This window comes from Mucilaginibacter sp. UYNi724, from assembly GCF_054057495.1.
On the sequence record NZ_JBSRZI010000006.1, the window covers coordinates 55,049 to 112,719 of the forward strand.

Annotated in this window: 53 protein-coding genes (1 of these 53 cut by a window edge); 30 read left to right on the forward strand and 23 right to left on the reverse strand. The window is 44.4% G+C overall.

Annotated elements, in window-relative coordinates; translation table 11 throughout:
- Positions 1-312: 312 nt before the first annotated feature.
- Entirely contained in the window at positions 313-2,937 is a 2,625-nt protein-coding gene (locus tag ACVW0P_RS10520; protein ID WP_457132053.1) for a PAS domain-containing protein, read from the forward strand.
- Between the two features lie 65 nt (positions 2,938-3,002).
- Positions 3,003-3,359, forward strand: coding sequence for a response regulator (locus tag ACVW0P_RS10525; protein ID WP_457132054.1), 357 nt, complete (start codon positions 3,003-3,005; stop codon positions 3,357-3,359).
- A gap of 98 nt (positions 3,360-3,457) precedes the next feature.
- Here the strand turns inward: ACVW0P_RS10525 and ACVW0P_RS10530 are convergent, their stop codons facing one another.
- Together ACVW0P_RS10530 and ACVW0P_RS10535 are read right to left on the reverse strand one after the other, a co-directional pair.
- Positions 3,458-3,904 (reverse strand): DUF983 domain-containing protein, encoded by a 447-nt coding sequence (locus ACVW0P_RS10530; protein ID WP_354431283.1) that lies wholly within the window; start codon positions 3,902-3,904, stop codon positions 3,458-3,460.
- Positions 3,901-4,776, reverse strand: a complete 876-nt coding sequence (locus ACVW0P_RS10535; protein WP_354431282.1) for a helix-turn-helix domain-containing protein — start codon at positions 4,774-4,776, stop codon at positions 3,901-3,903. Before ACVW0P_RS10535 ends, ACVW0P_RS10530 begins: the two co-directional genes overlap by 4 nt.
- Positions 4,777-5,098: 322 nt before the next feature.
- On the opposite strand from ACVW0P_RS10535, the gene ACVW0P_RS10540 reads away from it, so the two are divergent.
- Entirely contained in the window at positions 5,099-5,731 is a 633-nt protein-coding gene (locus ACVW0P_RS10540; protein ID WP_457132055.1) for an HAD family hydrolase, read from the forward strand.
- A gap of 40 nt (positions 5,732-5,771) precedes the next feature.
- Entirely contained in the window at positions 5,772-6,161 is a 390-nt protein-coding gene (locus tag ACVW0P_RS10545) for a hypothetical protein (RefSeq protein WP_457132056.1), read from the forward strand.
- A 113-nt stretch (positions 6,162-6,274) separates the two neighbouring features.
- Here ACVW0P_RS10545 and ACVW0P_RS10550 read toward each other — a convergent pair whose 3' ends face one another.
- The 3 genes from ACVW0P_RS10550 to ACVW0P_RS10560 form a co-directional block, all read right to left on the reverse strand.
- Positions 6,275-6,595: a hypothetical protein gene (locus tag ACVW0P_RS10550; RefSeq protein WP_457132057.1), complete on the reverse strand. Its 321-nt coding sequence runs from the start codon at positions 6,593-6,595 to the stop codon at positions 6,275-6,277.
- Positions 6,596-6,597: 2 nt separating this feature from the next.
- A complete protein-coding gene (locus ACVW0P_RS10555; protein ID WP_457132058.1) occupies positions 6,598-7,074 on the reverse strand; it encodes a ferritin-like domain-containing protein in 477 nt (158 codons plus the stop codon).
- Between the two features lie 212 nt (positions 7,075-7,286).
- On the reverse strand, positions 7,287-8,063 hold the full coding sequence (locus ACVW0P_RS10560) for a DNA-formamidopyrimidine glycosylase family protein (RefSeq protein WP_457132059.1): 777 nt from the start codon (positions 8,061-8,063) through the stop codon (positions 7,287-7,289).
- A gap of 127 nt (positions 8,064-8,190) precedes the next feature.
- Here ACVW0P_RS10560 and ACVW0P_RS10565 point away from each other — a divergent pair, with 127 nt between their 5' ends.
- From ACVW0P_RS10565 to ACVW0P_RS10575, 3 genes are all read left to right on the forward strand, one after another.
- Positions 8,191-9,249: a type III polyketide synthase gene (locus ACVW0P_RS10565; protein ID WP_457132060.1), complete on the forward strand. Its 1,059-nt coding sequence runs from the start codon at positions 8,191-8,193 to the stop codon at positions 9,247-9,249.
- A gap of 4 nt (positions 9,250-9,253) precedes the next feature.
- Entirely contained in the window at positions 9,254-9,745 is a 492-nt protein-coding gene (locus ACVW0P_RS10570; protein WP_457132061.1) for an isoprenylcysteine carboxyl methyltransferase family protein, read from the forward strand.
- A gap of 103 nt (positions 9,746-9,848) precedes the next feature.
- A complete protein-coding gene (locus tag ACVW0P_RS10575) occupies positions 9,849-10,283 on the forward strand; it encodes a lipocalin-like domain-containing protein (RefSeq protein WP_457132062.1) in 435 nt (144 codons plus the stop codon).
- A gap of 77 nt (positions 10,284-10,360) precedes the next feature.
- Here ACVW0P_RS10575 and ACVW0P_RS10580 read toward each other — a convergent pair whose 3' ends face one another.
- Positions 10,361-13,456 carry a DUF2723 domain-containing protein gene (locus ACVW0P_RS10580; protein WP_457132063.1) on the reverse strand — a complete coding sequence of 1,032 codons (3,096 nt, stop codon included), beginning with the start codon at positions 13,454-13,456 and terminating at the stop codon, positions 10,361-10,363.
- A gap of 120 nt (positions 13,457-13,576) precedes the next feature.
- Here ACVW0P_RS10580 and ACVW0P_RS10585 point away from each other — a divergent pair, with 120 nt between their 5' ends.
- From ACVW0P_RS10585 to ACVW0P_RS10630, 10 genes are all read left to right on the forward strand, one after another.
- Positions 13,577-15,229: a gliding motility protein RemB gene (locus tag ACVW0P_RS10585; RefSeq protein WP_457132064.1), complete on the forward strand. Its 1,653-nt coding sequence runs from the start codon at positions 13,577-13,579 to the stop codon at positions 15,227-15,229.
- A 128-nt stretch (positions 15,230-15,357) separates the two neighbouring features.
- Positions 15,358-16,608, forward strand: a complete 1,251-nt coding sequence (locus ACVW0P_RS10590) for a DUF2130 domain-containing protein (protein WP_457132065.1) — start codon at positions 15,358-15,360, stop codon at positions 16,606-16,608.
- Between the two features lie 129 nt (positions 16,609-16,737).
- Positions 16,738-17,391 carry a response regulator gene (locus ACVW0P_RS10595; protein WP_457132066.1) on the forward strand — a complete coding sequence of 218 codons (654 nt, stop codon included), beginning with the start codon at positions 16,738-16,740 and terminating at the stop codon, positions 17,389-17,391.
- Positions 17,392-17,549: 158 nt separating this feature from the next.
- Entirely contained in the window at positions 17,550-17,918 is a 369-nt protein-coding gene (locus ACVW0P_RS10600) for a response regulator (protein ID WP_354431268.1), read from the forward strand.
- 103 nt (positions 17,919-18,021) lie between these two features.
- Positions 18,022-18,378 (forward strand): single-stranded DNA-binding protein, encoded by a 357-nt coding sequence (locus tag ACVW0P_RS10605; RefSeq protein ID WP_457132067.1) that lies wholly within the window; start codon positions 18,022-18,024, stop codon positions 18,376-18,378.
- A gap of 95 nt (positions 18,379-18,473) precedes the next feature.
- On the forward strand, positions 18,474-19,541 hold the full coding sequence (locus tag ACVW0P_RS10610) for a M20 family metallo-hydrolase (RefSeq protein ID WP_457132068.1): 1,068 nt from the start codon (positions 18,474-18,476) through the stop codon (positions 19,539-19,541).
- Between the two features lie 30 nt (positions 19,542-19,571).
- Entirely contained in the window at positions 19,572-19,922 is a 351-nt protein-coding gene (locus ACVW0P_RS10615; protein ID WP_457132069.1) for a four helix bundle protein, read from the forward strand.
- A 45-nt stretch (positions 19,923-19,967) separates the two neighbouring features.
- Entirely contained in the window at positions 19,968-21,302 is a 1,335-nt protein-coding gene (argH, locus tag ACVW0P_RS10620) for an argininosuccinate lyase (RefSeq protein WP_457132070.1), read from the forward strand.
- 94 nt (positions 21,303-21,396) lie between these two features.
- Positions 21,397-21,597: a YwbE family protein gene (locus ACVW0P_RS10625; protein WP_354431264.1), complete on the forward strand. Its 201-nt coding sequence runs from the start codon at positions 21,397-21,399 to the stop codon at positions 21,595-21,597.
- A gap of 98 nt (positions 21,598-21,695) precedes the next feature.
- Positions 21,696-22,385, forward strand: a complete 690-nt coding sequence (locus ACVW0P_RS10630; protein WP_457132071.1) for a DUF1345 domain-containing protein — start codon at positions 21,696-21,698, stop codon at positions 22,383-22,385.
- 129 nt (positions 22,386-22,514) lie between these two features.
- On the opposite strand, the gene ACVW0P_RS10635 is transcribed toward ACVW0P_RS10630, so the two are convergent.
- Positions 22,515-23,822 carry an MFS transporter gene (locus ACVW0P_RS10635; RefSeq protein ID WP_457132072.1) on the reverse strand — a complete coding sequence of 436 codons (1,308 nt, stop codon included), beginning with the start codon at positions 23,820-23,822 and terminating at the stop codon, positions 22,515-22,517.
- 151 nt (positions 23,823-23,973) lie between these two features.
- On the opposite strand from ACVW0P_RS10635, the gene ACVW0P_RS10640 reads away from it, so the two are divergent.
- The 3 genes from ACVW0P_RS10640 to ACVW0P_RS10650 are packed head-to-tail and all read left to right on the forward strand — an operon-like array spanning position 23,974 to position 25,963.
- On the forward strand, positions 23,974-24,405 hold the full coding sequence (locus tag ACVW0P_RS10640) for a DUF1801 domain-containing protein (RefSeq protein ID WP_457132073.1): 432 nt from the start codon (positions 23,974-23,976) through the stop codon (positions 24,403-24,405).
- 48 nt (positions 24,406-24,453) lie between these two features.
- Complete coding sequence (locus tag ACVW0P_RS10645; protein WP_457132074.1) at positions 24,454-25,740, forward strand: DUF2851 family protein; 1,287 nt, start codon at positions 24,454-24,456, stop codon at positions 25,738-25,740.
- A gap of 1 nt (position 25,741) precedes the next feature.
- Positions 25,742-25,963 (forward strand): PspC domain-containing protein, encoded by a 222-nt coding sequence (locus ACVW0P_RS10650; RefSeq protein ID WP_067063748.1) that lies wholly within the window; start codon positions 25,742-25,744, stop codon positions 25,961-25,963.
- 77 nt (positions 25,964-26,040) lie between these two features.
- Here ACVW0P_RS10650 and ACVW0P_RS10655 read toward each other — a convergent pair whose 3' ends face one another.
- The 7 genes from ACVW0P_RS10655 to ACVW0P_RS10685 form a co-directional block, all read right to left on the reverse strand.
- Positions 26,041-26,955 (reverse strand): DUF72 domain-containing protein, encoded by a 915-nt coding sequence (locus ACVW0P_RS10655; RefSeq protein WP_457132075.1) that lies wholly within the window; start codon positions 26,953-26,955, stop codon positions 26,041-26,043.
- A 139-nt stretch (positions 26,956-27,094) separates the two neighbouring features.
- On the reverse strand, positions 27,095-27,856 hold the full coding sequence (locus ACVW0P_RS10660; RefSeq protein WP_457132076.1) for an SDR family NAD(P)-dependent oxidoreductase: 762 nt from the start codon (positions 27,854-27,856) through the stop codon (positions 27,095-27,097).
- Positions 27,857-28,013: 157 nt separating this feature from the next.
- Positions 28,014-28,421: a helix-turn-helix domain-containing protein gene (locus ACVW0P_RS10665; protein WP_457132077.1), complete on the reverse strand. Its 408-nt coding sequence runs from the start codon at positions 28,419-28,421 to the stop codon at positions 28,014-28,016.
- Positions 28,422-28,493: 72 nt separating this feature from the next.
- Positions 28,494-30,107: an amidase gene (locus ACVW0P_RS10670; RefSeq protein ID WP_457132078.1), complete on the reverse strand. Its 1,614-nt coding sequence runs from the start codon at positions 30,105-30,107 to the stop codon at positions 28,494-28,496.
- 48 nt (positions 30,108-30,155) lie between these two features.
- A complete protein-coding gene (locus ACVW0P_RS10675; RefSeq protein WP_457132079.1) occupies positions 30,156-30,638 on the reverse strand; it encodes a hypothetical protein in 483 nt (160 codons plus the stop codon).
- 92 nt (positions 30,639-30,730) lie between these two features.
- Positions 30,731-31,234, reverse strand: a complete 504-nt coding sequence (locus tag ACVW0P_RS10680; protein WP_457132080.1) for a hypothetical protein — start codon at positions 31,232-31,234, stop codon at positions 30,731-30,733.
- A 40-nt stretch (positions 31,235-31,274) separates the two neighbouring features.
- The gene (locus ACVW0P_RS10685; protein WP_457132081.1) at positions 31,275-32,573 is read right to left on the reverse strand and encodes an alkaline phosphatase family protein; all 1,299 of its coding nucleotides are present in this window, start codon (positions 32,571-32,573) and stop codon (positions 31,275-31,277) included.
- Positions 32,574-32,684: 111 nt separating this feature from the next.
- Here ACVW0P_RS10685 and ACVW0P_RS10690 point away from each other — a divergent pair, with 111 nt between their 5' ends.
- On the forward strand, positions 32,685-33,167 hold the full coding sequence (locus tag ACVW0P_RS10690) for a hypothetical protein (RefSeq protein ID WP_457132082.1): 483 nt from the start codon (positions 32,685-32,687) through the stop codon (positions 33,165-33,167).
- 97 nt (positions 33,168-33,264) lie between these two features.
- Here the strand turns inward: ACVW0P_RS10690 and ACVW0P_RS10695 are convergent, their stop codons facing one another.
- Both ACVW0P_RS10695 and ACVW0P_RS10700 read right to left on the reverse strand, forming a co-directional pair.
- Positions 33,265-34,026, reverse strand: coding sequence for an MBL fold metallo-hydrolase (locus tag ACVW0P_RS10695; protein WP_457132083.1), 762 nt, complete (start codon positions 34,024-34,026; stop codon positions 33,265-33,267).
- A complete protein-coding gene (locus tag ACVW0P_RS10700) occupies positions 34,023-34,322 on the reverse strand; it encodes a hypothetical protein (protein ID WP_457132084.1) in 300 nt (99 codons plus the stop codon). Before ACVW0P_RS10700 ends, ACVW0P_RS10695 begins: the two co-directional genes overlap by 4 nt.
- A gap of 155 nt (positions 34,323-34,477) precedes the next feature.
- Between ACVW0P_RS10700 and ACVW0P_RS10705 the strand changes: the two genes are divergently transcribed.
- Positions 34,478-35,611, forward strand: a complete 1,134-nt coding sequence (locus ACVW0P_RS10705; RefSeq protein WP_457132085.1) for an acyltransferase family protein — start codon at positions 34,478-34,480, stop codon at positions 35,609-35,611.
- 167 nt (positions 35,612-35,778) lie between these two features.
- On the forward strand, positions 35,779-36,078 hold the full coding sequence (locus ACVW0P_RS10710; RefSeq protein ID WP_457132086.1) for a GIY-YIG nuclease family protein: 300 nt from the start codon (positions 35,779-35,781) through the stop codon (positions 36,076-36,078).
- Positions 36,079-36,188: 110 nt separating this feature from the next.
- Here the strand turns inward: ACVW0P_RS10710 and ACVW0P_RS10715 are convergent, their stop codons facing one another.
- The 3 genes from ACVW0P_RS10715 to ACVW0P_RS10725 all read right to left on the reverse strand — a co-directional run bounded on the left by ACVW0P_RS10715 (position 36,189) and on the right by ACVW0P_RS10725 (position 40,475).
- A complete protein-coding gene (locus ACVW0P_RS10715; protein WP_457132087.1) occupies positions 36,189-37,067 on the reverse strand; it encodes a diiron oxygenase in 879 nt (292 codons plus the stop codon).
- 51 nt (positions 37,068-37,118) lie between these two features.
- Positions 37,119-37,790 carry a LolA family protein gene (locus ACVW0P_RS10720; RefSeq protein WP_457132088.1) on the reverse strand — a complete coding sequence of 224 codons (672 nt, stop codon included), beginning with the start codon at positions 37,788-37,790 and terminating at the stop codon, positions 37,119-37,121.
- Positions 37,791-37,871: 81 nt separating this feature from the next.
- Entirely contained in the window at positions 37,872-40,475 is a 2,604-nt protein-coding gene (locus ACVW0P_RS10725) for a DNA translocase FtsK 4TM domain-containing protein (protein ID WP_457132089.1), read from the reverse strand.
- Between the two features lie 83 nt (positions 40,476-40,558).
- Here ACVW0P_RS10725 and ACVW0P_RS10730 point away from each other — a divergent pair, with 83 nt between their 5' ends.
- Both ACVW0P_RS10730 and ACVW0P_RS10735 read left to right on the forward strand, forming a co-directional pair.
- Positions 40,559-41,209, forward strand: coding sequence for an ankyrin repeat domain-containing protein (locus ACVW0P_RS10730; RefSeq protein ID WP_457132090.1), 651 nt, complete (start codon positions 40,559-40,561; stop codon positions 41,207-41,209).
- 139 nt (positions 41,210-41,348) lie between these two features.
- Entirely contained in the window at positions 41,349-42,680 is a 1,332-nt protein-coding gene (locus tag ACVW0P_RS10735; protein ID WP_457132091.1) for a serine hydrolase domain-containing protein, read from the forward strand.
- A gap of 10 nt (positions 42,681-42,690) precedes the next feature.
- On the opposite strand, the gene ACVW0P_RS10740 is transcribed toward ACVW0P_RS10735, so the two are convergent.
- A complete protein-coding gene (locus ACVW0P_RS10740; protein WP_354431239.1) occupies positions 42,691-42,876 on the reverse strand; it encodes a hypothetical protein in 186 nt (61 codons plus the stop codon).
- A gap of 260 nt (positions 42,877-43,136) precedes the next feature.
- Positions 43,137-43,871, reverse strand: coding sequence for a DNA-formamidopyrimidine glycosylase family protein (locus tag ACVW0P_RS10745; RefSeq protein ID WP_457132092.1), 735 nt, complete (start codon positions 43,869-43,871; stop codon positions 43,137-43,139).
- Positions 43,872-44,073: 202 nt separating this feature from the next.
- Here ACVW0P_RS10745 and ACVW0P_RS10750 point away from each other — a divergent pair, with 202 nt between their 5' ends.
- Positions 44,074-44,280 carry a hypothetical protein gene (locus ACVW0P_RS10750; protein WP_457132093.1) on the forward strand — a complete coding sequence of 69 codons (207 nt, stop codon included), beginning with the start codon at positions 44,074-44,076 and terminating at the stop codon, positions 44,278-44,280.
- Here ACVW0P_RS10750 and ACVW0P_RS10755 read toward each other — a convergent pair.
- Both ACVW0P_RS10755 and ACVW0P_RS10760 read right to left on the reverse strand, forming a co-directional pair.
- Positions 44,277-45,134: a YitT family protein gene (locus ACVW0P_RS10755; protein WP_457132094.1), complete on the reverse strand. Its 858-nt coding sequence runs from the start codon at positions 45,132-45,134 to the stop codon at positions 44,277-44,279. The two genes, ACVW0P_RS10750 and ACVW0P_RS10755, sit on opposite strands and share 4 nt — an antisense overlap.
- Before the next feature lie 67 nt (positions 45,135-45,201).
- A complete protein-coding gene (locus tag ACVW0P_RS10760; RefSeq protein ID WP_354431235.1) occupies positions 45,202-45,963 on the reverse strand; it encodes an NUDIX hydrolase in 762 nt (253 codons plus the stop codon).
- Between the two features lie 186 nt (positions 45,964-46,149).
- On the opposite strand from ACVW0P_RS10760, the gene bglX reads away from it, so the two are divergent.
- The 4 genes from bglX to ACVW0P_RS10780 form a co-directional block, all read left to right on the forward strand.
- Positions 46,150-48,459: a beta-glucosidase BglX gene (gene bglX / locus ACVW0P_RS10765; protein WP_457132095.1), complete on the forward strand. Its 2,310-nt coding sequence runs from the start codon at positions 46,150-46,152 to the stop codon at positions 48,457-48,459.
- Positions 48,460-49,263: 804 nt separating this feature from the next.
- On the forward strand, positions 49,264-52,518 hold the full coding sequence (locus ACVW0P_RS10770) for a SusC/RagA family TonB-linked outer membrane protein (RefSeq protein ID WP_457132096.1): 3,255 nt from the start codon (positions 49,264-49,266) through the stop codon (positions 52,516-52,518).
- A 33-nt stretch (positions 52,519-52,551) separates the two neighbouring features.
- Positions 52,552-54,387, forward strand: a complete 1,836-nt coding sequence (locus ACVW0P_RS10775) for a RagB/SusD family nutrient uptake outer membrane protein (RefSeq protein WP_457132097.1) — start codon at positions 52,552-52,554, stop codon at positions 54,385-54,387.
- 80 nt (positions 54,388-54,467) lie between these two features.
- Positions 54,468-57,671: the 5' portion of a VCBS repeat-containing protein gene (locus tag ACVW0P_RS10780; RefSeq protein ID WP_457132098.1), read on the forward strand. 372 nt of this gene lie beyond the right edge of the window; 3,204 of the gene's 3,576 nt are visible here — the first part of the coding sequence; its start codon is at positions 54,468-54,470; the stop codon falls past the right edge of the window.

Below are 57,671 nucleotides of genomic sequence, written 5' to 3' on the forward strand. Positions count from 1 at the left end.
TAAAATATAATACACTTATAAGCCACCGGGACTATTTATGCGATTATGTTATAAACTATCTGTATTAAAAATATTTACACCTAACTAAGCGGGTTTATAAATTGTTTGGTTTATAATACTTTTTTTACAATTTTTTTGTAAAAACAACCTTCAAATAAGTTTTTTTACCGTCATTTAAGTTCAAGTAAAAATATTATTTGCCGGATTAGCTAAAATGGTACAGATGATTTAATATTGTATAACATTCTGCGCGCCTACAGAATTTTACCTATATCGTAAGCAGTATGTTTATATCAATTTTTCTGCCGAAAAATGGAAAACGACTTCAAATCGAACACGCAAAGCGAAAACATATTTAAAATACTGGTGGAGGAATCGCCTTCGCCGGTTGCCCTTTACCTGGGCCGCGACCTGGTGATAAACCTCGCTAACGATGCCGTGTTAAAAGTATGGGGCAAAAACGCTGCCGTTATTGGAAAAACATTTAGGCAGGCACTACCCGAGCTGGAAGGGCAGGGCTTTTTTGAACTACTTGACGAAGTTTTTACAACCGGTGTAGCTTATGAAGCCCACGGTGCGCCGGTGGGCCTGATGTCCAATAATCAACTCAAAACATTTTATTTTAACTTTAATTATAAGCCGCTAAAAAAAGAAAACGGAGAAGTTTGGGGAATATTAAATACTGCCGAGGATGTTACCGAATTGGTGCTTACCCGTAAAAAATTGGCCGAGGCCGAGGACCGGTCGCGCTTCGCGCTTGATTCTGCAGAACTGGGTGCCTGGGATATGGACCCCGCAAATGGCAATCTTACCTGGGACGAGCGCTGTAACGCCTTGCACGGTTTTGCGCCCCGCGAGGTTACCGAATACACCGATGTACTGAAAAATGTTTACCCGGATGACCTGGATCGCATCACGCAAAACGTAGGGGTAGCTCTGGATGCAAGCGGCGACGGGTACTACGACGAATCCTTTAGGGTAATATGCCCCGAATCAAAAGAAATAAGATGGCTGCGCAGTAAAGGCAAGGCCTATTTTAACGAGCAGGGTAGCTGCATCCGCTTTGCGGGCACTACGCAGGATATTACCAACGAGATCCATGACAAAGAAGAACAGCGTAAATTAATTACGCTGATAGATAACACATCCGACTTTATTAGCTTAAGCGATGTTGATGGTAACGTTACCTATGTGAACGCCGTTGGCCGTAAAATGGTGGGCCTGGAGGATACTGATAAGCTGGCCCACAATTCTGAATTTATAATGCCGGGCGAATTGGATAAGTTGAAGAACAGCGTAAACAAATCGCTGCAAAAAGATGGCAAATGGAGCGGCGAAATCTTATACCGTAATTTTAAAACAGGCGAGGCTATCCCCGTTCAGGGCACCACCATGTATATATACGACCCGAGCGGCAATGCCCAGGGCCGTGCAACCATAGCCCGTGATCTGCGTGGCGAAATTACTAATAAGCAGGCCCTGGTTAATAGCGAACACCTGCTGCAAAATATAACCAGCGCGTCGCCAACGGCGCTATGGATGTCTGATGACCACGGCATGATCACCTACGCCAACAAAACCTGGACAGATTGGACAGGGCAGGCAACCGAAGATATTTTAGGCACAGGTTGGCTTCATTGTATCCTGCCCGAAGACCGGGTAAAGGCCGCCGAAAAGTTTTTAGAGGACCTTAAGGCACAAAACCCTTATGAGGTTGACTTTAGGATTCGCAGAAAAACAGGAGAAGTTCGTTGGTGCATCGCCACGGGCAACCCGCAGTATGATAATAATGGCGTGTTTAGGGGCTACATTGGCGCCTGTACAGATGTTACCGAAAAAACCATTACCGATATTGAGCTGCAACTGAAAAACAATGAGCTTAACGACCAGATAAAGCAGTTCGCGTTTGTGACAGACTTTATGCCCGTACAGCTTTGGACGGCCAAGCCTAACGGCGAACTGGACTACGTGAACCAGCAAACCCTTGATTTTTTTGGTTTGCCGATGGAAGATATAATTGGTGACAAATGGCCCAACAACCTGCACCCCGACGACCGCGACGGTTGCATCGCGGCCTGGGTGGAGTCGTTATCAACCGGGAGCCTGTACCAATACGAATTTAGATTGCTGGATAAGAACGGCGACTACAAATGGCACCTGGTGCGCGCCCTGCCTTTTGTGCGCGACGGCGAACTTGTACGCTGGTTTGGTACCAATACCGATATAAACGAGCAAAAAGAAATGCAGCGCCAAAAAGACGACTTTTTGGGCATCGCCAGTCACGAATTAAAAACCCCGGTTACCAGCATAAAGGCCTACGCGCAGGTACTTGGCGCTATGCTAAGTAAAGAGGGCGAAGAGAAAAAGGCCGCCATGGTGATGAAGATGGATGCACAGCTTAACCGCCTCACCAACCTGATAGGCGACCTGCTGGATGTCACCAAGATAAACTCGGGGCGTATCCTGTTCAATAAAGTTTGGTTCGATTTTAACCAGGCTATACAGGAGTGCGTGCAGGACTTGCAGCATACTACCCATAAGCATGTACTGGTAATGGATTTTAAAGAGACCGGAAGCATCTATTCTGATAAGGAGCGCATAGGGCAGGTGATAACCAACCTGGTTACCAACGCTATTAAATATTCGCCACAAAGCAACCGCATTGTCATTAGCACCGAGCGCGACGATAATATGGTAACCGTTTGTGTGGAAGATTTTGGAATAGGCATAGCCGAAGATAAAAAGGAAAGGGTGTTTGAACAGTTCTATCGTGTTAGCGGGACAAAGCAGCATACTTTCCCCGGTTTGGGGTTAGGATTATACATTTCAAATGAGATAATACGGCGCGAAGGCGGTAAAATGTGGGTAAACAGCGTTGAGGGAAAAGGGTCTACTTTTTGCTTCTCGTTACCTGTTGAGATAACAGAGACGAAATGATATTTAAAAACCAGTTAAACCTGCCCGCAATTTATAACTCAAAATTGCACATTTAGATGAGCCAAATGCCCAAGAAGATAATGATTGCCGACGACGACCCAGGAATTGTAGATGCGGTAGAAATGATCCTCGAGTTTGAAGGGTACGCTGTTACTACAACTGTTGACGGGGCAACTGTGCTCGACATGAAACATGAACTGCCCGACCTGCTGCTGCTGGATATTTGGATGAGCGGCGAAGACGGCCGCGATATTTGCCGCAAACTAAAATCAGAATCCCTTACTAAAAATATACCGGTGATTATAATATCTGCCAGCAGGGACATTGCCTCATCTGCCTTTGCTGCCGGTGCCGACGATTTTTTGGCAAAGCCGTTTGAAATGGATGTGCTTTTGGAGAAAATAGAAAAGCTAACCAATTGAATTTATCCTTTCTATTTAGAGAATAATAAGGAACATCGAATTTTAAATGATGAAGTAAAAAATTTCGATATTGGGTGTTCGAAAATCATCATTCGATATTACTTCATTCCTTGTTGTGGGGTATCCACCTTCGCACTATCGGCCGCCCTCCAGGCCTCATAATTTAACCCGGGGGTTAGCCAATATAACAATGCCACCCTCGAGTATCGGTAATTAAAAGGCGACAAAACGAATATTACCCCCATCAATACCGCAACATATAACCACGGCGAGTTAGATCCTGTAAGCATGTGCAAGCCTATCGCGAAGATCAGCATTTCGGCCACGTTGAAGCTGTAGCTTACAAACATGGCTACATACCAATATCCCGGTTCGCGCTCGTAATGCAGGCCGCAGTGCGAGCAGCGCTCGTGCATTTTTTGTGAACTGAAACCATAGGTAGGCGTGCTATAAATATCGCCACGGCGGCAACGCGGGCACTTGGCTTTTATAAAACCTTCTAAAACGTGCACTTCTTTGGCGGGTTTAATATCAGATGTTATCATTGGGCTATTGGGTTTTTACGGAAATATTCGGGAGTAAATCCGGTGTATTTTTTAAAGAATTTGGTAAAGTAGGAGTTGTCGGCAAAGTTGAGTTTGGCGGCTATCTCGGTAATGTTTAGGTCGAGGTTTACTAGCAAGCGTTTAGCCTCCAGGATTACCCGGTTACGGATCACCTCACCTGCCGAAATGCCCAGCATATCGTTACACAAGGCATTTAAATGGTTGGGGGTGATGTACAGCAACGCCGCGTAATCTTTAGGGAGGCGCAGTTTAGCAAAGTTTTTATCGGTTAACCTCCTAAAGCTTTGCAGCAGCGTGTAATTATAAGTTGGCGTAGCGGCATTTTGACTTTGAGTATTGTGCCTTGCCACCAATATAAACAATTGCAGCATCAGCGTGCGGATCATATCCATCCCCATGCGGCTAATTTCATTGCTCTCCTGTATCAATTGCTCAAAAAGGGCCATTATCTGCTGGTGCAATTCAAGTTTTAGGTCGATCACCTCATCATCCACATTGCCGCTAAAGAATGGCAGGCTTTCCAAATAATCGGGCCTCAGCAAAAACGACTGGAAAAACTCCGCAGAAAAATTGATGATGTAGCCATCTACCGGGCCTTCAAAATTCCAGCGGTGTACCTGGCCCGGTACCATAAAATAAATTTGATAGGGTTTTACCGGGAAACTTGTAAAATCGATAGCATGGTTGCCGCCGCCCTCAGTAAATAATACCACATGGTAAAAAGTATGCTTATGTGGCAGGCTAAGGTTTTGATGTTTTAATAAATAAGGCGCAAAACGGCTGATAAGCAGATCGTTGTGCTGATGATCAGACAAAGAACAGATATCATAAACTGGGAACGCCTTTTTCATACTACAAAGATACTTAACTGTTACCTATGGAAATGGTGCGGAATGTGGTTGTTATGGTATTTTTTACTGATTGTGATAACAATCACTTTTTACAAGAAAGTAATTGTGATGTATATACCAACCTGTTTAATATCAATTTCCAATAATAGCTTGTTATGTGGGGCGGTGATTATTGTCAAGAATGGATAGACTCGGAAAATAGCGAACACCGAATGTTGAATTTAGAATGATGAAGCTAACCACTTCGATATTTAACATTCGAAATTCATTATTCGATATTATTAATTGTGTTCTTCAGGCTAATCTTTACTAATTTCACCCCATGCAAAAACCCGACAGCCTTATTTTTGATATGGACGGCACCCTTTGGGATGCCGTTGACACCTATGCCCACTCCTGGAACGTCGTTTTCGCCGAATTGGGGATAGGCAAGACCATCACACGCGATGTGTTGGCCGGTATGGTAGGGATGGAGGGCAAAAAGGTGATCGAAATTTTGATGCCCGAGTTTGACCACGATAAACGGGTAGAGATATACGGCCTAGTGAACGGCCGGCGCCATAATTTGATTACCGAAAAGGGTGGCATCTTATACGATGGTGTTATAGATGGCTTGAAATTATTAGCCGAAAAATATCCGCTATTCATTCTCAGTAACTGCGCTAAGGGCATCATTCGCCAGTTTATAGACTGGGCAGGGATAGACCATCTGATAAAAGACGAACTGGCCCACGGCGTTAACTTTATGCCCAAAAACCATAATATAAAATTGCTTATGGATAAGCACGGGTTAAAAACCCCTGTTTACATTGGCGATACCGAAGGCGACGGGCAGCAAAGCCGCCTGGCGGGCATACCGTTTGTGTTTGTAAGCTACGGTTTTGGCACTACAGAGGACTACGACCTTAAGTTCGATGATTTTACATCGCTGGTAAATTATTTTGTAAACTTATAAGCGGCCGATACGTTAGCTTTACATAACAAATTTATCCATCATGAAGGGTCGCGTTTTAACAATCATATTTTTGGTTTTGGCAGTGGTAATAATCGGCGTGTGTTACTACCGCTATTACTTTGTTTTTGGCGAAGGCACCAAGGCCGGCACCATGAATTATTTTGTTAAAAAAGGCTATATGTTTAAAACCTACGAGGGCAGGCTGATTCAAAGCGGCATTCGCAGCCAAACGCAGGGCAATATCTCGTCAAACGAATTTATGTTTTCGGTTACCGACGAAAGGGTGGCTGATAAACTTAACCACAGTGCGGGCGCCATGCTGGAGGTGCATTACAAAGAGTATATCCACACGCTACCGTGGCGGGGTGTTAGCAGTTTTGTAGTGGATAGTGTAATGTCGGTAACGCCGGTTGCACCAGTAGCGCCTTAGGGACTACCCTTTGGCGGTGTTGCACCTACGGAGCAAAAGAATTGTTTATTATTTTTTACAAAGCATAACCTCTACGAGGTAGCCGTATTAGCACACGTTTGTTGACGCACTTATTAAAACAAAGGATCGGCTTTTCCCGAATTTTGGGTTAGGATCTTGCTCAGGTTATATTGCCTTTCTGCCTCATCATCGCCTTTTATCAAACCTTTTTTAAATAGGCCTTCTAACACTTCGCGCGTTTGTTGCAGGTGGGTAGTTTTGTTTGTCTTTGGTTCAAACTCATCCATTTTTGCAGCTACCTGCGGGGCGGTAGCATACTCTAAATGTGCAAGGGCAAATACCACGTTATCTTGTAACGAAGCGCCCGCATCGTACTTATGCGGTACGTGCAGGGGCTTGTAATCTTTCAAAAAATCCTGATTGGGGCTATCCATGATTAGGCTACTTGCTTGTAAGTATCGCGTAAGGCTTTAATGGCATCGTGCGCTATTTTTAAGCCATTAATGTGGTTAGTAAGCAGGTTTACTACTTTTTCATCTTCCCAAAAAAGTTCCTTATCATCCATTGCCTTGCGGTAGGCGCTTTTGGCCACGTCCTCGCCATATTCGCAATCTGATAATATCGAGTGGCTATCTTTTTTCGCGAATGCCGATTTTACATCCATCCAGGCGTGATAGAATTTGCCAGATAAAGTGGTGCCATCGGTTGGCGAGCCGCCCAACAGGTGTATGTAGTCGTTAAGTTCGTTTACGTAACCGCGGCTTTGGTCGGCATAGCCTTCAAAAACGGTTTTTAACGATGCATCTTCCGACCCCTCAATGGCTTTTTGATACCCTGCAACGCGGTCGTTATTTATTTTGATCAGATCGTTCAGTGCCGAGATCTGGTGTTGTACGTGTTGTAATGTTCCCATGTTAGTAAATGTTTATACTTCGTCAACATATTGTGGAAGTTAAATGTTTTAAGTTTATAGAAAATATAAAAGGGTGCAATAAATGGAAATTGTCACGCTGAACGTAGTGAAGCATCTATTCGCCGCCATGCACTTCGCGATTGCATTAGTTCAATAGTAGTTCCTTCGCTATCGCTCAGGATGACAAACTATTTTGGCAGGTAAGGCTACTACTACTCAAACAACTCCTGCTCTTCCGTATAATACGTCTTACGTGATTTTTCATCGATCAGTATCGGCGCACCTTTGGGGCTGTGCTTTTTCTTGGCGTTATGGATCAGCATAAAATCGCGGATCTCCCCGGCAATGATGTCAGGGTTGGCTTTGATGATCTCTTTCTCGGCGTTCTTCAGCACCTCGTGGATGGATTTTATCAAGTCCTTAACCTTATCAGCAGGGATCTTGTTACTTACCGAGAATGGCGAAATGCGCGCGTCCCACAGGATCTCATCCGCGTAAGCATTACCAATACCGCGGATGATCTTTTGGTCCAGCAGTACGGTTTTAATATTGGTTTTCTTTTTGGCAAGGATGCCCTTCAGGTATTCGGCGCCGGCATCGGGCGATAAAGCGTCGGGTGCGGGTTTGGGCTCAGAATTTAGGGTAGGGGCGGCTATCCCCTGAAAATCGGTTAGCACCAGCCCGGTATCATCGGTAAATAAAAGTTCGATGATTGGGTATTTATTCTCGCTTTTGCCTTCAAATAAAAACAGTTTGCCATGCAGCATCAGGTGCAAACCAAGCACATCGCCTTTGCTAAATTTAAAAAACAGTTCCTTGCCATCGCGGTAAACCGACGATAGTTTTTGGCCGTGCAAGGTGTCTTGCAACTCCTGGTGGGTAACATTTAGCTTTGGCGCTTTATGTACGGTAACTTCTTTAACGGTTTTACCGCCAAGTTTTTTATCGAGGTTATGGCTAAAGACTTGCAGATCGGGTAGTTCGGGCATGGCGGTGTTTTTTGGTTTACGAATTTAAGCTTGTTGGTAATTAAAACAATAGCCATTATTAAAAGTTGTCAACCAAAGCTGTATTTATAACGTATCTGTTATAAGGCTTTAATAACCAAGTATAAAAATGCCATATATAGCAGCAGTTTCTAAAATTGATCTCCCGGATAAAACCGACCAGCAGGACGTAAAGGCACAGGCGCGTGAAATGTTCAGTAAAGATTTCCCTCAGGCCGATAGGCTGATGCCCGCTTTTGATAACACCGGAATTGTTACCCGCAACTTTGTAAAACCTCTTAGCTACTACGCGGAAACCACCACCTTTAAAGAGCGCAACGACGAGTATATCAGGCTATCCCTGCAATATTCGGTGCAGGCTATTGAGGATGTAATTACCAAAGCACATATTGACAAGGCGGATATTACCGATATTATATTTATCTCCACCACAGGCCTTGCTACGCCAAGTATAGACGCTATGATCATTAACCAGATGCATTTAAACCCGCATATAAACCGCACGCCCGTTTGGGGTTTAGGTTGCGCAGGCGGGGTGGCCGGCATGGCTAAGGCTAACCAGGCTGCAAAGGCCAATCCGGATGCGGTGGTGCTGTTGGTGGCAGTAGAACTATGTTCGCTTACGCTCATCAAAAGCGATTATAGTAAGAGTAATTTTATAGGTTCAAGCTTATTTTCTGATGGGGTGGTGGCCTGCATTATTAAAGGTGATAACCATGGGCAGCCAAAGCAACAATTGCAGATAAAGGCAGCAAGCAGCAAATTGTACTACGACTCGCTGGAGGTGATGGGCTGGGATTTTAGAGAGGATGGTTTTAAGGTTGTTTTCTCGAAAGATATCCCCACGTTTATCCATACCAATATCAGTGCAGATATTGAGGATTTTTTACAGAAACATGGTTTGCAGTTAGGCGATATTAAAAATTTTATCTTCCACCCGGGTGGTAAAAAGGTTTTGGAGGCTTATGTTGATACCTTGCAAATTGAGGGGGATTTTTTGAAGAACACCCGCGAGGTAATGAACGATAATGGCAACATGAGCAGCGTTACCGTGCTATACGTATTGGAACGTTTTATGGAAACAGGCTTTGCCGATGGCTACGGGTTGATGCTGGCCATGGGCCCCGGCTTTAGCAGCGAAATGGTTTTATTGGATATGAAAAACTAAGCCGATGATATTTATTTTATTTATGTTATTCCTGATCTTTCAGCGCCTGGCCGAGTTGTACGTATCATCCAAAAATGAAAAATGGCTACTAAAAAATGGTGCTGTCGAATACGGTAAGGAACATTACCCATTTATGGTTAGCATGCACACGCTGTTTATCATCTGTATTATTGCAGAATACCTTTGGCGCGACGATAGCATTGTTAGTTACCCGCTGATCATTTTGTTTTTTGTACTTATTATTATTAAGGTGATTGTGATATCAACCCTGGGGCATTACTGGAACACCAAAATTTACAAAGTGCCCGGCACACGCCCTGTTGCAACGGGCATCTACAAATACATTAAGCACCCCAATTACATCATTGTGATATTGGAGATAGCCATTATCCCACTGGCCTTTGGGCTGTATTATACCGCGGTTATATTTACATTGTTGAATGCCGCGATGCTGTACGTACGCATCAGAAAAGAGAACGATGTTTTGGCGATGTAGATTGCTTTCGTTATAAAATAGTTAACCACCACGAAAAATATTCGATATGTTTGTGTAACAAAGCAGTAAAGAAGCTATCCAAATTAAACACAAACTAAAAAATATGAAACTAAAAGTATTAACCGCAGTAGCAGCCACCATTTTGCTGTCTGCATTTACCATCGCTACATCAGAGAAAGACTTGGTTGGTTCATGGAAAATTGATGACGCGAATGTGAACAAAGTGGTGAAAGCAGTAATTGCGAAAGCCGTTGAAGCCAATCCTGCCGTTGAAGACCAGATCAACGAGCAAAAGGAAATGATAGCAAGCGTAGTAAAAGGTGTAAGGTTAAATATTAAAGCAGACCATACTTACGAAGCAGTTAGTCAGCAAGGCACCAAAGCCGGTAAATGGGCGTTATCTGCAGATGGTAAAAATATTGATTTTACCAAAGAGGATGGCTCGGTACGTAAGGATGCTGTATTGGAGTCATCACCAACACGCCTTAAAGTTATTAACGGCGATATGAAAGATACCGTACTTTACGTACACCCGTAGTTATTAAACATAACCGCGTTAAAAAGCCCTCCCGACGATATGTCGGGAGGGCTTTTTAATTTTGATTTTTTACTTTTTTAATTTTGTCCCAACAGCGGTGCAAACTTGCTTTCGTAATCTTTTAGCTGTGCTTCCAGTTTGTTGCTAACAGCCGTTTGATTGGCGGTTTTGGCGTAACCGCTCATGCCGTTAAGCACTTGCAGGCCTATCTGCACATCGCGGCTGTTTACGCGGTTGGCATCGTCTTTTAGCAGGTAGTAGTTATAATCAAGCTGGTCTACCAAAAACTTATCTACGTTGGCTACAAATTTGTTGCCCAGTTTGGCATCACCTAACTTGTAAGCTATTTGCGCCAGGAACATTTTACGGGCGGTAACATCTATGTATGGGTACAGGTCCTCGGGCAGTTCGTCATCGCATTTATGCAATACTTTAAGTGCCATATCCGGGTGCCCTTCTTTCACCAGGTTTTGCGCCAGGTCTAAAAATGTGGTAAGCATTACGGGGTAAAACATATTGGTAGACTCATGATCGAGGTACTTAGCCGTTTTAAACTTGCCGTATTTAAACTTGTTCATCATATTATCATACATTACCAGGCTGTTGGTTTTGCTCAGCTGGTCGTGGTTGGCGGTATCGGCCTTAAGTGGTAACAAGCGGTACGTAAAGCCCTCTTTATATAAATACGGCTGTAAACCTATCAGGTTGCTGTTGCCAATAGTAGTGGTAAAGCAAATAGGCCTTTTCCAATTGTTATGGGCCAAAATATCCAGCAGGGCAAGGTTATCTTTAGTTACATAGTTTGATGTGTATTTCCAATCCATACTGGTAGCCAGCTGGCTTTTTTGATCGGGCGTTACTACTTTGTTCTTCATCACATCATCGGCGTTAATGGTGATCTTGAAGTTTTTTGTAGGCAGGTAATTAGCGCTTTGGCCGGCCTGGTTTTGGCCCTGCACGTTCTTATCGTCAGACGTCAGGAAATCAAAAACTTCTTTAAGTTCTACCGGGCCGTTTATCTTGCTATCGCTGTAATAGATCACATCGCGTACGCCGTCCTTATACTTATCATAAGGCATGGTGATAGGCAATGGCTCAGAGTTGTTCATTTTTTTCTGCATCTGGCGGATGTACCAGTCGCCGCTAAACAGGCTTAGGTTTACAATGCGCACATCCGGGCGGATGCCTTCTACCTCCTGATCGTACCAAAGCGAATAGGTGTCGTTATCGCCATAGGTAAACAAAATGGCGTTTGGCGGGCAGGAGATAAGGTAGTTGTACGCCATATCGTGCGGGGTCATCTTGGTAGAGCGGTCATGGCCGGGCCATTCTTTAAAGGCCATTAGCACCGGCGCAACCAGTAAACAAATGCCCGTAGCCATGTAGGCGGCTGTGCGTGCATTAACCTTGCGGCTAATGCCATCAGCAATGGCAATAACGCCAAGGCCTATCCAAATGGCAAAGGCGTAGAACGAGCCCACGTACGAGTAATCGCGCTCGCGCGGCTGTACGCTTGGTTGGTTCACATAAAGCACCACCGCCAATCCTGTAAAAAACCATAGCAGGGCAACTATCAATGCATCTTTCTTTTTACGTTCAAAATGGTAAACCAGGCCTATCACACCCAAAATAAACGGCAGGGCGTACAGCGGGGTATAAGTAGGGCTGTCTACTACAGATTTTGGCAGGTGCCTGCTGCCGTCAAAGATCCCGCTGGTCCAGTTGCCGTCGATGCTTTCGGTACTTTGCTGGCCGTCCTGGTCATTATAGCGGCCTACGTAATTCCATAAAAAGTAACGGAAATACATCTGGTAAACCTGCCAGCTGGCCATCCATTTAATATTATCTGTAAAGGATGGTTTTTCACTATCAGGCAACTGCAGCCAGCCGCGATAAAATTGAACATCGCTTGGGTCGGTGCTGTACATACGCGGCAAAAGGCCGGTATGGTCATAATCGTAAGTGGTCCGCTTGCCTGCAATTTCATATTTGGTGGCACCCTTGCGGTAAATGGTGCCGCCCTCATGCTGGTCGGTTATTTGCGCATCAAAGTAAGGGCCGCTTAATAGCGGGTTTTCGCCGTATTGGATGCGGTTTAGGTATCCGTAAAGGGTAAAAGCATTATCCGGGTGCGAGTTATTTAGGTTGGTATTGGCCGTTGCCCTGATAGGGATATAAGCGAATGAACCGTACCCAAAATAGATGAACGCGATACACAAGAACACCAGGTTTAAGGTTGGTTTGTTTTTACGGATGCTGTACATGATACCGAAAACAATAGCGGCGATAATAAGCACAAAGAAGAACAGCGCGCCGCTGCCGAAACCAAGGCCAAGGCTATTCACAAAAAACAGATCAAAAAACGCGGCGAATTGTATGGTATATCCCCTGATGCCGTATTGTACAAAACCAAGTATGGCAATGCTAATAAAAAAGGTTATAAATGCGCTTTTAGTGGTCACATTTTTATATCTGCGGAAATAATACACCAGCGCGATAGCCGGGATAGTTAACAGGTTTAACAGGTGGATACCGATAGAAAGCCCCATAACGTAAGCGATAAAAATGATCCATTTATCGGCACCTGGCTCATCTGCATGGGCGTCCCATTTTAATATAGCCCAAAATACAACAGCGATGCAAAGCTGTGACAGCGCGAACACGATAGTTTCTACAGCCGAGAACCAGAAGGTATCGGTATAAGTAAAGGCCAGCGCGCCAACAAGGCCTGCGCCCATAATAACGGTGGTCCGCGCATCGCCAAAGGTTTTTTCGCGGCCGGCAAGCAACTTTTTGGCAATGGCGGTTATTGTCCAAAATAAAAACATAACCGATGCCCCGCTTGCAATAGCCGACCCCATATTGGTGAAGTAGGGCACTTTGGTGTTATCGCCAAATGACAGCAACGAAAAAACTTTGCCCAGCATGGCAAACAAAGGGTAACCCGGCTGGTGCGATACCTGCAGCCGGTAAGCGCAGGAAATAAATTCGCCACAATCCCAAAAACTTACTGATGGCTCTAATGTTAAGATGTAGGTTGCTGAAGCGATAACAAAGCAAAGCCAGCCAAAAAGGTTATTAATTTTATTGTATTGCATCCTGTAACGGGTATATTTAAGCGTGGCAAATATCAGTATTTTTTGCAGCTTGTCGGTATAATAGCATATAGGCAACCATAATTTAACAGAAATTAACTGTTTGAGCCTCTCCCTGCCCTTTCCGATGGATAAGGTTTGGGTAAGGCTGAATTTAACGTTTTAGAATATAAATAAATAACACTTATTTTGTTGCGTATGCAAAAAAACTATACTAAGCTGGCAGGTAAGGTTGCTTTACTGTTCTGCATCATGTTTTTATCTGTTATTAAAGTTATGGCGCAGTCGGTTTATTTACCGCAATCGTACCAGCTGTATCAAAAGTTTAATGCAGATGTTTACTCAAAAGGCAACAGCATGCATACTTCGCTGCGGCCTTTTTTAATAGATAGTACACTACAAGGCCGTTATGAACAGGTCATGAACCGCGGGGTCGACAGCAGCCGCAAAAACTGGTTCCTGCGTAAAATATTTAACGAACATTTAATAGATGTTAAGGCAAAAGATTACACCTTTTACGGCGACATCCTTTTAGAAAACACCTTCGGGCACGATTTTAACGACAAAACCACTAACCCTGTAAGCTTTAAACCAATAGGATTTGGGCCAAATTCGCGCATTGGGCTAAACACCAGAGGGTTTCAGTTTGGCGGTACCATCGGCACAAAGTTTTCATTTTACACCAGTGCTTACGAAAACCAAGCCGCTTTTCCTAACTACTATACAGCTTTTGTAAAAACAATAGATTTTGTGCCCGGTCAGGCTTATGACCGCTCACCAAATAAAAGCTACCGCGATTATTCGTACGCTACCGCGATTTTATCGTACACACCTTCAAAATATGTTAATATCACTTTAGGGCAGGATAAAACTTTTATTGGCGACGGTTACCGTTCGCTGCTATTGTCAGATTATGGTGCAACTGCGCCATTGTTACGCGTAACAACAAATATTGGCCGGGTGCAGTACATGGCTATGTGGACGTATATGCAGGATGCCAACCAGCCAAAGTTTGATACCTTTGGGAGCAACCGCCGCAAGTGGGGCCTGTTTCATTATGTAGACTGGAGCGTAACCAACAGCTTGTCGCTGGGCTTTTTTAACGCCTACATTGTACCCGAAGCTGATGACAACGGCAATCGCCGCGGTTTCGACATAAATTTTGTTAACCCAATATTGTTTGCAAGTAGCTTAGGCCCGTCGTCGCAGCCGGGTAATGCATTGGTTGGTTTTACCGGTAAGTATAAAATATTTGACAAGACCGCCATTTACGGCCAGGCAATTTTTGACAAGTTTAAAGCCGACAACTTTTTTCAAAGCAACAACACCGATAATACCAATGGCTTTCAGCTGGGCATCCGCGGTGCGGATATTTTTGGGGTAAAGGATCTAAACTACTTGTTTGAGTATAATACGGTTAAACCTTACACCTATACCAATACCAGCGTTATAAGCGCATACACCTATTACGCACAATCAATAACTGACCCATTTGGTGCTAATTTCAGGGAGCTAAATGCCATAGTTAATTATACCGCCGGCAGGTTTGATTTTCAGGGGCAGTTGATGTACGCTAAATATCGCCTTGATGCAGCGGGCCAAAACAATGGTAAGGACCTTACCAAGCCATTTGTGCCAACCCTTAACAGCAATACGGTGGGCCAGGGCATAAGTACTAACCTTTACTATGCCGAGGGTACCGTATCATTTATGGTTAACCCTAAATATAATATGCGTTTGGAGCTTAACGGCATTTACCGCCGCGAATCAAATTTGTTGGCAACTAAAAACGCTACCATAATTTCATTTGGATTAAGAAGCAGCTTCAGGAATTTATACCATGATTTTTAATTAGCCCCACCCAGGCCCCGTCGTCCCGATAGCTATCGGGACGGCGGGGCTTAAGATTTTTTTAGAACCTCTCCGAAGGAGAGGGCGGGGAGAGGCTTTTTCCCTATCTTTGATATTCAATAATTATTATGGCTACAGAAGTTAAGTGCCCAAGCTGCGGACATGGTTTCCCTATTGAGGAAGTTATGGCCGAAGAATACAAGCAGCAGTTAAGGCTGAAGATGCAGGATTATACCCGCCAAAAAGAAGAAGAATTTCAAAAAAAAGAAGCGGATTTCAATACCCGCGAAAAAAAGCAGCAGGAAGCCTTTGACCTGCGCCTTGTAGATGAAAAAAAAGCCCTGCAATTGACGCTGGAAGAAAATCTGCGCAAATCTATCGCGAGCGACTTTGAGAACGAAATGAAGGTGTTGCAGGAGTCGATAACCAGTACAGCCGAAAAACTAAAGGTATCGCGCCAGAAAGAACTGGAGTTTTTACAGCGCGAGCAATCCCTCCAACAAAAGGAAGAAGAAATGGAAATTGCCCTGCAGCGCAAATTGCAGGAGCAGCGTGCCGAAATAGGCGAACAGATCCGCAAGCAGGAGAATGAAAAGCACAACATAAAAGATACTGAGTACCAGCTAAAAGTTAAAGAGCTTGAAAAGCAGCTGGACGACCAAAAGAAACTTGCCGAAGAGATGAAACGCAAGGCCGAGCAAGGTTCCATGCAGTTACAGGGCGAAGTGCAGGAGTTGATATTAGAAGAACAGTTGCGCAGCTATTTCCCGTTTGATGTGATCAGCGAGGTGGGCAAGGGGGTGCGCGGTGCAGATTGTGTGCAAACCGTACGCAACCAGTTTGGGCAAGAATGCGGCCGTATCATCTACGAAAGCAAACGCACCAACGCGTTCGGCGGAGACTGGATAGATAAGCTTAAAAAGGATATGCGCGCGCAGGGTGTTGACGTAGCCGTTATCGTAACCCAATGCTACCCCAAGGGCATGGATTGCTTTGGCGAAAAAGACGGCGTATGGGTCTGTAGCTTTGATGAGTTAAAGGCAGTATCATATATACTGCGCGATGGGGTCATCAAGCTGGCTAATATGGCTAAGGCTCAGGATAACAAAGGCGATAAAATGCACCTGTTGTATGATTACCTTACCAGCAGTGATTTTTCTGAGCAGTGGAAAGCCATTCGTGAGGGTTACATGAGTATGCGCCTGTCAATTGTTAAAGAACGTGATGCGATGGAAAGGATGTGGAAATCGCGCGAGAAACAACTGGATAAAGTTCTGTTAAATGCCGCCGGTATCAAAGGTTCAATAGAGGGGATAGCGGGTAACGATGTGATACAGCTAAGCCTTGATGACGATGATGAACCTTTACTGCTTGATTAGCTTACTGTTAACCATTACCCTCAAAAATAATAACGGTTAATACCAACCTTTATATGTAAATTTAGTTTTTACAGCTACTCCATTACACTTCCCGGTACTTTTTATCACACTACTACTTAGTATTTGTTAATGATTAAAATATTACTGGCCGAAGGTCATAATGTTGTGCGTAACGGCATTAAATCCCTTTTGGACAATGAGCAAGCCATTGAAGTTATTGCCGAGGTAAATAACGGCGAAGCTGTGTTAGAATTGCTAAAAGAAGGCTGTGTAGTTGATATAATTATATCTGCCATCAATATGGCCGAAATGGGCGGCGTTGAGCTTACCAGGCAAATTAAACTGTTATATCCGGCTATTAAAGTGGTAATACTATCGCGCATAAGCGATGAGCGCGTTATTATGGATGCTTTTAAAGCCGGTGCCAGCGGGTATCTGTTAAAAAGTATTGATGCTGACGAGTTTATATTTGGCCTTAACCATATTTATAAGCATACCGAGCGCTACGTATGTAACGAGGTAGCATTAGCCCTTTTAGATAAGCTTATTAAAACCCACATCAATAACTCTAAGGTTGATGTTGACAATACCGATATATCGCACCGGGAGATAGAAGTTTTAGCGCTGATAGCGCAGGGGTTTACCAACCAGGAGATCGCAGATAAGCTATTCACCAGCAAACGCACCATCGAAAGCCACCGCCAAAGCCTTATAGAGAAAACCGGTACAAAAAACACTGCCGCTTTAGTGAGATATGCCGTTCTAAATAGAATTATCGGATAATTTTTTTACTTAAATTTAAATGAAAGCCAATATATTTCATTTTAGGATAATAAATACGTATTTACACTTATATTATCCGTATTAATACTGTAGTGTCGGCTTATTCTTTCACGCAAATTTGTAATTCCAATTAGTATAGCTATTTGAATAACTTATAAATGAGCAAACGCATTCTTATTATTGATAACGACCCCGGCGTACTTAATGTAATGCGGGAGATCCTGGAGTATAGCGGGTTCGAGGTGGTTGCATTACCATCAACCCCCAATATCTTCAATGATATTATAGCGTTCAACCCCCATTTGTTATTGATAGATTATTTGCTGAACGAAATTAACGGCGGCGAACTTTGCCACCAGGTAAAAGAAAATCCCGCTACCTGTTACCTGCCCGTAATTATTGTATCGGCCTACCCAAAAGTGATCGATTCTTTAGGATATTACGGCTGCGATACTTTCATTGCCAAACCTTTTGATATGAACGATTTGCTGGATAAGGTAGACCGATATTCCTTAAATATTAATTAATGAAATACGTATAAATACTATGCTTAAATAGGTATTTATACTATACGGGTTATTTTTTTGAAACCTAAAATTTGCTTGGTACAACTTAGCGAAGGGATAATGAATGCTTAGCAACTCCGGAATTAACAAAGTATTACTGTTTGGCGAAATAACCGGCGACCCTTTTTTAAACAAGACAGATAAAAACCAAAACTACCTTTGTGTAACCATAGTAACTAAAGAGGCTATCAAAAAAGGGGGGGACTTGGCCGAACACCAGGAATTTCATAAAATAAAGATCGCTGAAAAACTGGTAAACCAGGAAGACTTGCAGTTGCAAGAAGGCCAAACGATATACGTGGAAGGAAGGATTCACACCACAGCTGTATTTGACGAGCGAAATATTAAGCGTTATAACCTGGAAGTATTTGCAAGCAAGATAGAGGTTATAAGATTTATAACCGCACCTGCAATAGCTTAACATCGCCAGGGCACTGTCTAACCATTGCCTTTTGCTACCTTACACCAAAAGCATTACTTTTGCCATTCAAATTTGTGTAAACATCCGCAATACTTATGGCCGATATATCAGCATTATCGCAACTGGCATTACAACTGCTACAGCAATTGATCTCGATACAATCTTTCAGTAAAGAAGAAGACCGCACCGCCGATCTGATAGATCAAACCTTACAAACACACGGCGTTAAAACGCACCGCAAGCTTCATAACATCTGGGCATGGAACAAGCACTTTGATGCCGCCAAGCCAACCATTCTGCTCAACTCACACCATGATACCGTTAAACCTAACAGTGGCTACACCCGCGACCCTTACGACGCTAAGATCGAAGACGGCAAACTGTTTGGCCTGGGCAGTAACGATGCCGGCGGTTGCTTGGTATCGCTGATAGCGGTGTTCCTTTATTACCACGAGCGGGAAAACCTTAAATACAACTTTTGTTTAGCCACCACCGCCGAAGAAGAGATCTCGGGCGTAAACGGGTTGGAACTGATTATTCCCGACCTTGGCGAACTGAGTTTCGGCATAGTAGGCGAACCCACCTTGATGGACCTTGCCATTGCCGAACGCGGCCTGATGGTATTGGATTGCACGGCTTATGGTAAAGCAGGCCACGCCGCCCGCGAGGAGGGTGACAACGCCATATACAAAGCTCTTGCCGATATAGAGTGGTTCCGCAACTTTAAATTCCCAAAGGAATCTGAAGTATTTGGGCCGATAAAAATGTCGGTAACCATTATCAACGCCGGTTCGCAGCATAACGTGGTGCCCGCCACTTGCACTTTTACGGTGGATGTTAGGGTAACTGATGCCTACCGCAATGAGGAAGTGTTGGAGATCATCCGGCAACACGTAACCTGTGAAGTAAAACCCCGCAGCATCCGCCTAAAGCCATCATCGATAGATAAAAATCATCCGTTCGTTCAGTCGGGAATCTCCTTTGGCCGCAAAACCTACGGTTCGCCCACCACGTCAGATCAATCCCTGCTGGATATCTCATCTATCAAAATTGGCCCTGGTGATTCCGCCCGCTCACACATGGCCGACGAGTTTATTTACGTAGAAGAAATAGGCGAGGGGATAGAGTTGTATATCGAAATGCTGAACAGAATTTTATTTTAGATTTACGATATACGATTTTAGATTTGTGTAATGACTAAGCAAGAAATGCTGCAACGAACTAAGCAATACTCCATTGCAAATGCAAGGTTGGTTTTAAGCATCCCTATCAACGTTGTAAACAGGAACTATTGTGACCAATTATGCAGGAGTGCAAGTTCAACAGGTGCCAATTACCGGGCAGCTTGTCGCGCTAAATCTAAAGCTGATTTTATTAATAAACTTAAAATTGTTGAAGAGGAACTTGATGAAAGCATGTTTTTTCTTGAACTGTTGGTAGAAATCAATCCTGAGCTAAAAGAAAAAATTACCCCTATATACAGGGAAGGCAATGAACTTCTTTCTATTATTGTATCTTCAATAAACACATCACGTGGGAATTGAAATTACGGTTAAATCTAAGATCGTAAATCTAAAATCATAAATCAAATGAGTAAACTTTGGCAGAAGACCACAAACGTTGATAAGCTGGTAGAAAATTTTACTGTTGGCCGCGACCGCGAGTTGGACAGGCAAATGGCTGCTTTTGATGTGCTTGGTTCGCTTGCCCATACCAAAATGCTCGAGTCTATAGGCCTGATGGATGCCGCCGACCTTTTACTGGTGCAGCAGGAATTGAAAGCCATTTACACGGAGATAGAGAACAATAACTTCGAGATTGAACCGGATGTGGAGGATGTGCATTCGCAGGTAGAGATGCTGCTTACCCGCCGCATTGGCGAGGCCGGCAAAAAAATCCACAGCGGCCGTTCCCGTAACGACCAGGTGCTGGTAGATCTGAAACTATTCTTCCGCCACCAGCTGCAACAGGTAGTTGCCGAAACCGATACTCTTTTTCGCCAGTTGATCCAGTTAAGCGAACAACATAAAGAGGTGCTTTTACCGGGTTATACGCACCTGCAGGTAGCTATGCCATCGTCCTTCGGGTTGTGGTTTGGCGCTTACGCGGAGGGATTGGTTGACGACCTGGAAATGGTTTTAGCCGCATGGAAGATCACTAATAAAAATCCATTAGGCTCTGCTGCCGGCTATGGTTCGTCGTTCCCGCTCAACAGGACGATGACCACCAACCTGCTTGGTTTCGAAAGCCTGAACCACAACGTGGTGTACGCGCAAATGGGCCGTGGTAAAACCGAGCGCGTTATAGCGCAGGCTTTATCATCTATAGCCGCAACCTTAGCCAAAATGGCAATGGACCAATGTTTATACCTGAGCCAGAACTTCGCGTTTGTGAGCTACCCGGAAAATCTGACCACGGGCAGCAGCATTATGCCGCATAAAAAGAATCCGGATGTTTGGGAGATAATGCGCGGCAAATGTAACCGCCTGCAAGCCCTGCCAAACGATATTGCCCTGATGACTACTAACCTGCCATCGGGTTACCACCGCGAACTGCAACTGCTGAAAGAATTGCTGTTCCCGGCTTTTACCGATTTGATAGACTGCCTGCAAATGGCAACCTTTATGCTGCAGAACATCAGCGTAAATAAAAATATACTCGACGACCCTAAATACACCTACCTGTTTAGCGTGGAAGAGGTAAACAAGTCTGTGCTGAATGGCACACCGTTTCGTGATGCATACAAGCAGATAGGGCTGGATATTGAGGCCGGCAACTTTAACCCCGATAAAACTGTTAACCATACCCACGAAGGCAGCATAGGCAACCTGCAAAACAAAGAGATAACCGAAGCCATGGACAAAGTGATAAGTAGTTTCGACTTTAAAAAGGTTGAGGACGCGATTAGTTGGTTGGTTAAGTAAGTTTTGAGTTGAAAGTATAAAGTCGAAAATATTTCATCTTGACGAATAAAAAATCAGCGTCATTATAAAAAAATTAGTGTAATCATCAATAATCATGAGCGGCCAAAACCGAAGCGACATCTATCCCGGACTTGAAGTAGACATCATCCTAAAAAAAGACCAGCGAAGCGGCAAGCTAACCCGCGGCGTGGTGAAGGATCTGTTAACCAGCTCCACTTACCATTCGCGTGGCATAAAAGTGCGCCTGGAAGACGGGCAGGTAGGCCGTGTGGCAGAGATTGTTGAGGAAGATTGATGCTTCGCAGCCTATAGATCATAATTAACGGTAAATAGCCGGAACGCAGCTACCATGATCTTCTAACTACAAACCATTAACTAAATACCATCAACGAAGTGCAACACGTAACCGAACCGAAAAAGAATTTACTGCTGCGCCTGGATGCGCATTACAGGCTGTATTTATCGCTCCTGATAGGAGCCGTGGTGTTTTATCTTGCCAGGCACAATCCATCCGTACCGGCCGTTACGCTAATAACGTGGATTGCGGTTGCATCAAGCATTATCATATTGGATTGGGTAACCATTTTATGGGCACATCCGAAGGATATTCGTAAAGTAGCCAGCCTGGAAGATAGCAGCCGGGTAATGATATTTGTATTTGTAATGGCCGCTTCGCTGGTAAGTTTGGTGGCGATGTTGTTGCTGCTAAAATCGGCCAAAGGTGCTTCAGACGATACCGTTGCCGGTTATATTTTACTGGCAATGACGGCCGTGGTTATTTCGTGGTGGTTAGTGCATACCGTATTTACCATGCGCTACGCGCATCTGTATTACACCACCGATAAAGGTAAAAAAACACCGCTCGGCGGGCTGGAGTTTCCCGGCGATGATAAAGAACCGGACTACCTCGACTTTGTATATTTTTCCTTTGTAGTGGGGATGACATTCCAGGTATCAGATGTGGAGATCTCATCCAAGCATATCCGCCGCCTTGCCTTGGCGCATGGGCTTATCGCGTTCGCATTTAACACAGCCATAGTAGCGTTAAGCATCAATGTGATCTCAGGATTGGTATCGAAATAGGAGCCTCTCCCCAGCCCTCTTCGAAGGAGACGGAGTTATCAATTAGTTTAAAGTTTCGCCTTCCGGCGGAGATTATTAACAAAGTGTTTTTATTATGGTGTTCATGAGGGCTACGCCGTTTAAAGGGGGCTATTCTTCTTCTATCTTCGAGTGTTTCTTGGTATCGTTCATCGTAGTGTAAACCACCAGCGAAACCACTATACAACCTGTAACGTACCAAAAAAACCAATTCTCGTGGCCTGCTTCCTTAAACTTAAGTGCGATATACTCGGCAGAGCCGCCGAATATGGAAACCGCGATGGCATACGGAAAACCCACACCCAAAGCACGGATATGCGCCGGGAAAAGTTCGGCCTTTACCACGGCGTTGATAGCGGTATAATTACTTACCACAAGCAAGGCAAACATGATCAATCCAAATGCCACCCAAAAGTTATGCGTGGCACTCAAATAGGTTAGCAGCGGGATGGTGGTTAATGTGCCTAAAACGCCAAATGCGGTTAGCATCGGCTTGCGGCCTATCTTATCAGACAAAAAACCATAAAGCGGCTGTATCAGCATAAAAACAAAAAGGGTGAGGCCGGATATCAGGGTCGCTTCGTTTTTGCTGAAGCCGTTGGTGTTCACCAGAAATTTTTGCATATAGGTAGTAAATGTGTAAAATGCAACCGTTCCGCCCATGGTAAGGCCGATAACGGTGAGGATAGCTTTCGGGTGCTCGGCCAGTGCACGCAAGGATCCGCGCGCGTGTTTGCTTGGATTTTCTTGGTTTTTATTCAGCGTTGCCGATTCCTGCAAGCTACGCCTCAAATACATCACAATAATGGCAAGCGCGGCACCAATTCCAAACGGGATGCGCCATCCCCAGGAATGCAGCTGTTCTTCGGTCAGGAAGGCGCGTTGTAGCAATATCAGCACCCCAAGGGCAATCAGTTGGCCCATAATTAGGGTAACGTATTGGAAACTTGAATAAAAACCACGGTCCTTTTTTGTAGCCATTTCGCTGAGGTAGGTGGCACTTGTACCATACTCGCCCCCAACGCTAAGCCCCTGGATAATACGGGCCAGCACAAGTAAAATAGGCGCGGCAATACCGATAGATTTATGGCTTGGCGTAATGGCGATGATCAACGAGCCGGCACTCATCAGCAACACCGAAAAAGTAAGTGCTTTTTTACGCCCGCGTTTATCTGCATAGGTACCCATTAGCCAACCGCCGATAGGGCGCATTAAAAAACCAATGGCAAAAATACCGGCGGTATTTAAGAGCTGTGCGGTGAGGTCACCCTTGGGGAAAAACGATCCGGCAAAGTACAGCGAGAATGCCGAATAAACATACCAATCGTACCATTCAACCAGGTTCCCTAACGAGCCACCAACAATTGACCATACACGGCTTTGGGTTGTTTGTGGTACGGGCATAGTATTGGTGTTCATATTAGGTTTGTTTATGCCGCAAGATAATCAAATTATTTACCGCGGATAATAAAGCGTGGGGGCCAATATCCGCCCTCTTTTTTAAATTAGTTTACAACCAAAAATAAAACGAAATTTGATAAGCGATTTAAACCCATCAAATTATATTCATATGAGCATAGCGGAAAAGATCCGGGAATATCTTAACGGCCAGCCCGAACCAAAACGTAGGGATATGGAGGCGATACATACGCGCATACTGCAAGCATTGCCGGGATGTAAACTATGGTTTTTGGATGGTAAAAACAGCGAAAATAAAATAGTTACCAACCCCAATATTGGCTACGGACTTTACGCTATGAAGTATGCTAACGGAACTACCCGCGAGTTCTATCAAATTGGTATGAGTGCAAATACAACCGGCATTTCCATCTATATTTTGGGTATAGACGATAAAGCATACTTAGCCCAAACGTATGGTAATACACTTGGCAAGGCAAGCGTAAGCGGGTACTGCATAAAATTTAAAGCGTTAAAAGATATAAATGTTGATGTGCTTGAAGATGCTATACGCTATGGAGTTGAGGTTACAACTGAAAAATAATTTAATATCTTTATATTCATGTCCTCTATTTCTTAACTATCTTACCTCATGCTTTTTACCGAAGATTTTCTCCACTACATCTGGAAGTTTCGCCTGTTCGAGAGGATGGACCTGCGGACTACCGAGGGTGAAGAACTGGAGATCTATTCGGTAGGGGTGCATAACTCAAATGCGGGGCCCGACTTTCAGAACGCGCGTATCCGCATAGGCGAAACAACCTGGGCAGGAAATGCGGAATTGCACATCGCCTCGTCGGACTGGAAACGCCATGGCCATACTTCAGATGGCGCATACGATAATGTTATCATCCATGTAGTTTACCGCGATGATGAGCCACTGTTTCGTACCGATGGCCGCCGCGTACCCACGCTGGAACTGAAAGACCGTATCTCGCCCGAGCTTTATAATCGCTACCATAACCTCGTATTTGGCAACCAAACCATTATCCCCTGCGAGGGTACCATAGCCACCGTGGACGGCCTTACCATGCAAAACTGGCTGACACGAATTTTAGTGGAGCGGTTGGAAAAGCGATCGGAAGCTGTTGTTGCCGCGCTGCAGATAAACAAGGGCGATTGGGAAGAAACCTTTTACCAATTTTTGGCCGCTAACTTTGGCTTTAAAACAAATGCACTTCCGTTCGAACTGATGGCGAAATCACTGCCACAAAGCATCCTGGCAAAAAACAAGAATAATGCGATGCAAATAGAAGCGCTGATCTTCGGGCAGGCGGGTTTTTTGAAAGATGACCTGCAGGGCGATTACCCGCGTATGCTCAAAAAAGAATACGATTACCTCGCTAAAAAATACACTTTGCAACCCATCGAAAATCACCTGTGGAAATTCCTGCGGATGCGGCCACAAAATTTTCCTACCATTCGGCTGGCGCAATTCGCGGCATTGGTGGTGCAATCAAATCACTTGTTCTCGAAAACATTGGAGATCCGCGAGGTGAAGGACCTGCGCGAGCTGTTCAGTAATACCCATATAAACCAGTACTGGGAAACCCACTACAGGTTCGATAAAGAGAGCAAACCCGCGGGCAAAACTTTGGGGGCGGGTTCGGTAGATACCATTCTGTTAAATACGGTGGTGCTCTTCCTGTTCAGTTATGGCAGGCATATGAAATTGCAGCACTTTGTAAGCCGGGCATTAAAATTGCTGGAGAGTATCCCGGCGGAGCAAAATAATATTACCGCAGATTTTGCTAACTTAGGTGTGAATATTAAAACAGCGTTTGAATCGCAGGCCCTGCTGGAACTTAAAAATACCTATTGCGATTATAAGAAATGCCTGCAATGCGGCGTTGGTATTAAAATATTAAAACCCAACTGATATGTTACAACGGATCATCACCTTTTTTGAGCGCTACTCCTTTGGGGTATGCACCTACCTGGGGGAGCGTTTTAATATTTCTATTGCCAAGATCAGGTTGTTTTTTATCTACTCATCATTTCTGGCGGTGGGTTTCCCGCTCATTTTCTACTTTTTTGCCGGCATCGTTTTAGATATCCGCAACTTTGTAAAGCGCAAACGTACCCGCGCATTGGATATGTAATTCTATTATCTTAATTGTTATCAACACCTGCGCAAGTTTAGCTTATGATACTTGTGTGTAAGCATATTTCAAGTTTGTTAAAATAACTCCGCATTCTTATCCATAAACTGTGGCCGGTGGATCTTCATCCCCAATTTTTTATTTAATTTTTCAATTACATAATCGCATAACTTTGGCGAAAACTGCTCATCGTGCTGATGCATAAAAAACCATACGGATTGCAGGCCCTGTTTTTTCCAATCGGCGATGCGGTCAACCCATTCATCGCAGCGGGCGTAGTCGGTAGGGTGCAGGCCGTTGCCTACAAAGCGGATAAAGGCATGCGGGGTAGGCAGCGTCATGTGTACGCAATCGCGGCGGCCGGTAGCGTCTGTTATTATCGATCCGATATTAAGTCGCTTAAACAGGCTAAAAACAGCCTCGCGGTTCTCGGGCACGGCAAACCAATCCTTATGGCGGATCTCTACGTAAACGGGGACATCCGTTGGCAAGTGCTCCAGGTAGGCGGTAAGTTCGGGCAGGCTTTTGGGCGTAAAATTATCGCTTAGCTGCAAAAATAATGGCCCCAGTTTGTCACCGAAGGCCATAATGCCTTCATAATAGGTGGTGGTGATCTCGTCCGCGTTTTTCAACCTGCGGATATGGCTGATGCTCTGCGAAAATTTTGGGCAAAACTTAAAATCTGGGTTTGTGTCGGCTTTTTGTTTCCACTTGGCAATGGTTTCTGCACTGTAAACCTGGTAAAAGGTGGCGTTAAGTTCTATGCAATCGAAATGCTTTACGTATTCATCCAAAAAATTGGCATCCTTGGTTTTTGGCGGATAGATCTGGCCTACCCATTCCTTGCGGCCCCACTTGGCGCAGCCTACGTGCACTTGTAGCGGCTGGATTTTATCTACAGCGGCAAGCGTTTCGCGGGTAAAGGCAGGGTCGGGTGGCAGGGTAAAGTCTATTAGCGGTAATTCTTGTTCGGTAACGCGGCCAAATTCCATATTAATAATTTAGGGTAGCAAGATAAGATATTAATACAATCAGCATAAAAATTGGTTTAACAAAAAGGCGGCGATCTAAACAGATCGCCGCTTTTTATCAAATTGGAAGTTTACTTCCCGATAGCTATCGGGCCTCCAACTACAAAAACATCCCGCCTGATGCTTCGATGCGTTGCGCGTTTATCCAGCGGGCATCTTCGGTACAAAGGAAAGCGATAACACCGCCAATATCATCCGGCTGGCCCGGCCTGCCTAAGGCGGTTACCGATGAAATAAAATCATGCATCTGCGGGTGACTGTCGAACGCGCGTTTGGTAAAATCGGTTTCTACAATGCCCGGTGCAACCAAATTAGCCGCAATACCACGACTGCCCAATTCTTTCGCCAGATACTTGGTGAATACCTCTATAGCGCCCTTCATTGATGCGTATGCCGCGTAACCCGGCGTGGCGAAACGTGTTAGCCCGGTAGAGATATTGATAATGCGGCCACCATCTGCGATAGTAGTAAGCAAGGTTTGCGTTAAAAAGTAAACGCCTTTAAAGTGAACGTTAAACAAGTTATCAAAATCCTCTTCGGTAGTTTGCGCAAAGGGCGATGCAGCATCTATACCGGCGTTGTTTACCAAGAAATCAAAGCTTTCCCTGCCCCATTTTTCTTTTAGTACTGCTGTCAACTGCTCTTTAAAATCGGCAAAGCTGCTTACTTTTGATGTGTCGAGCTGTAAAGCCGCGGCGGTTTGTCCCGCCAGCTCAATTTGATTCACCACTTCATCGGCCTCCTCTTTTTTACTGCGATAGGTTACAATTACGTCGATACCTTTGCCAGCCAGTTTTAGCGCGGCGTTTTTACCAAGGCCCCTGCTTCCGCCTGTTATTAATGCTATTTTATTTGTGCTCATTTTGTTATGTGTTTTAATACACTACAAAGGTGCGGGCAAAACGTTGCTAAAAAATGGTGACAGGTTCAGATAAAATGGTGACAGGTACAGTATTTTGATGAGTACTGGAGATTTAATCACGAAGGACATAAAGGTAATCGCAAAGAAACACAAATCCTTAGCTCTGTATTAAGTCTGCGGTTGCATCACTTTCAAACACTTTTTCCTTATATTCCTTTGGCGTAATGCCTTCAAATCGTTTAAAAAATTTGGTGAAGTTGGATGCATCAAACGTAAGCTTAAAGGCTATTTGTTTGATGGGGATATTTTGCTGCAACATACCTTTAGCCAGCAGCATAATCTTTTCCTCGAAATAAAAGCATGGCGATTTGCCCGTGGTTTGCTTGATGGTATTGGTTAAGTGGGTGGGGTGGATGTGAAGTAGCCCCGCAATATCCCGGATCTCGAACATCTCGGTAACCCGCTCCTGCATCACATCGTCGAGGTGCTTGTCAACTTCTTTTATAAAGTCGGCAAAGATCTCGTGACGGCGGGTAAATATTTTCTTGGGGATGGGGGCGGGCATTATTGAGTTAGCAGTTTTTAGTTTGCGATTTACAGATAGCCAAAGTTATTAAATATGCGTGTTTATTTCGCGTTACGCAAACAAACCTGTTTTAAACTTTGGTGCAAGCCTTTTCTTAGATGCCTGCTCATAAGCATAGGCCAGCTTTATCAATTCGCCCTCGGCCCATGCCGTGCCCACGAACGACAAGCCGATGGGCAGGTCATGACAGGCACCCATGGGTACGGTAATATGCGGGTAACCTGCCATAGCAGCCGGGCCTGAAAAAGAGAAGCCGTTGTCATAATCTCCATTTATGAGGTCGATGCAAACGGCGAACCCGTTGGTAGGTGCGATCAAGGCATCCAGTTTGTTTTCCTTCAGCAAACTGTCAATTCCCTGCCTGCTGATGTTTGTGGTTTTGGCGACGGCATCCAGATATTCCGGGCTGTTAAGGTCGCCTTTAGTTTGCGCCAATTCGGCTGTTTCCTGTTTAAAGAACGGCATGGCTTTATCTTCGTTTTGCTTGTTGTAGGCAATAACATCTGCAAGGGATTTCATTTTGGAATTTGCCTTGATTAGGTAGCGGTTAAGCCCATCCTTAAACTCGTAAAGCAATACCGTAAACTCGGAGCCTTCTATAGGTTTTAAGCGGCTATCGAGGTCAACCTCTACAATTTCGGCACCTTGTTTTTTTAGGGTTTCTAAAGCGGCTTTAAGCAATTTATCTGTAGCGGCAGGCAGTTTTTCAATCTTAACCAACCCAAGACGTTTGCCTTTTAATCCGTTTACGTCGAGGTATTTGCTATAATCTTTTTCTTGTTTGCTTTTCAGGGTGGCATCGTCTGCAGCATCGGTGCCCGCAATAACGCCAAGCATCAGGGCCGCGTCTTTAACCGTACGTGCCATCGGGCCGGCGGTGTCCTGCGTTTTAGAGATGGGGATAATGCCGCTTCGACTCCACAAGCCAACCGTTGGCTTAATGCCCACCAGGCCATTTACCGATGATGGCGATACGATAGAGCCATCTGTTTCGGTACCTATCGCGATAGCGCAAAGGTTAGCCGCCGTTGCAGAGCCCGACCCTGCGCTTGAGCCACTTGGGTTCCTGTCCAGCACATATGGGTTTTTGGTTTGCAACCCCCTGCTGCTCCAGCCGCTGGTAGATCGCGTAGAACGGAAATTTGCCCATTCGCTCAGGTTGGTTTTGCCCAAAATCACTGCGCCTGCTCCGCGCAGTTTGTGTACGATGAAGGCGTCCTGTTTAGCAAAGTTATCTGCCAAAGCTAATGAGCCTGCCGTGGTATGCATGTTATCGCCGGTATCAATGTTGTCTTTGATGAGCACGGGGATGCCATGTAAAGGGCCGCGTAATTTTTTGGCCTTGCGCTCCTTGTCCATGTTGTCGGCCATATCCAGGGCGCTTTTATTCAGTTCGATAACGGCATTTATTTTCGGGCCGTTCTTGTCAATCGCGTCTATCCTTTTTAAATACAGTTCGGTGATGGAGCGGGAGGTGTGCTTGCCATCGGCCATCAGTTTTTGCAACTGGTCGATAGTGGCTTCGTTCAACTCAAAATCATCTGTGAATGCATCATCAGCTTCATTGTTTTTAACTGCTGCTGATGGTTTGCATGATGCTGCAACCAGGGTAGAAATTGTTAGCCCGGCTAATGAACCTGTTTTTAAAAAGTTACGTCGTTGCATGGTGGAGATGTATGAATGAAATCCATCCCAATTTAGTAAAAATAGCGGTTAATCGGCAAAGAATAGCGGTTTACCGGCAGGCGGGATGCGCAGGTCGGCATTATAGTTGGGGACAAGACGTTGCAATACTTCGGCAGGCATTTTGCCAACATCCATAAAAGTCCAGCTTTTACCTTTATCGTCGCTTAAGGCAAGCAAATACGTGCTGGTAAGATAGTGGCCATTAAATAACTGAAGCACAATTGTTTCGGGTACAAGGCAATGCAATTGGGTGCCGGCTTTTATGATAGGGCCGGGCGCACCTACAGATCCTGAAAACGTCATCACGCCTTGTTTTTTAAGGGCGGCAATGCGGTCATCCATTAACTTTTGCAAACTATCCCTGCCACCCGAGTATGCGATAAGCTGCGGGTAGGTAAGGTCAATAACCGTTTTATAATCGCCGTTAAAACTGGCTTTTGCAAAGCGGTTGGCTTGTCGTTTTACGGCGACGGTATCCTGCGCAAATGCCCATACAGGTGTCAGAAACAAAAAAATAATATATAGCTTAAAACAGGGCATTGAATAAATGGGCGCGTAAGTTTAATATGATTGAGAACGTATTTGCCAATCAATAATTGCTGTTACAGTTTTACCGGCACCTCTGGCTTAGGAATAATAAGGTTACTGTTGAAATTGGGAAACAGCGTTTTTACTGAGCCCATGGTACCCTGGTTCATATCTAAAAAGCTCCACGTTTTACCGCCATCGCTGCTGACGCAAAGCAGGTTACTCTTAGTAGCAAAACGCCCCTGCGATGTTTTCATCACTAAAGATTCGGGCACAAGGCAATGGATCTCGTTACCCGCTTTGTAGAATTTACCCGGTGTGCCAACACTAACTTTTTCAAAGGCGAAGCCCTGGCTTTTCATCTGGTTAATGCCCGCTGTCATCATCTGCAGCATTTTTGCTTTACCGCCACCCATAGCTACCGCTTTTGGATAGATATGGTCTAAAACGGTTTTGAAATCGCTTTTAAGCAACGCGTTGGCAACAACTGTAGCCTGTTGTTTTACAACAGCCGGGTTTTGCGCAAAAACAGAAACAGGTAATACAAGCAGTATTATTAATTTAAGGGATAGCTTCATTTTTTCGTTTTGTATTTATTTGTTTTGGTACTTAAAAGGGCTATGCCGTTCTTTTTAGTCGTTTTTTTTTGATCAGGACCTTATTGGCCAATTGATTTGTACCGTCAATTTTGTCGGTATGTTTAATGCCCAATATCTCACTAATTAAATTAAAAACCGAAACATTTTCAAAAGGGCTTACAACCAAATGCTTTTTAAAGGCCGGCCCCCAGGCAATAAAGCTGGCACGCATATCTGCCACAACGGTTGGGTCGTAACCGTGCCATCCCGGGTTAAGGGCTTTTTTGCTGTTCCAAAGGTTAAATACTTTTGGGGCGCGTGGTATCAGCAATATGTCGCCAATGTGGTTGTGCCAGTCGTCGGCAGTGCCGTAGTGCATATGGGCTGGTACGTTAGTTTTAAGGTAAACATCGTAATCCTTCGCTTCTATTTTAAGGTCGTTATAAGTGCTTTGGATGTCTGCTTTATTCTTTTTAGCGTAAAGCTCTACCAAAATGCCATCGCCGGATATTACAAATTTTGAGGTGTCTATAGCGGCGGGGATGCCGATAGGGTTAAGGTTGTCTACCCGCGTCATGCCATGGTCTGATACGAATACGAAATTTACATTTTTTAAACCTGTAGTTTTTACCGCCTTTTGCAATTCGTTCACCGTCGAGTCTACAAAGTGTACTTCCTTCTCTGCCTCGGGCGAAACAGGGCCGTTTAAATGTGCGGCATGGTCTACTTGGGGCAGGTAAAAAGTGATGAGGTGCGGGCGTTCTGCAGGTGGAAGCCTCAACCAGTCTACAACGGCGGTAATGCGGTTATGTATGTCAATCTTTTCGTTGTAGATATAGTAATAGGTAGGGCGCACACCCTGTATAGCCGCTTCCGACGCCACCCAGTAAAAGCTGGCCGAAAGCATTTTTTGCTGCTCGGCACGTACCCAAAGCGGCGCGCCGCCATACCAGCTGCTATCGGCAACCTTGGCTTTATTACTCATGGCGTATTTTTCCCTGCGGGCAGGGTCATAATAGGTATTGTTAACCAAACCCGAGTGCGAGGGATACAGGCCGCTGATGATGGCATAATGGTTGGGAAATGTAACCGATGGATAAGAGGGCATCATGTAAGGTGTGCTTATGCCTTCGCTTGCCAAACGTTGCAAGTTTTGCGCGTTGTAGCGCTTGGCAAAATCATACCGGAAACCATCGGCAGAAATTAATATTACGTAAGGCTTATTTTGCTGCGTTATACTGTTTTTACGGTTGGGGATGATGTGTTGGGTGGTATCCTGGCTAAAGCCGCTGTGGCAGATGGTAAGTAGCGCTATCAGTATAAAGCTGTGTTTTTTCATGCTTATATTTAACGGGTAAAAATAACTTTTTAAGGTTAAGATAATTGTATGATAACGTTAATGTTGCAGTAGTAATACTTTGGTAAAATTACTGTGCCATAACAACTGTGTATGTTAAATGACCTACATTTATATATGGCGCAAAGCAGGGCATACATAACATTCGTAATTACACTGGCGCTGCTGGCTTGCAATACCCCCAAACGCAAGATATACATCAGCGAGTGTGATTTGAATGTTCAGTTTAAAAAGGTAAGTTTTGCCCACCTGGTAGATAGCGTTAAATATTACGATAAGCAAAACGTTGAGGTAACCGGCAAGTACATAGAAGGAAAAAACGTATCGGCCCTGGTTAACGACAGTACCTTTACCGACCACGGCAACAGCCACTCGATTTGGGTGAATTTTACGCAGGATTGCCCGCTGTACCTTGTGGGTAAACACATCGGCTTATTTGAAACCGAGGATGGCGAATACAACAAACTGAATAACCGCAAAATGACTATCCGCGGCCGCTTAGAGATTGCGAAGAAAGGGCATAAAAACACTTACCGTGCAACCCTAAACCAGGTTAGCTACCTGGAGCTTGATTAGTGCGTAACGGTAGTTTACTGCTTTCTAAAAAAGTATTATCGCCTGTACGATGCAGGTGTTTTATAAATTAGATAGCCCCAATAAACAAACAGGGATGCTAAACTTCTAGCTTAAGCCCGTCATAAGCTAATTGGATGCCGGCGGGGAGTTCCTTGGATACATCGGCATGTTTACCTAAACGGTGGCTGACGTGGGTAAGGTAGGTTTGTTCGGCATTAATATCTCGGGCAAAGGCAATGGCCTCATCCAGGGTAAAGTGCGAGATATGCTTTTCTTTTTGCAGGGCGTTTATTACCAATGTTTTCGACCCGCGGATCTTGTCTTTCTCTACATCGGATAGCGTTTTGGCATCGGTGATATAGGTGAAATCTTTTATCCTGTAACCTTTAACCGGCAGCTTATAGTGCATCACCTCGATAGGGGTAAAGCGCACATCGCCAATATTAAAAGGCTCTAAATTAATAGTGTGGAGGTTAACCTGGGGGATGCCGGGATAGCCCTTGTTGTCAAAAATATAAGGGAACTCGCGGCGCAGAGCCAGCTGTACGCGGTCATCGGCGCAAATATCCATAGGCACCTGCTGCTTGTAGTTGAACGCGCGGATATCATCCATACCGGCAACATGGTCCTTATGCTCGTGGGTAAAAACAATGGCATCCAGGTGCATCACTTTTTCGCGCAGCATCTGATACCTAAAATCGGGCCCCGAATCTATGGCGATAACTTTCCCATCGCCCTCTATTAAAATAGAGGTACGCAGCCGCTTATCGTGCTTATCGGTTGATAAGCAAACGGGGCAGGTGCAGGCTATAACGGGCACACCCTGCGAGGTTCCGGTTCCTAAAAAAGTTATGGTCACAGCTGCAATGTTGTTTGTTTAAGCTGATGCAAAAATGCAGCCTGTTTATCGTCTAACAAGTTATAATCTATCTCCAGCGTGCGGGCAAGCTCGGCCACCGCGGCTATTTTGCTTTCCAGGTTGGCAAATTTATTTACCACAATAACGCGGCTGTTTAGCAGCATGCAAGCCCCTGTTTTAAAGTTACCCTTCTCATACCTCACCCTGTAACCTGCCGATTTTAGCAGCAGCTCCAGTTTTTCGAGCGTATGGTTGGTTATGGTAAGCATCTTTTCAAAAATAGTAACATTTAACATTAAGGCAGTAAAATGTTGTAAATAGATGTTAACTGATACTAAAAATTACTTTTTAAATCTTTTTAATAAGATTTGTAGTTTGTTGGATTTCATTTTAATAATTTCCTATATTGGTGCGGTAAATCTCCCGTATTATTTAACCAATTATACCCATTATGAGCCAAAAACCCGAACGGTTCCTGTCGCTGGATGTTTTCCGCGGACTAACCATTTGTTTTATGATCATCGTAAACACACCCGGCAGCGGTGCGCATCCTTTTGCACCGCTTGAACATGCGGCGTGGTTTGGTTTTACACCTACCGACCTGGTGTTCCCATCGTTCCTTTTCGCGGTTGGTAACGCCATGAGCTTTACCATGAAAAAGTTTGATGGTTTAAGCACCGGCACCGTTTTGTACAGGATACTAAAACGCGGGCTACTCATATTTTTAATTGGCTACATTATGTATTGGTTCCCGTTTGTAGACCATGGCGCAAACGGATGGGCGTTGAGGCCTATAAGCGGTACACGTATTATGGGCGTGCTACAACGTATTGGCCTTTGCTATATTTTTGCATCCCTTATCATTTATTTTGTACGTAATAAAACGGCGGTTATTGTGTTAAGCGCATTGCTGCTTATTGGTTACCAGGTTATATTGCTTGCCTTTGGCGACCCTGCCGCACCATACGCCATGCTTACCAACGCGGGTACTTACCTTGATAAATTCTTGTTGGGGGATGGTCACCTTTACCACGGCGAAGGCGTTGCCTTTGACCCCGAGGGGATATTGAGCACCTTGCCTGCCATTGTGAACGTTATTGTAGGTTACTATGCCGGTAAATTTATCCAGGAAAAAGGTAAAGGATACGAAACTATCGGCCGTTTGGCGCTGATGGGTTGCCTGTTCATCTTCATCGCCCTTACGTGGAACATGAGTTTCCCGATAGGTAAAAAGCTATGGAGCAGCCCTTTTACATTACTTACCACAGGCATAGATATGGTGATGATATCGGGGTTGATATACGTAGTGGAAGTACAAGCCTGGAACAAATACAACTGGACATCTTTCTTCACCACCGTGGGTAAAAACCCGCTGGCCATTTATATCCTGTCGGAGATATTGGTTATCGCATTCTGGATGATCAGCATCGGCGACAAAAACCTTTACGCGTGGATAAACGATGTGTTTTACCAGAAAATAGCACCGGGCGCCATTGGCTCCCTGCTATTTGCCATCAGCTACATGCTGATATGCTGGAGTGTAGGTAAGGTGCTGGATAATAAGAAGATGTATATTAGGGTGTAAAAAGTAGGAAAATAAATCCGTCATGCCGAATTTATTTCGGCATCTCTCAGGACAAGCGAATTTGCATGAGGGATGCTGAAACGAGTTCAACCTGACATTAAAAAAAACCGGTCATGCCGAATTTATTTCGGCATCCCACAGGATAGATAGTGAACATATAAAACAACATGCTATTTAAACAGGGCCATACCTACATCATGTCTAATACATACCGAACCACTTTCTACATCGGCGTAACCGCTGATCTGCGAGCACGTGTATGGCAACATGTGAATAATGAGGGCTCAGCTTTTGTAAAGAAATATAAACTATATGATCTTGTTTATTACGAATATTTTGAACGCATAACAGATGCGATAGCCCGTGAGAAACAATTAAAGAATTGGCATAGAGACTGGAAAATTAAGCTTATTCAATCTGTTAACCCCGATATGAAAGATTTAAAAGGCGACTTATTTGACGAATAAACCGTCATCCTGAACTTGTTTCAGGATCTCTCAGGACAGGTCGTAGCCATGCAAGTTTGCTACTCAGCAAGTGGGATGCCGAAGTAAATTCGGCATGACGGTCCTCTTCTTTACACTTTAGCTTTTAAAACTAACCGCCATGCCCAGCGAGTTAGGAGGTTGAAGCCACCCCAGCTATTTACAAAGCCAATAATTTGACCGAGGCAGTTTTGAGTGAACATGGAACGGTAATTTTGCTGTGCCTGTTTGTAAACCTCATCCGGGTTTGACAGGCCGATTCGCTCGTAGATCTCGCGCCGCACGTACATGGTGCGTACAAAGTAAATGTTCATTAATATTACAAGGCTGTAAAACGATTTTTTGAGGTAACCTGCCTTTGCGGTATAACGTTCCAATAAGCCCTTGGTAAAGTGTATGTGCCGGCCTTCCTCAATATTATGCAGCTCGAAAACCTTTTGCACCACCCGGTAAATTTCGGGCGCGCGGCGGGCATGGTTGCCGTAAACATCGGTGATCAACTCCACCGACAGGCTGCCCATAAACAGGTAGTCGGCAGGCAGGTAGTTAGTGGTTATCCGGCCAAAAAACCGGTGCGCGGCGTTTTGCTGTAGGGGGCTGCCATTTACACGGGTAATAGTTTGCGCAAACATCTCTTGGTGCCGGTATTCTTCGATGATCTCGCGGATCAAAAAACGGTGTTCGGGACTATCAGGTGGCAGTGTCAAAATAAATTTCGACATAAATACGCAAAAGAGCGCTTCGCCCCAGCCATATGAATACAGCACTTGCACTAATTCGTGGCGGCCCAGATCTTTTTGCTGTTGCATGGTTAGCGTGTCATATATGGGCAGTCCACGCAGGGATGTAAGTGCTTCGGGCAGATAAAAGTCTTGTTCCAGCGGATCGTCCTGCCAGGGTATATAAGTTTCGGGCATCAATGGCCTTTCCTTACTAATCTTTATCAGACGCTCTATTTCTTCTGCCTTCATACCTGTAGTACGAAGATAGTAACTAAAAAGTCAGTATGGGGGTTTTTGAAATTATCTCAAATCAACCACCTCAACACCGGGATATGCCTTTTTATCAAACACAAAAGCGGTTTCGGCTACTTTGTAGTTGGGGGTAAAGGTGCGTAGGGTGTAGGTGTATTTACTGCCGTTCTTATCAAAGATCTGGGCGCTGTAGAGTTGGTTTTTTACCTTATCTACCATCAGGCGCACTTTAAAGAACGTTTTCTTGCTGTCCTCTGGGGTAAGGTCAATTATTTGGTAAACTTTGCCTGCAAGCTTTTGCTGGCCGGTATAAATGTACTTGTACCCTTTTTCGTACATGGTAAAGATCTTGGCGGGGTTAAAGCCTTCCTCGCTGTTGTCGGCGGTGCTTAATTGCACTTCGTTAGCATCCTTAAGGTACGTCCATTGGTTTTTACCATCGCTGATGATATCCTGCATCACTTTTTTAGTACCCGCGGCATACGCTATCACCTTATACTTATTGGTTTTTGAACGGACTATAAGCGTACCTGTATAAGTTTCCTTTACATTAGCTTGCTGGTTATCTATCGCGAGCGAATAGTCGGTTTTTACGCCATCGTAAGTGCGGTATTGTTTGCTTAGCTTGTTCAGGATAACCTTGGCGTCGGCATCCTTTTGCGCGAACGCGGTAGCAATACTTAAAGTAGATAATACTATGTAGATGAATAATTTTTTCATGTTCTTTAATTCAAATTTAAAACTCACAGGCAATAACCAATACGGCTTGTAATGGTTTAGAGTGTTGCAAACTAAATTAGTTTAATTGCGGGGTTTTTGCATTTCTTCGAGGGCGCGCTCCAGGCTGTACTCATCCGGGTAAAGCACATCGCGGGCTTTGCTGCCTTCAAAGGGGCCAACAATACCTGCAGCTTCCAACTGATCGATTATACGGCCTGCACGGTTGTAACCCAGTTTCATTTTACGCTGGATAAGAGACGTAGAACCCTGCTGATGCAATACAATTAACCGTGCGGCATCCTCAAACATCGGGTCGCGATCGTCCGGGTTAAAGTCTTTGGCACTGTTGCCTGCTTCACCTTCGCCCACATATTCCGGCAGGAACATCGCCGACGGGTAGCCGCGCTGGTTACCAATAAAGTCGGATATGCGTTCAACCTCGGGGGTATCTACAAAGGCGCACTGCAGGCGGATGAGGTCGCTGCCTGTAGACAGCAGCATATCACCACGGCCTATCAACTGGTCGGCACCGCCGGCATCCAATATGGTGCGCGAATCGATCTTTGATAACACCCTGAACGCCAAACGTGCAGGGAAGTTGGCCTTGATAGTACCTGTAATAACGTTTACCGATGGCCTTTGGGTAGCAATAACCAGGTGGATACCCACCGCACGGGCAAGCTGCGCGATACGAGCAATAGGCTGCTCCACCTCTTTACCTGCAGTCATCATCAGATCCGCAAACTCATCAATTACCAGCACAATAAACGGCAGGTAACGGTGTTTCTCGGGGTCAGCTATTTTGCGGTTAACAAACTTGGTGTTGTATTCTTTCAGGTTACGTACCTGCGCGTCTTTCAGCAAGTCGTAACGCTGGTCCATCTCAATACAAAGCGAGTTTAGCGTGTTTACTACCTTTTTGGTATCGGTGATAATAGCATCCGCCTCATCCGGCAGTTTGGCTAAAAAGTGCCGCTCTATCTTGCGGAACAGCGTAAGCTCCACCTTTTTTGGATCTACCAGTACGAATTTTAACTCAGCCGGGTGCTTTTTGTAAAGCAGCGACACCAATATGGCGTTGATACCAACCGATTTACCCTGGCCGGTAGCACCAGCAACCAGTAAGTGGGGCATTTTGGCCAAATCGGCAATAAACACCTCGTTAGAAATGGTTTTACCAAGCGCTATAGGCAGGTCCATAGTGTTGTTTTGCCATTTCTCGGTAGCCAATATCGACCGCATTGATACCATTTCGGGATTTTGGTTAGGTACCTCGATGCCGATGGTTCCCTTGCCCGGCATAGGCGCGATGATACGGATGCCCAAAGCCGCCAAGCTCAGCGCGATATCATCTTCCAGGTTCTTGATCTTAGAGATGCGCACGCCCGGCGCAGGGATAATTTCATAAAGCGTAACCGTTGGGCCAATGGTGGCTTTTATCTTATCTATCTCGATATTATAATGGTTCAGCGTTTCAACGATCTTGTTTTTGTTGGCTTCCAGCTCTTCGGAATTTACCGCGATTTTTGAAGCGCCGTAGTTCTCCAAAAGGTCAATAGTTGGGTATTTGTAGGTGGCGAGGTCTAGCTTATGGTCGTACATGCCAAACTGGTCTACCAGGCTTTTTGCTTTATCATCATCGCTTATTTCAATGTTGAGGATAGGCATGGGGCGTTCCACATCAATGGTAAGCGGGATCTCTGTTTCTTCCTCCGGCTCGTGGCTTATCTCGGGCTTTAACACTACCGGCTCGTGGAACACAGTTGTTTGTTGCAGCGGTGTTTGCTGTAAACGTTCCTGCTGCATCGGTTCGCCAGTTTCGCCCTGGGCGGCAAGCATATCCTTAACGCGGTTGCCGCCATTGCGCGGCCACTCTACAGGTAAAGAAATTTCTTCGTCTACCAATTCAACGGGCTCTGATGATAGTGCATCGGCAGCAGTTAGGTCGTCTGTTTTTATTTTACGTTCCGGTAGTTTAAAGTCGATGTTGTAGGCGATGATGAGTACCGTTAATGCCAAAAATATCAGCACAAAACCGGTACCTGATTGCCCTATCTGCGCGGCTAAAAGGCGGTTTGTCCAAAAGCCGAACTCACCCTCTAAAAAATGGGGGTAATCCAATATGAAAGCGTGGAAAAAGCCGAATGTTATCGATAGAAACACAATCGCAAACAACGTGTAGGCCAGCATTTTGCTAACCGAAAACAGTTTTATTTTAAACAGCAGGCGGTAGCCTATAATGAAAAATACAAACACGAACAGGAACGACGCCAAACCAAACCATTCGAAGATAAATTGGTTGGAAAGCAGCGCGCCAAATTTGCCCAGCCAGTTATCAACCATGGGGTTGTTAACGCCGTTCTCCAGCAGTTCTTTAGTGGTTTTGAACAGGTTGCCCCAGCCGCCGTTGGCTTTTGATACGTAGCTTTGGTCCTGCTGCCAGGTGAACAGGTAGGAGGTGAACGCGATCAGGAAAAATACCGAAAGCACCAGGCAAAATAATCCCGCTATCTTAATGATACGGCCGTCGCGCAGGTCAAAGAGTGGCATGCGCTCACCCTGTTGTTTTACAGGCCTTTCGCGCTCGGTTTTCGCGCTGCCCGATGACGGTTTTGAACCAGATTTACCCGGCGGATTCTCTTCCCTAAAACTATTTGATTTGAACTGGTTTCCTTTGATCGGCATCCTGAAAATTGAACGTTTAATTGCAAATATAAAGGTATTAGATTAAACAGATATTTTTTAATTTTTTAGTATTATTACACTTTATGAGCCTAACCGATCTGGAAGAACTTATAGCTAATGCCGATACCGGGGCTTTAGACCTTTTGCTTGCCCGTAACCCCGAGCTTGCCAGGGCAAAAACCAGCCTTAATGTATCGCCGTTGATGCTTTCCTGCTATTACCTCAAACCCGCGGTAACCAACGTGCTGCTTAAATACACTACCGATCTCACTCTTTTTGAAGCTGCCGCTGCCGACCGTTTTGATGATGTTGCCTACCTTATTGCCACCCATCCCGAACGGATCGACGCTTATGCCGATGATGGCTTTACCGCTTTAGGCCTCGCCAGCTATTTTGGCCGGTATGATATTGCTCGTTACCTGGTGCTTAAAGGCGCCGATGTAAACCGGCCAAGCGATAACGGTTATAACGTTTATCCCCTGCACTCGGCAGCCGCAGGTAATTTTACAAGCACTGCTACCATGCTGATAGAGAATGATGCCGATGTAAACGTAAAGCAGCAAAAAGGCACTACGCCTCTGCATTCTGCCGCGCAAAACGGCAACCTGGAACTGCTGATCCTGCTGCTGGAAAAAGGCGCCAAAACAGATATACGCATGGAAGGCGGCAAACTCCCCGCCGACCTGGCCCGCGAAAAAGGCTTTGATGAAATTGCCGAGATACTGGAAGGTTAGCGAAGAGCGAAAACCCTTTTGCGACTGTAAAGCCTTAAACCTTAATAGTCTCTAATGTTTATGTTACGCCACAAATAATTCCTGTTAGGAGTAACAACATCTGTATTTTGTACTCCAAATAGGAAACGCTCCACTCATCATGATCAAAAAACTACTTATCCTGTTTGTACTATCGGCCGCCATTGGCAATGCTGTAAATGCGCAAACAATTAATAAAGCCAGGTTAGATAGCCTGCTGGATGTAATTACTGCCAATAATAAAAACATGGGCAGCCTAACCATTTCGCAAAACGGACAGATAGTTTACCAAAGGAGTATTGGCAACGCGGCCATTGATAGCCCGGCGACCATCCCGGCAACAGCTAAAACCAAATACCGCATTGGCTCTATCAGTAAAATGTTTACAGGTGTTATGGTGATGCAATTGGTAGACGAGGGGAAACTTACGCTGGCAACAACGCTTGATAAATTTTATCCGCAGGTGCCAAATGCTGCAAAGATTACTATCGGAATGATGTTGAGCCACCACAGCGGCCTCCACAATTTTACTAATGACCCTGCCTACATGACTTATATGCTTGCCCCGCAAACGCACGAGCAAATGCTGACAAGGATAGCCGCAATGAAACCGGATTTTGAGCCGGGCATCAAAGGCGAGTACAGTAATACCAACTTCGTCATGTTAAGCTATATTATTGAAAAGGTCACTAAAAAAACTTACCCGGAACTGGTTAAACAGCGTGTGGTAAATAAGATAGGTTTAAAGGATACTTACTACGGTGTTAAAACGAACACTGCTAATAACGAGGCGCTTTCTTACACCTATACAGGCAATAAATGGGGAAAGTTCATGGAAACTGATATGAGCATCCCAACAGGTGCAGGGTCCATGGTATCAACCTCAACAGATCTGGATAGGTTTATCGAAGCATTATTTGCAGGCAAGCTTGTAAAACCCGCCAGCTTAGAGTTGATGAAAACGATGAAAGACAATTACGGCTTGGCTATGTTTAAAAAAGACATTAAAGGCAAGGTGTACTACGGGCATGGCGGCGCGATTGATGCCTACCGTTCGGAGTTAGCTTACTTCCCTGCCGAGAAATTAGCTGTGAGTTATACCAGCAATGGCGGCAGTTACGACCCCTCCAAAATTTTACAGGGAGTATTAAGTATTTGTTTCAACCAACCCTATAACATTCCAACTTTTAAAACGCTGGCGCTAAAAACAGCAGATCTTGACAAATACCTTGGTGTGTATGCAAGCCCTGACTTTCCTGTTAAGATCACCATGACCAAAGGTAACACTACGCTGATAGGCACAGCTGCCGGGCAGAGCGCCATTAAGTTTGATGCAGTCGCCAAAAATGTATTTGAATTTGAGCCTTACGATATCCATTTGGAATTTGATACCGAAAAAGGCCAATTCACTTTAATGCAAAGGGGCAAAATAACGGTGTTTACGCGCGAGTAAAATTGCAATATTATTCAAACTGCAATTCCCATTTATCCTCGCCGCCATCTACCACACGGAAGATTGTTTTTTCTACGGATACGCCATCTACAGAAGATTCTAACCTTACGGTTTCATGGTCGTGGTATTCGGCTTCGCGGGGCACCATTACTGCGGTAAGGTCTGCAGGGTTGCCGTCAATTTTTATCGTTTTCATGATTGTATAGGGTTATATAGCTTCAACAAAGGGAATTGGAATAAGTTTCGGTTAAGCTGATAGCTGTGCTTTATAAGCGTAGAGTTTACTCACCCCGCCTACGCTCCGCTGGTCGACCTTTCTATGTTTCGCAAAGAGGGTAAAGAGCAGGATGATTTTTTCTAACCCTCTTTCCGCGCAGCGAAGAGAGGGTGGTCGAGCGAAGCAATGACCGGGTGAGTAAAATCGTTGGAATGCTTAGACAGGCTCACCATGACTCACTATTTATACAACACCTGGCATTTCTCACAATAAAAACTTGCCCTGCGGGATTTGCCGGTGTCTTTACTTTTAAATGGTACCTGGTTACGCGGGCATTCCTTTTTATGGTAGGCTTGCCAGTGCTTTTTGAGCGTACCTGCTTTGCGCTGCTCAAAAAACTCGAAGCTGTATTTGATGGCCTCGTGTATCATTTCTTTAACCGCTTTGGGGGGCATGGCGGCTATCAAACTTTCCGGGTGGATGCAGGCACGGAACAGCACTTCATTCTTGATTATATTGCCAACTCCTGAGAAGATCTGCTGATTCATCAATGCATCACAAGCCAGAAGTTCAGGCTCGGCCTTCATTTTTTTGATGGCATGTTTGGTATCCCACTCATCGCTCATAATGTCGGCTTTCCAGTCGTAAACCTCGTCCAATGGTTCGGTGATCAACTTTAGCTGGCAGGCGTAAAAGTTGAGTTCGCCATCTTCAAATTGCAGGTGCAGGCGCGGTGGTTTTTCGGTATGCTCGTTGATGCGGTAGGTGCCAAACATCATCATGTGGATGCGTACCGTGAATTTTGGGAAGCAGATCAAAAAATGCTTGCCCCAGCTTTTAAAGTCGGTAATGGGTTGGTCGGTAAGCATGGCGGCATCAAGCGTGCCGTTGTTACAACTGGCGTGGATCACTTTGTCGCCCTTAAATTGCTGTACCTTTTCTTTTAATATGAGTATGCTTGGCCCTTCAGGCATGGTAGTTAGTTTTGAAGGGACGGACGCAAATATTAAGCCAGGGTGGAGATGGGAGCGAGGAAGGAGAGTGCTGGAGCGGGGAAAACTGTTAATGCTTTGTATAGATGCCCCAAGCTCCCGGCAACTCGCCTCCCCCCTTTTAAACTCGAACCGAAATAAATTGATTTACTGAGCTCTAAATTTTTAAAGTTACATTTACCGCATGCATACAGACGAGCAGGTATTTAAAACAGCCGATAAAACAGTAGAATTATTATATTCTTTAGACGATTATGACAATGAGAAAAATGTAGATGTTTTCGTAACGCTTGAAAAAGACGGGCTATCGTATGATTATGTAGCTGTTTATACTAAACGGAGCATTGATAAAGTACCAACCTGGGTACGTAATAAAATCAAAGGGAGTTAATGCTTCTTCTTTTTCAGCAAACCACCTGTAGTGTCATCCACACTTTGCTGTACGATGAATGCGGCGGGATCAATTCTTAAAACTTCTTTTTTAAGCAACGGTACTTCTAAACGGGTTGCCACAGTGAAAATAATTTCGCGCGGGGCGTTGATGTGCCCATCCTTACCATAGCCGCTTTTACCCTGGTAAACCGTAACCCCACGGCCAAGCTTTTGGGTGATAGCCAAACGGATCTCTTCGCCTTTGGCAGATACGATGGTCATGCCGGTATATTGCTCCAATCCGTTAAGAATGAAATCTATCATTTTAGATGCCGAGAGATAAGTAAGTATGGAGTACAGTGCCTTCTCGACCCCTAACTGGATGATCGCGGCGCCAAAAATAACCACGTTTAGTATCAATATTACATCGCTTACGCGCACCACCTGTGTTTTTTTGCTCACTAATAGGGCGGCAATCTCGGTACCGTCAAGCACCGCGCCGCCACGTATAGCCATCCCAATACCCGCGCCTATAAATACACCGCCAAACACGGCGGTAAGTAGTTTATCGGGCGTAACATCGGGGAAGTGCATAAAAGCCAGTACAAGTGAAAGGCCGCCAATAGCCGCCGCGCCCTTTAAGGCGAATGTTGCGCCCAGTTTACGATAGCCTAAAAACAAAAAAGGTAAATTAATAATAAATATCAGCACAGATAACGGCAGGCCGGTAGCATCGGCTACTAAAATGGAGATGCCGGTAACGCCGCCGTCGATAAAATGGCTGGGTAACAAAAAACCCTTCAAACCCATCCCTGCAGATAGGATGCCCAAAATAATAAGTAACGAATCGACAAGTGCGCCCCTGAATTTCATAAGTGCTAATAAACAGTAACCAATAGGATGTAGGGTTAATATAGCAAAAATCAACTAAAGGGCAAGTTTACCAGCCACTCTTCAACCCCTCTTTCAACGCTGCCTGGTAATTTTTCAGGTCGAATGAGTATAGGTATGGGGCTTTGTGGGCACCACCTTTGCGGGTTGTCTCCAGCTTGTTCAGGATGCCAAAGCCAAGCATGCGGCGCTGAAAGTTGCGGCGGTCCAGCTTTTTATCAAGAATGGTTTCGTAAAGTTTTTGCAGCTCGGGCATGGTAAACTCCTTAGGCATCAGGTTGTAACCAATGGGCTGGTAGTTTAGCTGCAGGCGTAGGGTATCTAAGGCTTTCCTGAATATTAATTCGTGGTCCAGCTGAAACTTGGGCAGGTCGTTAAGGTCACGCCAGGTGCATATTTCAGAGAAGTCATCAGGAGTGGGGGTAACGTTAAAAAAATCCACCAAAGCGTAATAACCTATAGATATAAAGCGCTGTCCAAAAAAGTTTTTTTCGGCAGGCAGCATATCTTTATACATCTCGTTATGGATCTTGGATCGGTCCGGGTCGCCAAAAACGTGGAATTGTTGTAAAAATATTTCATCAATACCGGTGCGCTCTTTCAGGATCCGGTCGGCAGCGTTTTCCATTGGCTCAAGTTTTCGCACAAAGCCGCCGGGCAGGTACCAGGCATCTTCGTTGTTACTTTTAAGCATCAAAACCTTCATTTGCCCTTCATGAAAACCAAATACCACACAGTCTATAGATATATGGTTAAGATATACCTTACCGGCCTCGGCCCAAAAATCTTCCAGCTGCTGTTTAGTTAACATTTAACGCGTTGATAAAAATTACTTTGATTGTTTAAATTTAATATTTACAATTGTGTACCAATTACACCATGTGTAGGTCGCTTATTAAAAACCAATTATAACTAATAAGTTTTACAGTAATTTAATATTGCGAAAATTAACCTGAATAAATGGTGATAAACCGTACACGCCAAAAAAACTCATTTAATGAAAAAATATTTTACCAATAAGCCGTTTGCCATACTTGGTGCCGCTGCATTTTTTTGTATGCCGCTAAACAAAGCCATGGCCCAAAAGCAAACCGAAGCTGCAAAAATGAACGCTTTTGTAAGCGCGTTAATGAAAAAGATGACAGTGGACGAAAAGATAGGGCAGCTTAACCTGGTAACAGGCGGTATGGCTATCACAGGGTCGGTAACTAATAATGGTATTGGCGATGGCGTTAAAAAAGGCGCTATCGGCGGTATTTTTGGTTTATACGGGACAGAGAATGTACGCAAAATGCAGGAAGCCGCTGTAAAAGGCACCCGCCTGCATATCCCTTTAATATTTGGTTTAGATGTTATACACGGGCACCGCACCATATTCCCTATACCGTTGGGTATGTCGGCAACGTGGGATATGGCTATCGTGGAGCATGCCGCGCACATAGCCGCTAAAGAAGCTACTGCAGAAGGGCTAAACTGGGTTTTCAGCCCGATGGTTGATATTGCCCGCGACGCGCGTTGGGGCCGGATCTCTGAGGGTGGGGGTGAAGACCCTTACTTGGGTGGTAAAATTGCCGCTGCCATGATAAGGGGTTACCAGGGCAGCAGTATGAAAAATGCCGATGCGGTAATGGCTTGTGTAAAACACTTTGCACTTTACGGCGGCGCCGAAGCTGGCCGCGAATATAACACGGTTGATATGAGCCGCCTGGCGATGTACAACTATTACCTGCCGCCATATAAAGCGGCGCTTGATGCAGGCGCGGGTAGTTTCATGAGCTCGTTTAATGTGGTTGATGGTGTGCCGGCGACTACCAACAAATGGTTACTTACTGATCTGTTGCGCAAGCAATGGGGCTTTAACGGTTTTGTAGTATCAGATTATACTGCGCTAAACGAAACCACCAATCACGGTATGGGCGACTTGCAAACGGTATCTGCCCTGGCCTTAAAAGCCGGCCTTGATATGGATATGGTAGGCGAAGGCTTTTTAACCACACTAAAAAAATCGTTACAACAAGGTAAAGTTACCCAGGCAGATATTGACCTGGCTTGTCGCCGAATTTTGGAAGCAAAATACAAACTGGGATTATTTGATAACCCATATAAATCTTTAGATCCGCAACGCGAGAAAACCGACATCATGACAGATGCCAACCGCAAAGCATCCCGCCTTACTGCAGAGCACTCTTTTGTGTTGTTGAAAAATGCAAACCAAATACTGCCGTTAAAAAAATCTGGTGGTAGTATCGCGCTTGTTGGCCCGCTGGCCGATAATAAACGCGATATGCTTGGCACCTGGGTAATTGGCGGCGAGTGGGAAAAGTCTATAAGCGTGATAGAAGGTATCAAACACATTGTGGGTGATAACGTAAAGATCAACTACGCTAAAGGAAGTAATATTACCGACGATACCACCTTTATGAAACGCCTTAACTTTGGCCCGGGCATGGTGTCGCTTGATAAACAATCACCCGATGATATGATTGAAGATGCAGTGAAGGCTGCAAAAAAATCGGATATTATTGTTGCCGTGGTTGGCGAATCGCAAAGCATGAGCGGCGAATCATCAAGCCGTTCTGATATTAACATCCCCGAAAGCCAGCAGCTGATGCTTAAAGCACTTGCCAAACTGGGTAAACCTATTGTAATTGTATTGTTTAACGGCCGCCCGCTTACCCTAACCTGGGAGAATGAGCACGCCGCCGCCATATTAGATGTTTGGGCACCGGGTACCGAAGCAGGTAACGCCATTGCCGAAGTATTATTTGGCAACTACAATCCATCCGGTAAATTAACGGCAACCTTCCCGCGTAGTGTGGGGCAGATACCTATTTATTATAATCACTTAAATACAGGCCGACCGTATGCATCGGGCTCAACTAAATTTAAATCGAACTATTTAGATATCAGCAATGACCCGTTGTACCCATTCGGTTACGGTTTAAGCTACAGCAACTTTACTTACAGCAACCTTACGCTTAGTAAAACCAAATTAAAAGGGAACGAAACCCTTACGGCAACAGTTACAGTTACCAACAACGGCCCTTACGCAGGTGAAGAAGTAGTACAATTGTATATAGGCGACCCGGCAGCAAGCATCAGCCGCCCGGTTAAAGAGCTTAAAGGGTTTAGAAAAATAAGCCTGCAAAATGGAGAGAAAAAAGAAGTAAGTTTCCCGATTACAACAAACCAGCTTCAGTTTTACAACAGCCAGCTAAAATACGATTGGGAGCCGGGAGAATTTGTGATACAGGTAGGCACCAGTTCGGCTGATGTTAAAACCGCTAAAGTAACTTGGGCCAAATAGGGCAAACGCCTCAGCGTAAATAAATTCAGTTAGATTTTTTTTATATAAATACAGATACAATATGCCCTGGTAATATTACCAGGGCATTTTTTTTTTATACAAATGATATATAGGCTATAAAAATCACTTGGTGTAAAACAACGCAAAAAAAGTATAGTGATTTAGTGGAATAACTGTAAAATTAACAGGAATTTAACAGAGCGGTTATTTTAAACAGCCTACTTCTTAAAAAAATCAAATAAGTTTTTTAATTAATTTGAGATAGGGGATGGTTTAGGTTGTTATGAAAAGCAAATTTCGTTTTTTGACAAAAAAAACGCTTTACAACAAGATTTTTACATTGCGAAATTGTTAAACTTAATATCGAATTATTAAGATGTATTTAACAAATGGTTATTAAATTGAAATATTGAAACGTATTGTACAGTAACTAATAAATAATTTATAATTCGTATAAAGCGGCTTGTGTAACCTATACACTCTATTTATATTAGAGCATACCAATTATAAACCTTTTCTTTTTAAAGAAAAGCAAACAAATTTAACGGATAAACAAGATTGATGGGCGTTAAGTATTGCGCAGCAACTTTTAAACCGAATAAAATTTTTAACAGGATAGTGTAACTACATGATAAAACTTTTACTAATTCTACATGCTAATAATCCCAGCCCGGCCAGGGGGGCGCCATAACTAAAAAATTCTATTTTTTGAGGTGGTTGCCATTGTTATCTCACCAGCATACCGGCCATCCTCATTGATATCGATCTTAAATCAAATATATTAATCAACTAAATCTCAATCTCATGTTTAAAAGTTTACTCCTTAAGGGAAGAACACTATGCCTGCTACTATGCTGCATGGTTTCTTCATTGGTAGTTAATGCTCAAACAAAACACTCTGGTAAAGTTACCGGCAGCGACGACAAGCTGCCAGTAGTAGGGGCCAGTGTGCGTATCAAGGGCACTACTATCGGTACACAAACTGATGTTAACGGACAGTACAACATCAATGTTAATCCAGGCGACGTATTGGTCATCTCATACCTGGGTTACCAAACAAACGAGCTTACTGTCGGCGCAAGCGAAACAATTAACGTTGTTTTACAAAGCGGCAGTAACGCGTTGAACGAAGTAGTAGTAACGGGCTACACTACGCAACGTAAAAAAGACATTTCCGGTTCTGTTACTACAGTAAATGTTACAGCTGCAAAATCTGTTCCTACAGTAAGTACAGAAAGTATGCTACAAGGCCAGGCTGCCGGTGTTAACGTTGTAACACAAGGTTCTCCAGGTGGTGGTGCTCAGGTAACTATTCGTGGTTTAAGCAACTTTGGTAGCTCATCTCCGCTTTACGTAGTTGATGGTTTGCAAACTGGTAATATCTCTAACCTAAACCCTAACGACATTGAGTCGATTTCGGTACTGAAAGATGCTGGTGCTGCTGCTATCTACGGTGTAAGTGGTGGTAACGGTGTTGTAGTTGTCACTACTAAAAAAGGTAAACAAGGCAAAACATCAATTTCTTACGATGCATTTTACGGCACTACCCAAGCATTAGGCGGTAATGTATTTAATACGCTTAATGCAGACCAGTACGAGCAATTATTACTTAAAGCTGATCCGGGTAACGCGTTATTGCTTAATGGTAAAATTGCCGATTATGGTTACCAGGCCGGTTCTGGCGCCAGGGGCGTATTCAACCAGGCCAATGCTTCTAATTTTCTACCAAACTATCACCTGGATAATGATCCAGCAAAGGATTACCTGATCCAAAAATTTGCTAAAGGCGCAGGTACGGATTGGTTCCACGAAATTTTCAAAAGTGCTCCAATTCAACAACATTCATTAAGCGCAAGTGGTGCAAGCGATAAAAGCAACTACTACTTATCTTTAGGTTACACCAACCAACAGGGTACGCTTATAAATACCTACTTTAAAAGATACCAGGCCCGTGTTAACACCAGCTTTAGTGTGAAAGATCACATCAGGTTAGGTGAGAACATGAGTTACTATTATATCAGCTCGCCTAACGGTGGTGGTGGTTTAGTTGGCGGTGGTAACCTTAACGAGGGTAACCCTATCTCCGAAACTTACCGTATACTTCCTTTTATCCCTGTTAGAGATATTGCAGGTAACTTAGGTGGTACTTACGCCGGCCCGGCTGCTTTGGGTAACGCCCTTAACCCTGTTGGTATGCAAGAGCGCCAAAACACTACTCATACCAATGAATATGGTATGCAGGGTACCGTGTTTGCAGAAGCCGACTTCCTGAAACACTTTACCGCACGTACCGCTTACAGTGCAAGCATTTACAACCGCTACTTCTACAACATCGGTTACCGCCAATATGATAGCGGTGAAGCACATGGTGGTAACAATAGCTACAGCGAGGGTGCGTCATATGATACCAACTTTAACTGGAGCAACACTTTAAATTACAAACAAGTATTTGGCAAACACAGCATCGGCGTGTTAGCAGGTTTCGAGCAAAGAGGCCGCACAAACCGCTCTTTAAGCGCGGGTGCCAAAAATCTTTTCTCGCTTGATCCTTTCTATGCAAACATCTCTAATGGCCAGCCAGGTCAAACTACAGCAACCAGCGGTTTCGGTAACGACGCTAATGGCCTAAGCAAAATCATGTCATTCTTCGCAAGGGTAGATTATACCTTTAACGACAGGTACATTCTTGGTGCAACCGTACGTCGTGATGGTAGCTCATTATTCTCTACAGGAAATAAATGGGGTACTTTCCCGGCAGTGTCTGCTGCATGGCGCGTCTCTCAGGAAGAGTTTCTTAAAGGCTCGACTTGGTTGAACGACTTAAAGATCCGTGGTAGCTACGGTACATCAGGTTACAATGGTAACGTTAAAGTAAACAGTGCTTACGCTGCATTTGGTGGTGGTGCAGGTTCATCATCTTACCCAATCGACGGTTCGTCAAACTCTGTAATCCCTGGTTACTTAACAAGTTCATTGGGTAACCCAAACACAACATGGGAAACTGATAAAGTGTTGAACGTTGGTTTTGATGCATCACTATTCAATCATTTAGATTTGACTGTGGAGTACTATAAAAAGACTATTACGGGGCTGCTTGTGAATGTACCTCTTCCTGGTGTAGTAGGTGGTTCAGACGCCGCTATACCAGATGTTAATAACGGTGCTGTGGTTAACAAAGGTTTTGATATTAGCGCCACGTACCACGGTTCTACTTCAGGCCTTACTTACTCTATTGGCGCAAACATCACTACAGTGAAAAATGAGATCACTCAAATTGGTGCTCCGTTCTTCACAGGTAATGTTCGTAGCGGTAACGTAGTTTATAACCACTTAGGTGGCAGCATTGGTGAATTCTACGGTTATAAAGTACAAGGTTACTGGAACAACCAAGCCGAAATTGATGCGCTTAACGCGCAACAAAAGCCAGATCTGTTCGGTTCGACGGCTAAATACCAAACAGATGCAGCCCCTGGCCGCTTCCGTTATACCGACGTAAATGGCGATGGCCGTATTACTGATGCTGACCGTACCAAAATTGGTAGCCCAACTCCTGACTTTACTTATGGTGTTAACTTAAACCTGGGTTACAAAGGTTTTGACATGAGCGCTGTATTCTACGGTTCACAAGGTAACGATGCTTACAACACTATTAAATACTGGACTAACTTCTACGGTTCACAAACCGGTAACAAAAGCTTAGACCTGTTGAACAATTCTTGGACTCCTACCAATACAAACCCTAAAGCACCTATCATAGAGAAAACAACCAACTTCAGTACAGCTGATGCGGTTAACTCTTATTATGTAGAGAACGCTTCATTCTTAAAATTAAAATCGGTACAAATTGGTTACACGTTTGCGCCAAGCATTCTTAAAAGCGTAGGTGTTGACAAATTACGTGCCTACATACAAGGTACTAATTTGTTTACTTCTACAAAATACACCGGCCTTGATCCGGAAATTCAGGCATTCGATGGCCGTAACAGCCAGGGTGTAGACAGAGGTAACTACCCTAACAATGAGCGCAGATTTATATTTGGCGTAAACCTTAGTTTCTAATAATAACTAACATAATATATAAAGAGAATAGTTATGAAAAAAAGTTTTAAATTAAAAGTCCTTATACCGGCAACACTTGTGTTGCTTGGAGGCTCTTATTCATGTAAGAAGTATCTTGATCAGGCGCCTGTTAGCGCCCTTATCCCGAGTGTAATTGCTACGCGCACAGGTGTTGACGGTATTTTGATTGGCGCTTACTCACTTGTTGACGGTGTATTTCAAGGCCAGGCTGGTAGCCCTTGGGAAACTGGTACCGATAACTGGGTGTTTGGTAGTGTTGTAGCTGGTGATGCCTTTAAAGGATCTAACCCTGGTGACCAACCTGCAGCAGCAAACCTTGAGGCTTTCAGTGCAACCGGTGCTAATGATTATCTGGATCACAAATGGCGTAATTGCTACGCAGGTGTACAACGTGCTAATGATGTGTTAAGGTTGTTGCCACAGGTAAAAGATGGTTCCATCACGCCTGATCAAACAAAACAATATATTGCTGAGGCTCGTTTCTTACGTGGTTTTTACCACCTTGAAGCCGCTAAACTATGGAAAAATGTTCCTTACATTGACGAAACCATTACGTACACTGCTAATAACTATTTCGTACCGAACGCTGGTCCTATCTGGGATAAAATTGAGGCTGACTTTAAAGCAGCAGCTGCAGACTTGCCTGCAACTCAGCAGCAAATAGGACGTGCCAACAAATGGGCTGCCCTTGCATTTGAGGCTAAAACCTTAATGAACGATCACAAATACCCTGATGCTTTTATCATCTTAAAAGATGTGATCACTAACGGTAAAACAAGTTCTGGTGCTGCTTACGCTTTAGGCAAATATGCAAACAACTTTAACCCATCAACTAAAAATGGCCCTGAGGGTGTTTTTGTTGTGCAAACATCAGTTAAAGATGGTGCTAACGGTTTGAATGGTAACGCAGGTAACGTGTTAAACTTCCCGTCTGGTGGCCCTGCAGGATGCTGCGGTTTCTTCCAGCCAACTTTTGATTTTGTAAATTCGTTTAAAGTTGATGCTAATGGTTTACCATTAATTGATACTTACCAAAACGATTACATTAAAAATGACCAGGGTGTAACTGCCGAGACTGTGTTTACCCCGGGTACCGAATTGCTTGATGCAAGGTTGGATTGGTCAGTAGGTCGTCGTGGTATTCCATACTTGGATTGGGGAATTTGCCCGGGTGCTGCCTGGGCACGTGATCAGCCAAACGGTGGTCCGTACCTTCCAATCAAAAACGTTTACTACAAAGCTGCACAATCAACAACTTCAGAGTCTTATGATGGTTGGGCTGCAAATCAATCAACATCAAATAGCTATAATGCTATCCGTTTCGCAGACGTTATTTTATGGGCTGCTGAATGTGCTGTTGAAGCAAATCAACTTGCAGAAGCACAAACATATGTTAACATGGTTAGGGCTCGTGCGGCTGATCAAAGTGGTTGGGTTAAAGGTTTGCTTACCGGTTATACCGGTGGCGATGCTACCAAACCAATTGTTGATAACACTAAATTTGCTGCAAATTACAAAGTTGGTTTATATACAACACAGTTTGCTACAAACGGCCAGGCTTATGCCCGCAAGGCAGTTTACTTTGAGCGCAAGATTGAGTTAGGTATGGAAGGTCATCGTTTCTTTGACTTATCTCGTTGGGATGCTGCTAACGGCGGCCCTGCAGGTACCATTATGTCAACAGAAATTGAGAAATTCCTGAAAAACACCCGTGACTTTGGTGATAAATTTACATCAGCGGTTATGAAGGTTGCTAAGTTCACTTCTAATAAGAACGAACTTTATCCTATACCTCAAAACCAGATCGATATCTCAAATGGTTCATTAAAACAAAACAAAGGTTATTAATAGTTAACAACCTATAATAGAGGGGGGGATAATCTATCTCTCCCTCTTTTTTTTTGAATAAAAATTCCTAATATCGCTATATGAAAGCCCTTAGATATCTGCTATGTATTATTACACCGCTCATAATATTTTCTTGTAAAAAGGCTACCATGTTCGAGCGGATCTCTTCATCGCATTCGGGTATAAAGTTTAATAATGAGATAGTAGAGAACGATACCATCAACCCGCTTGATAAGCTAAATATTTACAACGGCGGCGGTGTCGGCATAGGCGATTTTAATAACGATGGCCTGCAGGATATTTATTTTATAGGCAATGCGGTACCAAACCGTTTATACATAAACAAAGGAGATTTTAAGTTTGAGGACGTTACCGATAAAGCAGGCGTAGGCGGCAGAGGCGGCTGGGGCCGTGGGGTAGCAGTTGTTGATATAAACAATGATGGTTTAAAGGATATTTATGTATGTAACACACTATTAAACGATTCTGTTAAAAGGGTCAATTTATTGTTTATTAACCAGGGGCCGGATAAGAACGGTGTGCCCATATTTAAAGAACAGGCAAAAGCGTACGGCCTTAATATAACTGTACATTCTACAATGGCATCGTTTTTTGACTATGACAACGATGGCGACCTTGATATGTACCTAACCGTTAACGAGGCACAGTCAACAGATAACACAAGCGCCTTTAGGCCGCTCATAAAAGATGGTAGCAGCCGCAACACAGGCAGGCTTTACCGTAACGATTATAATACCGCTTTAAAACATCCGGTTTACACCAATGTGTCTAAACAGGCCGGGATACTGATTGAAGGCTATGGCCACGCAGCCAGTGTAGTAGATATTAACCGCGATGGCTGGAAAGATATTTATGTTACCAACGATTTTTTACCAAACAACATCCTGTACATTAACAACCACGACGGTACGTTTACCGACCGCACACAGGAGTATTTTAAACATACTGCCACCAGCGCCATGGGGCAGGACGTGCAGGATATTAATAACGATGGCCTGGCCGATGTTTTTGAACTGGACATGGATCCGGAAGATAACTACCGCAAAAAGATGTTTATGCCCGCCACAGCCTATCAGTTATACCAAAACTTTGACTTTTACGGATACCAGTACCAATATAACCATAACACTTTACAGCTAAACCAAGGCCCTCGCTTAGGGCAAAACGACTCTATTGGTGCACCCGCATTTGCCGAGGTTGCTTTTATGAGCGGCGTTGCACAAACCGACTGGAGCTGGGGGCCTATGATAACCGATTTTGATAACGACGGCTTTAGGGATATTGTAGTGACCAACGGCTATCCACGCGACGTTACCGACCATGACTTTATTGCTTTTAGAGACGAATCGTTTGCAATAGCAAGCAAAAGCCAAATTCTGAAACAGATCCCGATTGTTAAAATTGCTAATTATGCATTTCATAATAATGGCAACTTGCAATTTGAAGATGTAAGTAAAGCATGGGGAATGGATCTCCCGTCGTTTTCTAACGGCGCGGCTTACGCCGATCTGGATAACGACGGCACGCTGGATATGATCATTAACAATATTGATGACGAGGCTTTTGTCTACAAAAATAACTCGCGCGAAAACGATAAAGCCAATAACCATTATTTACAGATCCAGTTTAAAGGCGGCGGGCAAAACAAAGACGGGATAGGAGCCTGGGCTGATATTTATTACGACCATGGCAAGCACCAGGTTTATGAGAATACGCCGTTTCGCGGGTATTTGTCAACCATTCAAAATATAGCTCACTTTGGTTTGGGTAAGATAACCAACTTAGATTCGGTAGTTATAAAATGGCAAAACGGCAGGCAGGAAAAACTTACCAATGTAAAAGCCGACCAAACACTAAAGGTTGATATCAACAACGCGAAAACGCCTTACAGCTTTGATGTTGCTAAGATCAATACACAATCGTTGTTTACCGAGGTTACCAAAGCAGTGGGCATTAACTACAAACATAATGATGTTGACTTCGCCGATTTTAACGTACAAAAGCTGATCCCGCATAAATTATCTGAGTATGCACCGGCTATTGCCGTGGGCGATGTTGATGGCAACGGCTTTGATGATATGGTGGTGGGCGGTACTTCAAAATATCCTGCGCAATTATTTTTACAGCAAGTGGGTGGCAAATTTGTTCAACGCAACCTGCTGGTATCGGCGCAAAACCTAACCGATAAGTATAAAGATGAGGGCTTATTGTTATTTGATGCAGATGGCGATGGTGACCTCGACTTGTATGCTGCAAGTGGTGGTTACGAGGATGCCCCGGGCTCAAAATCATATCAGGACAGGATCTACGCTAACGATGGTAAAGGTAATTTTACTTTGCAGGCCGGCGCTTTACCAACTAATTTCACCAGCAAGCTTTGCGTAAAATCGGTTGATTACAACAAGGATGGCGCGCTTGACCTGTTTGTATCCGGCAGGGTAGACCCATGGAACTACCCCAAACCTGTATCGAGCCTTATATTGCGTAACGACAGTAAAAAAGGGCAGATAAAGTTTACAGATGCCACCCCTATAGCTGCAAAATGTTTAAATAAATTAGGTTTGGTGTGCGATGCATCATTCACCGATTATGATAACGATGGATGGCCCGACCTTGTAATTACAGGTGAGTGGATGCCCGTTACCTTTATGAAGAATGATCACGGCGTATTTAAAAACGTTACCGCAAGCACAGGCGTAGCCGATAAATTGGGCTGGTGGAACACTATAGCCGGCGGCGATTTTGACCACGACGGCGATATTGATTACATAGTAGGCAACACGGGCTTAAATACCTTCTACAAAGCTACAGACCAATATCCGGCATACATCACCGCTAAAGATTTTGATAATAACGATAGCTATGACGCCATCCCATCCGTATTCCTGAAAGACAGGGACGGGGTGATGAAGGAATTCCCTGCCCATACGCGCGAGGATATTGTGAAGCAAATTATCAGCATGAGGATAAAGTTTCAAAACTTTAAATCGTACGCGGTTGCCACAATGGATAGTGTAATAACGCCTGAGATGCGTAAAGGCGCTATCCGCTTAAAGGCAAACGAACTGCGGTCGTGCTACATGCGTAACGATGGTCACGGCAAATTTACTACGATCCCGCTGCCGATAGAAGCGCAAATGTCACAACTGGCAGGTATTATTATAGATGACTTTGATGGCGATGGTAACCTTGACATAGCCCTTAGTGGAAACGATTACGGTACCGAAGTTACCACCGGCCGTTACGATGCCTTTAACGGGTTG

Coding starts and splice junctions, on each gene's coding strand:
- ACVW0P_RS10520 (WP_457132053.1), top strand. CDS start 313: ATGGAAAACGACTTCAAATCGAACACGCAAAGCGAAAACATATTTAAA.
- ACVW0P_RS10525 (WP_457132054.1), top strand. CDS start 3,003: ATGCCCAAGAAGATAATGATTGCCGACGACGACCCAGGAATTGTAGAT.
- ACVW0P_RS10530 (WP_354431283.1), bottom strand. CDS start 3,904: ATGATAACATCTGATATTAAACCCGCCAAAGAAGTGCACGTTTTAGAA.
- ACVW0P_RS10535 (WP_354431282.1), bottom strand. CDS start 4,776: ATGAAAAAGGCGTTCCCAGTTTATGATATCTGTTCTTTGTCTGATCAT.
- ACVW0P_RS10540 (WP_457132055.1), top strand. CDS start 5,099: ATGCAAAAACCCGACAGCCTTATTTTTGATATGGACGGCACCCTTTGG.
- ACVW0P_RS10545 (WP_457132056.1), top strand. CDS start 5,772: ATGAAGGGTCGCGTTTTAACAATCATATTTTTGGTTTTGGCAGTGGTA.
- ACVW0P_RS10550 (WP_457132057.1), bottom strand. CDS start 6,595: ATGGATAGCCCCAATCAGGATTTTTTGAAAGATTACAAGCCCCTGCAC.
- ACVW0P_RS10555 (WP_457132058.1), bottom strand. CDS start 7,074: ATGGGAACATTACAACACGTACAACACCAGATCTCGGCACTGAACGAT.
- ACVW0P_RS10560 (WP_457132059.1), bottom strand. CDS start 8,063: ATGCCCGAACTACCCGATCTGCAAGTCTTTAGCCATAACCTCGATAAA.
- ACVW0P_RS10565 (WP_457132060.1), top strand. CDS start 8,191: ATGCCATATATAGCAGCAGTTTCTAAAATTGATCTCCCGGATAAAACC.
- ACVW0P_RS10570 (WP_457132061.1), top strand. CDS start 9,254: ATGATATTTATTTTATTTATGTTATTCCTGATCTTTCAGCGCCTGGCC.
- ACVW0P_RS10575 (WP_457132062.1), top strand. CDS start 9,849: ATGAAACTAAAAGTATTAACCGCAGTAGCAGCCACCATTTTGCTGTCT.
- ACVW0P_RS10585 (WP_457132064.1), top strand. CDS start 13,577: ATGCAAAAAAACTATACTAAGCTGGCAGGTAAGGTTGCTTTACTGTTC.
- ACVW0P_RS10590 (WP_457132065.1), top strand. CDS start 15,358: ATGGCTACAGAAGTTAAGTGCCCAAGCTGCGGACATGGTTTCCCTATT.
- ACVW0P_RS10595 (WP_457132066.1), top strand. CDS start 16,738: ATGATTAAAATATTACTGGCCGAAGGTCATAATGTTGTGCGTAACGGC.
- ACVW0P_RS10600 (WP_354431268.1), top strand. CDS start 17,550: ATGAGCAAACGCATTCTTATTATTGATAACGACCCCGGCGTACTTAAT.
- ACVW0P_RS10605 (WP_457132067.1), top strand. CDS start 18,022: ATGCTTAGCAACTCCGGAATTAACAAAGTATTACTGTTTGGCGAAATA.
- ACVW0P_RS10610 (WP_457132068.1), top strand. CDS start 18,474: ATGGCCGATATATCAGCATTATCGCAACTGGCATTACAACTGCTACAG.
- ACVW0P_RS10615 (WP_457132069.1), top strand. CDS start 19,572: ATGACTAAGCAAGAAATGCTGCAACGAACTAAGCAATACTCCATTGCA.
- argH (WP_457132070.1), top strand. CDS start 19,968: ATGAGTAAACTTTGGCAGAAGACCACAAACGTTGATAAGCTGGTAGAA.
- ACVW0P_RS10625 (WP_354431264.1), top strand. CDS start 21,397: ATGAGCGGCCAAAACCGAAGCGACATCTATCCCGGACTTGAAGTAGAC.
- ACVW0P_RS10635 (WP_457132072.1), bottom strand. CDS start 23,822: ATGAACACCAATACTATGCCCGTACCACAAACAACCCAAAGCCGTGTA.
- ACVW0P_RS10640 (WP_457132073.1), top strand. CDS start 23,974: ATGAGCATAGCGGAAAAGATCCGGGAATATCTTAACGGCCAGCCCGAA.
- ACVW0P_RS10645 (WP_457132074.1), top strand. CDS start 24,454: ATGCTTTTTACCGAAGATTTTCTCCACTACATCTGGAAGTTTCGCCTG.
- ACVW0P_RS10650 (WP_067063748.1), top strand. CDS start 25,742: ATGTTACAACGGATCATCACCTTTTTTGAGCGCTACTCCTTTGGGGTA.
- ACVW0P_RS10655 (WP_457132075.1), bottom strand. CDS start 26,955: ATGGAATTTGGCCGCGTTACCGAACAAGAATTACCGCTAATAGACTTT.
- ACVW0P_RS10660 (WP_457132076.1), bottom strand. CDS start 27,856: ATGAGCACAAATAAAATAGCATTAATAACAGGCGGAAGCAGGGGCCTT.
- ACVW0P_RS10665 (WP_457132077.1), bottom strand. CDS start 28,421: ATGCCCGCCCCCATCCCCAAGAAAATATTTACCCGCCGTCACGAGATC.
- ACVW0P_RS10670 (WP_457132078.1), bottom strand. CDS start 30,107: ATGCAACGACGTAACTTTTTAAAAACAGGTTCATTAGCCGGGCTAACA.
- ACVW0P_RS10680 (WP_457132080.1), bottom strand. CDS start 31,234: ATGAAGCTATCCCTTAAATTAATAATACTGCTTGTATTACCTGTTTCT.
- ACVW0P_RS10685 (WP_457132081.1), bottom strand. CDS start 32,573: ATGAAAAAACACAGCTTTATACTGATAGCGCTACTTACCATCTGCCAC.
- ACVW0P_RS10690 (WP_457132082.1), top strand. CDS start 32,685: ATGTTAAATGACCTACATTTATATATGGCGCAAAGCAGGGCATACATA.
- ACVW0P_RS10700 (WP_457132084.1), bottom strand. CDS start 34,322: ATGTTAAATGTTACTATTTTTGAAAAGATGCTTACCATAACCAACCAT.
- ACVW0P_RS10705 (WP_457132085.1), top strand. CDS start 34,478: ATGAGCCAAAAACCCGAACGGTTCCTGTCGCTGGATGTTTTCCGCGGA.
- ACVW0P_RS10710 (WP_457132086.1), top strand. CDS start 35,779: ATGCTATTTAAACAGGGCCATACCTACATCATGTCTAATACATACCGA.
- ACVW0P_RS10715 (WP_457132087.1), bottom strand. CDS start 37,067: ATGAAGGCAGAAGAAATAGAGCGTCTGATAAAGATTAGTAAGGAAAGG.
- ACVW0P_RS10720 (WP_457132088.1), bottom strand. CDS start 37,790: ATGAAAAAATTATTCATCTACATAGTATTATCTACTTTAAGTATTGCT.
- ACVW0P_RS10725 (WP_457132089.1), bottom strand. CDS start 40,475: ATGCCGATCAAAGGAAACCAGTTCAAATCAAATAGTTTTAGGGAAGAG.
- ACVW0P_RS10730 (WP_457132090.1), top strand. CDS start 40,559: ATGAGCCTAACCGATCTGGAAGAACTTATAGCTAATGCCGATACCGGG.
- ACVW0P_RS10735 (WP_457132091.1), top strand. CDS start 41,349: ATGATCAAAAAACTACTTATCCTGTTTGTACTATCGGCCGCCATTGGC.
- ACVW0P_RS10740 (WP_354431239.1), bottom strand. CDS start 42,876: ATGAAAACGATAAAAATTGACGGCAACCCTGCAGACCTTACCGCAGTA.
- ACVW0P_RS10745 (WP_457132092.1), bottom strand. CDS start 43,871: ATGCCTGAAGGGCCAAGCATACTCATATTAAAAGAAAAGGTACAGCAA.
- ACVW0P_RS10750 (WP_457132093.1), top strand. CDS start 44,074: ATGCATACAGACGAGCAGGTATTTAAAACAGCCGATAAAACAGTAGAA.
- ACVW0P_RS10755 (WP_457132094.1), bottom strand. CDS start 45,134: ATGAAATTCAGGGGCGCACTTGTCGATTCGTTACTTATTATTTTGGGC.
- ACVW0P_RS10760 (WP_354431235.1), bottom strand. CDS start 45,963: ATGTTAACTAAACAGCAGCTGGAAGATTTTTGGGCCGAGGCCGGTAAG.
- bglX (WP_457132095.1), top strand. CDS start 46,150: ATGAAAAAATATTTTACCAATAAGCCGTTTGCCATACTTGGTGCCGCT.
- ACVW0P_RS10770 (WP_457132096.1), top strand. CDS start 49,264: ATGTTTAAAAGTTTACTCCTTAAGGGAAGAACACTATGCCTGCTACTA.
- ACVW0P_RS10775 (WP_457132097.1), top strand. CDS start 52,552: ATGAAAAAAAGTTTTAAATTAAAAGTCCTTATACCGGCAACACTTGTG.